We start from the raw sequence: 57186 nt of genomic DNA, 5'->3' as shown, positions 1-57186 counted from the left end.
TCCTTTATTGCTGGCGGCGACCCTGCATGCCGGCACCACCGCTGCCGCCACCCCGACTCCCGCTCCGGAAAATGCCCAGGTGTATTTCATCTGGCCGCACGACGGCACGGTCATCAACGGCGGCAAGTTCTGGGTGCGCATGGGCCTGCGTAACATGGGTGTCGCACCCAAGGGAACCGCGGTGACGCACACCGGCCACCATCACCTGCTGATCGATACCGACCTGCCGCCGATGACGGAACCGATCCCGAACGATCGCAACCACCTGCATTTCGGCGCCGGCGAAACCGAAGCCCGTGTCGAGCTGCCGCCCGGGACGCATACCTTGCAATTGCTGCTGGGCGACAAGGACCACATTCCGCACGCGCCACCCATCATGTCGAAGAAGATCACCATTACCGTGCGATAGCTGTCGAAGCCGCTGGAGACCACCATGCGCAACCTGTTCCCCGTCGCCGTCGCCGTGGCGGCCATCCTGGCCAGCGCGCCGGCCGGTTCTACCGACGCGCCGAGCAATGCCTACTGCTACATCGGCTGGCCGTCCGATGGCGCGGTGCTCCCGGCCGGCAAGCCTTTCCGCGTATGGTTCGGGCTGCGCAACATGGGCGTCGCGCCGAAGGGCGTGGCGTTCAAGAATACCGGGCACCATCACCTGCTGGTCGATGCCGATCCGCCGGCGGCCGGGCAGCAGATCCCGTCGGACCGCAACCACCTGCATTTCGGTGCGGGCGAGACCGAGACGATGCTCGAACTGCCGCCGGGGAAGCATACGCTGCAACTGGTGATGGGCGACGAAAACCACATGGTCCACACACCGCCGGTGGTCTCCAGGAAGATCACGGTCACGGTCAGATGAAGCAGTCACATGGAACCGAACACGCCATTTTCCGCATCGAGCGGCCCGGTCCGGGCTTACCTGGAATGGATGGGGGCGGAGCCCGGCAAGCCGGCCGTGTTCCCGCTGCATGAGGAGGCGGTGGTCGGGCGCAACCCGCAGGATGCGCTGGCCTCCGACAGGTACGTCTGCATCCCCGAACAGACGGTCAGCCGGCGGCATGCGCGCATCCGGCGCCGCGGCGCCAGTTATTTCGTCGAGGATCTGCATTCGCGCAACGGTACCTTCGTGTCCGGCGAGCGCCTCGCGCCCGGCGCCTGGCGCGTGCTGGCCGAAGGCGACGAACTGGCGCTGGCGTCCGCCCACCTCGTGTTCCACTCCCTGCTGCTGCCCGAGCGCGGCGCCGCATCCGCGGTGATCACGCGCTCGGTGGACGCCACGCAGTTCGCGCCCGTGGTGGATACCAGCAGCGCCGGCCGTGGCGATCTCGAGAACACGGTGCACCGGCTGCATGCGATGGCCCAGGTCGGTATCGCCCTGGGTGTCGTCACCGATCAGGACACGCTGATCGAAAAGCTGATGAATTTCATCTTCGACCTGTTCCCGCTGGCCGAGCGCGCCTTCATCATGCTGCGCGGCAGCGAACGCGACCCGCCGCAGCCGGTCGCCGCGCGCCGCCGCGGCGGGATCGTGGAAGATCCCGCCCAGATAAGGATCTCGCGTACCATCGTCGACGAAGTGCTGGGCCGCAAGCGGGCGATCCTGTCCGTCGATACGCTCGCGGACCGCCACTATGGCGCGCACGAGTCGATCATTGCCCAGGCGATCCTGAGCGTGATGTGTGCGCCGCTGATCCTGGGCGACGAAGTCCTCGGCCTGATCCAGGTCGACACCTCGTCCGATCCGCATGCGTTCCAGGAAGCCGACCTGGAGATCCTCAGCGGCGTCTGCGCGGAGACCGCGGTTACCCTGAAAAACTTCCAGCTGTATTCCGATATCAAGGGCCTGCTCGACGGCTTCGTGTGCGCGTCGGTACAGGCGATCGAGGAGCGCGATCCGGTCACGGCCGGGCATTCGTTCCGGGTCGCCGGCTACGCCGAAAACCTGGCCGTGGCGCTGGAGCATGCCAACGATCCGGAACTGCGCGGCGCCGCTTTCACGCCGGCCCAGCTGCGCGAGATCCGCTATGCCGCGCTGCTGCACGATTTCGGCAAGGTCGGCGTGCGCGAACACGTGCTGCGCAAGGAAAAGAAACTGCACCACGCCGACATGCGCCTGCTGGAACAGCGCTTCCGTTATGCCCGCGCCTGCCTCGAACGCCATGCCTGGCGCAGCCTGACGGAGCGGCAGCTGAGCGGCGAACTGGGCGCGGCCGACCTGCGCCGCGAGCGCGAGCGCATCGTGGCGCAGCTGGCCGAGGAGGACGAGCGCCTCGACGAGTTCCTCGCGCTGATCATACGGGCCAACGAACCATCGGTCTCGCACTCAACGGTGCCGGAGGGGCTGGGTGCGATCCGCGACCATGTGTGCGCGGGCACCGGCGATCCGTCCTTCCGTCTGCTCGACGACGCGGAATTCGCCGCGCTCAGCATCGGCAAGGGTTGCCTGACCCCGGATGAGCGGCGGCAGATCGAAGCCCACGTGGCCGACTCGTATTCCTTCCTGATCCTGATTCCCTGGACGCGCGAGCTGGCAGGCGTGCCGGCGATCGCCCATGGCCACCACGAAAAGCTCGACGGAACCGGCTATCCGATGGGGCTGCGCGGTGCGGAGATCAGCCTGCAGACGCGCATCCTGACGATCAGCGACATCTACGACGCGCTGACGGCACGCGATCGGCCGTACAAGCAGGCGGTTCCGGCCGAGCGTGCGCTCGACCTGATCGCCGAAGAGTGCCGCGCCGGCCACCTGGACGGACGCCTGTTCAAGGTCTTCGTCGACTCGAAGGCATGGCAGACGAGGTGAGCCATGAGGACGCTATTCCCCTGCAACAGGATCCACCCGGTAGCGGCCGCCACGGCCGGCATCGCGGCCGTGTTCCTGTGCGGCTGCGCCGACGTCAGCATGAAGCCCTACCAGCGCCCGGATAGCCCGGCCAAGACGGCCTGGGCAAGCGGCCGGGCCCTGCCGGTGGCGCCGGCGGCAATGATCGAACAGGACTGGTGGAAGGGCTTCCGCGACCCGGACCTGGACCGGCTGGTCGAGCGCGCGGTGCGCGACAACGTCGATCTCAAGATCCTGGCTGCGCGCACCAGGGTCGCCGGCGCGCAGATCGACGAGGCGCGGGCCGGGGCCCTGCCCACGCTGGACGCCGGCGCCGGTGCCAGCTTCGAAAAGAGTACCGGCCAGAAGTTCACCAAGCAGTACAGCCTCGGCACGCAGGTCAACTGGGACGTCGACATCTGGGGCAAGGTGGCCAAGGGGGCCGATGCGCAGACCGCGGAATTCCGCGCCACCGAGGCCGACTGGCGCGCGGGCTACCTGACGCTGGCATCGGAGGTGGCGACGACGTATTTCCAGATCCTGCAGTTCGACGAACAGCTGGCCCAGCAGGGCAGGACTCTGGAAAAGAACAGGCAGATCCTGGCGACCTACGAAGCGATGCAGCAGCAGGGCCTGCTGCCGCTGACGCGCGTGCTGCAGCAGCGCGCGGAGATCAACCGCCTGAACAATGACTTGATCGAGCTCGGCCGCCTGCGCGCGCTGTCCGGGAATGCGCTGGCAACCCTGCTCGGCGTACCGGCCGGGAATTTCAGCCTGCCCACCGGCTCGCTGCAGGAGCGGGTGCAGCTGCCCACCGTACCCGAAGGCCTGCCGTCGGAACTGCTTAAGCGCCGTCCCGACATCGTGGCTGCCGAATACCGCGTGCTCGAATCCTACGACCTGGTCGGCCAGGCCAAGCTGGCCCAGCTGCCGTCCATCAGCCTGACCGGCCGTGGCGGCACGTCCAGCTTCGCGCTCGGCTCGCTGCTCAAGTCGTTTACCTTTGGCCTGCTCCCGAGCATCAATTTCCCGATCTTCGACCCCGCCGTCAAGGCGCACCTGAAAACGAGCCAGGCCAACAACGAGGTGGCCGAGCAGCAGTACCGGAAGGTCGTGATGGACGCGTTCGAGGAAGTCGAGAACGCCCTCGTCAATCTCGATGCGCACCGGCGCCAGCGGGACGAGCTGCAGCAGCAGGCGGAACGCCTGGGCATCGTCGCCGCGCAGGTGGAAGCCCAGTTGAAAGAGGGCGTGGTATCGCAGCTGGATGTGTTCGAAGCCGAGCGCTCCCTGCTGGGGGCGCAGCTGGCACTGCTGGCCAATCACCAGCAGATCCTGTCCGACACCGTGACCCTGTACAAGGCGCTGGGCGGCGGCTGGCCGGCGGTGGATGTGCGCAGTGCGGCGCGCAACTGAACGGGGCCCAAGGCCATGATGCCCGATCTCACGATCGCCGCTGCCCGCTCCGCGACGGGAACGGCGGTGCGGATCGTGCTCGAACCTGTTTCGCATCCGGAGCTGGCGCCGATCCGGATCCACGACAGCCTGTTCGCGATCGGCCGCGCGGAAGCGCCGTTCGATGCCTATCCGCCCGAGCTCGCCTCCGAACTGTCGCGCCGCCATGCCCGCCTCTTTTGCGAACACGACACGGTCTACCTTGCGGATCTCGGCAGCACGAACGGCACCAGCGTCAACGGCGTTCCGGTCAGGACGGCGATCGCCACCCTGCACAGCGGCGACGTGCTGGGACTCGGCAAGGTGCTGAAGTTCCGCGTATGCCTGGAGCAGGGGCCGGCGGCATCGCCACGCGCGCGCCTGGTCAGCCTGACCCTGGCGCCCGGCCATGACGAATCGGCGCTGCAGACCATCGTCGTCACGGAGTTTCCTTTCCTGATCGGCAAGGCGGAAGATACCTTCGCGCGCTACCGCGACAGCGAGCCGGCGCAGGTGAATTATCTGTCGCGCCGCCACGCGCACATCTTCCTCAAGGGCGGGGAACCCTTCATCGAAGACCTGGGCAGCACCAACGGCACTTTCGTCAACGCCAGCCGCATCGAGGAACAGGCGGTGCCGCTGCACGAAGGCGATACGCTCGCGTTCGGCGGCCGGCACTTCGTCTATCGCGTCTCCATGCAATGGGATGCATCCCTGCCCGACGCGGCGCCCACGCGCATCGGCGTGACCCAGGTGCCCGTGGCGGCAGATGCGGACCGGACGACTTTCGTCGAGGCTGCGGATTCCTTCCTGGACATCTTTTGCGTCGAGCCCGCTCCCGTGCAGGATGAGCGGGCCGCCGCCGCTGCGGCGGACGGTCCGGCGCCCGACCCTCGGCCCGCCGGTCGTGGCCGGCTGAGGGCCATGGCGGCCCAGGTGCCGGTAAGGTGGCGCATTGCCGCGTTGGCGCCGGTCGTCCTGCTCGGATGGATGCTGGTGCGTGGCGGCGGTGCCGAAAGCGAGACCGCTGAGCTGCTGGCCGGCGGCAATTACGTACGGGCGGCGGCCGTCGCCGCGGCGGCGCTGGACGAGGATCCGGACAACGCCCGCCTGCGCGCACTCGACACCGAAGCCCAGATCAAGGCCGGATTGCCGCCGTGGATGGCGGCGATCGACAAAGGCCAGTTCCAGCGCGCGACGGCCCAGCTTGCCGACATGCGCCGGCATGGCCGCCGCAATCCCGAGCTCTTACCGCTGTTGGCGGAGCTCGACTGGATCGGCCAGCTGCGCGCTTTCACGGCGGCGCGGGGCGGCGCCCAGGCGCCGGTACGCGACGAGGCGGATGCGGCGCGGATCCGCCAGTTCCTCAGGCAGTGGGAAGACCAGGGCGACGCCCACCAGCGCGCCTTTGCGCTCATGTCCGCCCACGTGCCTGCATACCGTGACGCCTATGCCGCCGCGCTCAGCGATATCCGCAAGCTCGCATTGCAGGAGGCCAACCATGAAGCTGCCAACCATGAAGCTGCCAAGCCTGAAGCCGAAGCCGATGGCGCCGCTGAGCCAGGCGCTCGAGGACCATAGCGCCGAAGGCATCGGCATCCTCACCGCGGTGCCGTGGCGCTTCACGCAGGCCCTGGTCTACGCCATGGTCGCGCTGGTGTTGACGGCGCTGGTCTGGTCCTTCTTCGGCCATGCCGACGTCCTGGTGACGGCCGGCGGCGCGCTCGGGCCCGCGTCCGAGGTGCGGCGCCTGTATGCGCCCATCGATGGAGAACTGAGCAATATCTACATCGCCGAGGGCCAGCCGGTGAACAAGGGCGACGTCGTCGCGCGGCTGTACGCACGCGGCGCCATCGAGGCCGCGAAGAATGCGCTGGAAGCGCGTTTGAAGCTCGAGGACGCAGAACGCGACTGGAAGGAGTTTCCTGAAAAGAAAGCGCTGATGGAACACCGTGTCGCCGCCCTGAAGGAGGCCGTCGCGGTCGAAGAACGCCAGCACCAGCAGCGCCTCGCCCAGGGCACCAGCAGGCTGTCGCAGGGCCAGGCTGCCCAGCAGCAGGAAGCACGCGCCAACCTCGACGAGGCCCGGCGTGCGCGCGATGCGGCGAAGGACGAAGCCGACAAGTATGCGCGCCTGTTCGCGATGCCGGGCGGCGGCGGCGTGTCGCAGTTGCAGGTCGAAAGCAAGAAAAACGCCTTGCTGGCGGCCGATAATGCGGTGCGCGTGGCGCAGTCGCGCATTGCCGAGCTGGGCGCGAGGCAAGGCGTCGAAGCGACCCAGGCGCGCTCGGAGCTCGAAACGAGCGGCCAGGAATTGTCCAAGCTGCGCCTGCAACTGGAAGCGGCGGAGCGCGAGATGGACAATGCCGAGGACAAGATGCGCCTGCAGGTGCAGACGGCACGCCTGGTGGCCGACGCCGCCGCCCGCATCAAGTTCGAGAATATCGACAAGGAGAACTTCCTGCTCATCGTCGCGCCTGTCGACGGCGTGATCACCGACGTCACCTCGACCCAGCCCGGCGACAAGATCCAGGCCAATTCTCCACTGGGCGGCATCGCGCCGAAGAATGCAAGGCCGATCCTGAAGGTCGAAATCGCCGAGCACGACCGCGGCTTCCTGCGCGAAGGGCTGCCGGTGCAATTGAAATTCAATGCGTTTCCCTACCAGCGCTATGGCCTGATCCACGGGACCCTGCAATTCATCGCCCCGGCGACCAAGCCTTCCCAGCAGAGCAAACAGCCGGTCTACGAAGGCCGGGTGGCGCTGGACCAGGATCACTACACCGTGGGCGACACAGTCTATCCCTTGCGCTACGGGATGACGGCCGTGGCCGAGATCGTCGTGCGCGAGCGCAGGCTGATCGACCTGGCGCTCGATCCCTTCCGCAATATCGGCGGCTAGTGCTGGTCAGCGGATCTTTTCGATGGCCTGGTCGGCCACGCCTGGCAGCAGGTCCGCCACGCGGCCGCGGCCGGGAATCAGGAGCCCGGGCGCCAGCTCGGCCAGCGGTGCCAGCACGAAGGCGCGTTCGTGCATGCGCGGGTGGGGCACCAGCAGGGAAGGCGCATCAGCGATGACCTCGTCGTCGTACAGCAGCAGGTCGAGATCGAGGGTGCGCGGGGCGTTGCGGTAGGGGCGTTCGCGGCCGTGGGCCTGTTCGATGCCGTGCAGGGCGGCCAGCAATGCGCGGGCGCTCAGCGATGTGTCGACTTCCGCCACCGCGTTGACGTAATCGGCGCCCGAGGAATCGATGGGCGCGGTGCGGTACAGCGACGAGGCGCGCAGCAGGCGCACGCCCGGCACCCAGGCCAGGCGCTCCAGCGCGTCGAGGACGTTTGCACTGGCATCGCCCAGGTTGGCGCCGATGCCGATCCAGGAACTCATTCGCCGTCCGGTCCCGATGCGGCCTGCGCACCGGCGTCGAACTGGACTGCAGAGTCGCCGTCACCGGTCTTGCGCGGGCCGCGGCGGCGCGGGCGCTTCTTCTTCTCGCCGCCCAGCGGTTCGCGGGCCGAGTTGATCAGGCGCTCGCGCTCGGCGATGTCGCCGGCATAGAAGGTGGCCCACCAGTTGCCCAGCTCCGCATCGAGCTCGCCCGATTCGCAGCGCAGCAGCAGGAAGTCGAAGCCGGCGCGGAAGCGCGGGTGTTCGAGCAGCTTGTAGGGCGCCTTGCCGGTGCGGCGTTCGAAGCGCGGCTGCATCGCCCAGATGTCGCGCATGTCGGTGGCGATGCGGCGCTGCAGGGCCAGGCTGTCGGTCTGGTTGTCCAGCACGTCGTCGGCGGCCAGGTGCAGGGCCGGGATCGCCGATTCGCCGGCGGCGCGGTAGGCGTTCCACTTTTCCAGCACCTGGTGCCACAGCAGGGAAGCGAACAGGAAACCGGCCGAGACGCCCTTGCCGGCACGAACGCGGGCGTCGGTCGATTCCAGCGCCAGGGTCACGAACTTCATGCCGATCGGCTGTTCCAGCACCACATCCAGCAGCGGCAGCAGGCCGTGATGCAGGCCGGAGGCGCGCAGCTCCTTCAGGCAGGCCAGCGAGTGGCCGGATTGCAGGAGTTTCAGCATCTCGTCGAACACGCGCGCGGCCGGCACGTTGTTGATGAGCGGCGCCATCACCGGGATCGGCGCGCGGGTGGCGGGCTCGATCGTGAACTGCAGCTTGGCGGCAAAGCGCACCACGCGCAGCATGCGCACCGGGTCTTCGCGGTAGCGCGCTTCCGGCTGGCCGATGATGCGCAGGACCTTGTCGCGGATGTCCTGGATGCCGCCGTGGTAGTCGAGCACCGACTGGGTCGCCGGGTCGTAGTACATGGCGTTGATGGTGAAGTCGCGGCGCTCGGCGTCTTCGTGCTGGGGACCGAAGTTATTGTCGCGCAGGACGCGGCCGTGCTCGTCCTTCGGCGCGTCGGTCCTGGCGTTGCCGCGGAAGGTGGTCACCTCCAGCAGCTCCTGGCCGAACATCACGTGCACGATCTGGAAGCGGCGGCCGATGATGAAGGCGCGCCGGAACAGCTTTTTCACCTCTTCCGGGGTGGCGTCGGTGGCGATGTCGAAGTCCTTCGGCTTCACGCCCAGCAGCAGGTCGCGCACGGCGCCGCCGACCACGAAGGCTTTGAAGCCGGCTTCCTGCAGGGTCTGGGTGACGCGCACCGCGTTCGGCGACAGCAGTTTCGGGTCGATGCCATGCTCGGCCGGGCCGAGGATCACGGGCTGGGTGGGATCGCGCTGGTCTTTCACGCCAAGGATCTTGCGGATGAATTTTTTAATCATTGAACAGATGGAGTAAAGGCCAGCCATGGGCGCTTGCGTGTTGGGCCAGTTTGGCGCTCGGGTTGGTCGCCACCGGGTGCGAAACGACGGACAGCAGCGGGATGTCGTTGTGCGAGTCGCTGTAGAAATAACTGCGCTCGAAGCCGTCGAAGGGCTTGCCCAGGCTCTCCAGCCAGGCGTGCATGTGGGTGACCTTGCCGTGGCCCTGGGTCGGGGTGCCGAGCAGCTTGCCGGTGGGATGGCCGCGTTCGTCCAGGTGCGGGCGCGCCGCGATCAGGTGCTCGACATCGAGTGCCCGCGCGATCGGCGCCGTCAGCCAGCCGTTGGTGGCGGTGATGATGGCCACCAGGTCGCCGGCGTCGCGGTGGCGCCGCAGCAGTTCCAGCGCATTGGGACGGATCGCCGGCTCGATCACTTCGCGCATGTACTGCGCGTGCAGGTCCGCCAGGCGTGCCGGGTCGAAACCGGCCAGGGTGCCGAGGGCGAACTCGAGGTATTCGACCGGGTCGAGGGTGCCGGCTTGGTACTGGTTGAAGAATTCTTCGTTGCGGCGCTGGTAGGCGTCGCAGTCGACCACCTTGTTCCGTACCAGGAACTGGCCCCACTCGAAGTCGGAGTCGAGCGGCAGCAGGGTATGGTCGAGGTCAAACAGCGCGAGGTTGCTCATTCTTTGGATTCGTTTTGCGGGTTTCCCTGCAGCAGCAGGTCACGCAGCAGGGGCAGCGTGACCGGGCGCTGGGTCTCGAGCGAATACTGGTCGAGGGCGTCCAGCATGGTCGACAGGGAGCGCATGTCGCGCTTGAAATGGGACAGCAAATAGGGTAACACGCTCGCCGACAGCGTCAAACCGCGCGCCTCGGCGGCCTGGGTGAGGGCGGCGATCTTCTCGTCGTCCGACAGGCCGTGGATCTGGTACACCAGGCCCCAGCCCATGCGGGTACGCAGGTCTTCGCGCACCGGCAGCACGGCCGGCGGCACCGGGCCCGCGCAGACCATGTAGGCGCGGTGCTCGCGCACCTGGTTGAACAGGGCGAAGGCGTCGATCTGGCGTTCCGGCGTCAGGCGGTCGATGTCGTCCACCAGGTAGAGGCTGGTGTCCGGCGTGTAGGTGAACTGCTCGGCATCGGCGTCGAAGGCGATATAGCGCGAGCCGGGCGTGGCGGCCAGGCCGTGCAGGATGTGGGTCTTGCCGGCGCCGGTTTCGGCCCAGAGATAGCAGAAATGCTCACGCGAGGCGCGTTGCGCGAACTGGTGCATCAGGTGCGCCATTTCGGCATTCGCTCCTATCTGGAAGGTGTCGAGGCTCTGCGCCGGTTCGGCCGCGCCTAAATCGAGCACCAGCTGTTTCATGGCTTGCATCTCATCCGGGCTGAGGGAAAAAAGGCATATTGTTCTTGTTTTCGCGTCGTGGCGGGGCCGTTTTGCTAAAATAGCGGATTGACCAGTTGGCCGTTCCCGGCAGTGACGCGGGTGCGTTCAGTTGATCCACCGCTATCTATTTTACCGCCTCTGCTGCCAAATATCATGAGCCAACCGTCTAATGTTTCTCTCTCCTACCGCGATGCCGGTGTCGATATCGATGCCGGCGATGCCCTGGTCGAAGCGATCAAACCGTTTGCCAAGCGCACCATGCGCGAAGGCGTCCTTGGCGGCATTGGCGGCTTCGGCGGACTGTTCGAGATCAGCAAGAAGTACAAGGAGCCCGTTCTCGTGTCCGGTACCGACGGCGTCGGCACCAAGCTCAGGCTCGCTTTCGAGCTGAACCGCCACGACACGGTCGGCATCGACCTGGTCGCCATGAGCGTCAACGACATCCTGGTGCAGGGCGCCGAGCCGCTGTTCTTCCTCGACTACTTTGCCTGCGGCAAGCTGGACGTCGCCACCGCCACCGCCGTCGTCAAGGGCATCGCCCTGGGCTGCGAACAGTCCGGCTGCGCCCTGCTGGGCGGCGAAACCGCCGAGATGCCGGGCATGTACCCGGACGGCGAATACGACCTGGCCGGCTTCGCCGTCGGCGCCGTGGAAAAATCGCAGATCATCGACGGCAGCAAGATCGCCGCCGGCGACGTCGTGCTGGGCCTGGCTTCCTCGGGCATCCACTCGAACGGCTATTCGCTGGTGCGCAAGATCATCGAAGTCGCCAAGCCGGACCTGGAAGCCGACTTCCACGGCCGCAAGCTGGCCGATGTCCTGATGGCGCCGACCCGCCTCTACGTCAAGCCGCTGCTGGCGCTGATGCAGACGATGGAAGTGAAGGGCCTGGTGCACATCACCGGCGGTGGCCTGGTCGAGAACATCCCGCGCGTGCTGCAGGATGGCCTGACCGCCGTGCTGGACAGCAAGTCCTGGACCCTGCCGCCGCTGTTCCAGTGGCTGCAGCAGCATGGCGGCGTGGCCGACGCCGAGATGCACCGTGTGTTCAACTGCGGCATCGGCATGACCTTGATCGTGTCGAAGGAAAACGCCGACGCCGCCATGGCCCAACTGCAGGCTGCCGGCGAGACCGTCTACCGCATCGGCGAGATCCGCGCCCGCAACGAAGGCGAAGCCCAGACCATCGTCGTCTGATTGGCGTCGCAGCCCGCGGCGCAAGCGCCCCGCACAAGGGCTGCGTGGTTAATTCTCAGTCGATTATCGAGGACTAAAACTCGCAGCTGGCAGTTGAAGACCCTATATCTAAGGTTTTGATTTCAATAAAACTTTTTGATAAAAGTATGTCATTCGATGTGATTGAAATATCACCATTGGTTGCTCCCGGTTATGCGTTCGGCATAACCGGGAGTCGGAATGTTGAGGTGACAAGCTGTGGCGGAACTGCTACAGATTCCACACGGCTCTTACGAAATCTTCACATTTCACGCAAATAGCGCGGCGGCCTGTTGCCGCATGAACATGTTTGTTTCATTATCGACGTTCCAGATATTTGTCCGTCATTCATTGCTGGCGGATGCGCTGACATGTCCGATAATGTTCCCTGCTCCAATCGTAAATTTCATTTCATCTCCGGGTTGCCGCGTTCGGGTTCAACCCTGCTGTCCGGCATCCTGCTGCAGAATCCCCGTTTCCATGCGGGAATGACCAGCCCGGTGGGTGCGTTGTGCAGCGCCGTGCTGGGGCAGGTCAGCGCAGGCAGCGAATTCGGCCCGGTAGTGAGCAAGGACAAGCGCCGTGCGCTGATGCGCGGCCTGTTCGATGCCTACTACGCCGACGTCGAAAGGGAAATCGTGTTCGACACCAACCGCGCCTGGTGTGCCAGGCTGCCCATGGTGTTCGACCTGTTCCCGGATGCGAAAGTCATCGCCTGTGTGCGCAACGTCGCCTGGATCATGGACAGCTTCGAGCGCATGGTCCGCGCCAATCCCTACGAACACACCCGCATGTTCGGCGCGCTGGGCGCGCGCGGCACCGTCTACAGCCGCGTCGAGATGCTGGGCCAGCACGACCAGGCCGTCGGCTCGGCCTGGACCGCCCTGCGCGAAGCCTTCTATGGCGAGCATGCCAGGTCGCTGCTGCTGGTCGACTACGACCTGCTGACCCGTGCACCGGCCAAGGTCATGTCGCTGGTTTACGATTTCCTCGGCGAGCCGCAGTTCGCCCACGATTTCGATCGTGTCGAATACGCCGCCGAGGAGTTCGACCAGCAGCTCGGCCTGCCCGGCCTGCACACGCTCAAGGCGCAGGTGCGCCATACCGCGCGCAAGACCATCCTGCCGCCCGACCTGTTCGACAAATACGGCCAGATGTCTTTCTGGAACGCTGCCGCCGGCAGCGCCGCCAACGTCATCACCGCCCAGCCCGTCACACCGTCCGCATAAATAAAACTAAAGGAAGTCAAGCATGACCATCCCAGGCCACGACGCCGACCTCGGCGCGTTCACTATTTCTTCGTCCGTAGTGCCGGGTGCCCAGGACAGCGGCGCCGCGCCGACGAACCTGGCGATCGCCAGTGCCGCACGCACCGAGATCGTCTTCATCGAAGACAATATTGCCGATTACCAGACCATCGCCAGCCAAGCCGGCGCCGGCCGCGAAGTCGTCATCCTCGATTCGCGCGCCGATGGCCTGCAGCAGATCGTGTCGGCGCTGGCCGGCCGCACCAATATCGATGCCCTGCACATCGTGTCGCACGGCGCCGCCGGCGCGCTGAATTTCGGCGCGCTCACGCTCGACCAGTCGACCCTGGCGCAGCACGATGCCGAACTGCAGGCCATCGGCCGCAGCCTGGCGCCGAACGGCGACATCCTGCTGTACGGCTGCGACGTCGGCGCCGGCGGCAGCGGCAGCAGTTTCGTGAACGACCTGGCGATCGCCACCGGCGCCGACGTCGCCGCGTCGAACGATCCGACCGGCAGCGCCGCGCTGGGCGGCGACTGGAATCTGGAAGTCAGCAGCGGCAGCATCGCGACTGCCGGCATCGGCAACCAGGTATTGGCGTCGGCGTTCCAGCACACGCTGGCGCTGCCCTCATCCTTCACCATCGATTTCGAGGCGACCGGCAATTTCACCGGTAACTGGACCACGGACCTGTATTACAAGCTTCCGCAGGATCCGACCTTCCAGCTGCACGTGACGGGAACCGAGTGGGCGCAGCTGGACACGACTACGCCGACCAACCATATGGTCACCTCGTACGGTTTCGGCGGCGACACCAACATCTCGTTCAAGGACGGCCAGCTGTTCAACCTGTCCTCGCTGATGCTGTACGGGACCGGCAACCAGTCGCTGAAATTCGATGCGATCGGCAACGACAACACTGTGATCGCTTCGCGCACCTGGAACTACGGCACCGACAGCCAGCTGATCACATTCAGCGGCTTCACCAATGTCAAGGCTGTGCACGTCACGGCGAACGATGGCCAGCCGTTCACCTTCTTCATGTTCGACGACATGGCGATCAACAACGTCCATGCTTTCGTCAGCGACACCACGCCGCCCGCCGTGCCGCCCGCACCCGTATTCGCACCCAACAACGACACCGGCATCAGCGCCACCGACGGCATCACCAAGCTGTCCAGGCCGACCTTCAGCGGCACGGCCGAGGCCGGCGCCACGGTCAAGCTGTACGACACCGACAAGGCGACGTTGCTGGGCACCGCCACCGCCGACGGTTCCGGGAACTGGTCGATCACCCCGACCAATCCGATGGTCGACGGCGCGCATTCGGTCAGCGTCACCGCCACCGACGCCGCCAACAACACCAGCGGCTTCTCCGCCGCCCTGGCCGTCACCATCGACACCGCTGCCCCGCTCAAACCGGCCGCACCGTCGCTCGACGCCGGCAGCGACAGCGGCGTCGCCGGCGACGGCATCACGAACGACGCCACCCCGACCGTCAGGGGCACGGCCGAAGCCGGTGCCACGGTCAGGCTGTACGACAGCAACGGCACCACTGAACTTGGATCCGTCACGGCGGACAACAACGGCCACTGGTCGATCACGTCCTCGATCCTGTCGAACGGCACGCATTCGCTGACCGTCAAGGCAAGCGACGTTGCCGGCAATACCAGCGTGGCTTCGGATGCCTCGAGCGTGACGATCGACACCGCTGCTCCGGCCGCGCCGTCGACGCCGGACCTGAAGGCGACGTCGGACACCGGCCTGTCCGACAGCGATGACATCACCGGCAACACCACGCCGACCTTCACCGGCACTGCGGAGAGCGGCGCGACGGTCAAACTGTACGACGGCGCCACCGAGATCGGCTCGGCGGTGGCTATAGGCGGCACCTGGACCATTACAAGCACCCCGCTGGCTGCGGGCAGCCACGCCATCACCGCAGTGGCAACCGATGCCGCCGGCAATACGGGAGCGCCATCCGGCGCGCTGGCGGTGCAGATCGTCACGGGTGCGCCGTCCACGGCGGTGGCCAGCATGGCCATCTCGGCCGACAGCGGTGTGTCGGGCGGCGACAGCATCACCAATGTCGCCGCCCAGACCATTTCCGGCACGCTGAGCGCCGTGCTGGCGGCAGGCGAGCGCGTCCAGGTGTCGGTCGACGGCGGCGCCAACTGGATTACCGCCAGCGCGAGCGTCGGCGATGGCCACTGGTCGGCAAGTGCCACGCTGGTGGCGGGAACGCACGAACTGCAGGCACGCGTGGTCAATGCGGTTGACAACGCCGGTGCGGTCGCCAGCCAGTCGTACACGCTCGACACCACCGCGCCGACGCTGGCGATCACGAGCGACGCCGCCCAGCTGAAGATCGGCGAGAGTGCGACCATCACCTTCACCTTCAGCGAAGATCCTGGCGCCAGCTTCTCGCTGGCCGACGTCACCGTCAGCGGCGGCACCCTCGGTCCGATCGCCGGCAGCGGCCTGACCCGTACGGCGATCTTCACACCGGCGGCCGGCACCAACGACGGCGTGGCCAGCATTGCGGTGGCCGCAGGCAGTTATGCGGACAAGGCCGGCAACGTGGGCGGCGCCGGTACGACGCCGTCGATCCACTTCGACACGCTGGCACCGAACGCCCCGGCATTCGGCGCCGGCAGCATCAGCCGCACCAACGACACCACGCCGGCCTTCAGCGGCACCGCGGAGAGCGGGGCGACGGTCAAACTGTACGACGGTGCCACCGAGATCGGTTCGGCGGTGGCCACCGGCGGCAGCTGGAGCATCACCAGCAGCGTGTTGGCCGAGGGCAGCCACGACATCGTCGCCAGGGCGACCGATGCCGCCGGCAATACCGGCGTAGCAAGCATTGCGACCACGGTGACAATCGATACCACTGCGCCGACGCTGGCCATTACCAGCGACGCGGCGCAGCTGAAGACCGGCGAGAGCGCCACCATCACGTTCACCTTCAGCGAAGATCCGGGCGCGAGCTTCAATGCTGCCGACGTCACCGTCAGCGGCGGTACGCTCGGCGCCATCTCTGGCAGCGGGTTGACGCGCACGGCCATCTTTACGCCGTCGGCGGACACGGACGGCGGCGTGGCCAGCGTCGGCGTAGCCGCCGGCAGCTATGCCGACGCGGCTGGCAACGTGGGCGGTGCCGGACAGATGCCGGTGCTGCATTTCGACACCAGGGCGCCGGCGGCGCCGTCGGTGCCGGACCTGGGCGCCGCCAGCGACAGCGGCAGTGCCCACAACGACGACATCACGTCGGTGACGACCCCGACCTTCAGCGGCAGCGCGGAAGCCGGCGCCACCGTGACCCTGTACGACGGCACGACGGTGTTGGGCAGCGCGGTCGCGACCAACGGCAGCTGGAGCATCACCAGCATCCAGCTGGGCGAGGGCAGTCATGTCATCAGCGCCCGGGCCACGGATGCCGCCGGCAATACCGGCGCGATGTCCGCTGGCCTGACCGTGCAGATCGATACCAATGCGCCGGCCACCACGGTTTCCGGCATCGCCTTCTCGAACGATACCGGCGCCTCCGGGACCGACTTCGTCACGAACGTGGCAGCGCAGACCGTCAGCGGCTCGCTGAGCGCCGCGCTGGATGTCGGCGAGCGCGTCGAGGTCTCGGTCGACGGCGGCGCCAACTGGATTACCGCCAGCGCGAGCGTCGGCGATGGCCACTGGTCGGCAAGTGCCACGCTGGCGATGGGCACGCACGAATTGCAGGCACGCGTGGTCGACGCTGCCGGTAATGCCGGCGCGGTCGCCAGCCAGTCGTACACGCTCGACACCACCGCGCCGACGCTGGCGATCACGAGCGACGCCGCCCAGCTGAAGATCGGCGAGAGCGCGACCATCACTTTCACCTTCAGCGAAGATCCTGGCGCCAGCTTCTCGCTGGCCGACGTCACCGTCAGCGGCGGCACCCTCGGTCCGATCGCCGGCAGCGGCCTGACCCGTACGGCGATCTTCACACCGGCGGCCGGCACCAACGACGGCGTGGCCAGCATCGTGGTGGCCGCAGGCAGTTATGCGGACAAGGCCGGCAACGTGGGCGGCGCCGGTACGGTGCCGTCGATCCACTTCGACACGCTGGCACCGAGCGCCCCGGCGGCACCGGCCCTGGACCACGCCACTGACAGCGGCGTGGCCGGCGACGGCATCACCAGGGTGGCCACGCCGGTCATCCACGGCAGTGCCGAGGCGCATGCCGCGGTGACCCTGTACGACAGCGACGGCAGTACCGTACTGGGAACTGCGCTTGCCGACGCCCAGGGCGCCTGGACCATCGCCAGCGCCGCGCTGGCCGATGGAATCCACACCCTCCGCGCGGTGCAAAGCGACGCCGCAGGCAATATTTCCGCCCCTGGCGCCGCACTGACCGTAAGGATCGACACCGCCGCTGCGGCGCCGGTGGCGCCGGTGCTGCTGGCTGCCAGCGACAGCGGTGTTGCCGGCGACGGCATCACCAGGGTCACCACGCCGACCCTCAAGGGCAGCGCCGAGGCGCTGGCCCAGGTGACGCTGTATGACACCGACGGCCACACCGTGCTGGGCACCACGCAGGCCGGCGCCGATGGTAGCTGGAGCATCACCGCATCCGCACTCGCAGACGGCGCGCATGCGCTGAGCGTCGTGCAGGTCGACGTTGCCGGCAACGTCTCGGCAGCCAGCCCGGCCCTTTCGTTGACGATCGATACCGTGGCACCGGCGGCGCCCGGCGTGCCCCAGCTGCAGGCGGCGTCCGACACCGGCCGCATCGGCGACGGCATTACCTACGCCATTCCGGTGATGGAAGGCAGCGCACTGGCGAATGCCCAGGTTACCGTGTACGACGGTCAGACGGCGGTCGGCACGACCAAGGCCGACGCGCAAGGCCATTGGAGCCTGGAGGTGCGAGGACTGCAGCTTGGCGCGCATTCGATCAGCGCGACCCAGGCCGACGCGGCCGGCAATATGTCCGCCGCCAGCGCCAGCTTTGCACTGACCCTTCGTCCAGGCCCGGTGCAGATGGACGGGGTATTGGTGACGACCACGGCGACGGTGCTGCCGGGCGGGGGAGTCGGCAGCCAGATCGACGTTCCGATTGTGACCGCCGGGCGGGTCGATACCAGCGGCCAGGCCATTACCGCCGATATCCCGCTCGCGACCGGCGCCAGCGGCAGCCTGCTGCTAGCCCAACTGGCCGAGGGCTACGGCCTGACCGCCATCGGCGGCGCCAACGCGGCGGTCGGCACCGCGCCCGGCTCGCTGAACGCGGCCATCCAGGCGGCGACCGTGGCCAACAGCGCGAGCGACCAGGTCCACCTGACCGGTAACGCCACCAGCTTCCTGGCAAAGCTGCCTGCCAGCGACGCGCTGCTGGTCCAGACCATCGCACCGGTCAGCAACGTCGCGCCGGGCGGCATGCTGACGCTGAGCGGCAGCAGCGACGCGCAGCAGCACACCGCGCTGGTGATCCAGTCCGCGGGCCTGGCGCAGGGCAGCACGATCGCCTTGCAGAAGGTGGACTTCGCTGCGGTCGTCGGCAGCGCGAACGTGATCGCACAGGACGGAGCGAAGATGCTGAGCGGCGATGCGGCCAGCCAGCACTTCACGGTGACGACGGCCGGCGGCGCGCAGGTATTCGCCGGCGGCGGCGACGATACCCTGAGTTTCGGCGCAGTGCCGGTGGCTTCGGCGGCGCAGGCCACGACGGTACTGCACGGCGGCACCGGCAACGACACCGCAGTCTTCAATGGTGCCCGCGCCGACTTCGACGTCGAGGTCCACAATGGCTATCTGATGGTGAGCAGCAAAGCCGCGCCGGACACGAAAGTGATGGTGGTGAATGCGGAACAGCTCCAATTCAGCGATACGTCCGTCCATGTCGATCACGGCGCCAATCTGTCGACGCTGGCGGCGGTGTACGGCACGGCGCTGGGACGTCAGGCCGACGTGTATGGCATCGAGTATTGGGCCAAGCTGTACGACAAGGGGACGAGCCTGGGCGCGATCGCGGTCGGCATCATCGGGTCCGCCGAGGGCATGAGCAGCCATGACGGCTTCAACGGCAATGCCGAGCACGACGTTGCGCTGTTGTACGCGGGCCTGTTCAACCGTGCTGCCGATGCCGGAGGCCTGGCCTATTGGTCGGGTGTCATGCACAACGGCGCCACGCTGGACAAGATCGCGGAGGGCATGATCCACTCGGCTGAAATGGTCGGCCAGCAGCTTGCGCCGCTCGACTGGAACTTCATCATGTAAGCGTGGCGGCGCCAAGCCGGCCGACACGCAAAGGGCGTCCCGAGGGACGCCTTTTTTATGCTCGGACGCTCCCCGGGGCTGGATTTGTAAAAGTCATTCGGCCGGCCACACCATCTGGTGCCTGCGGCTCGTTGCCGCCGGCGATGGCGAAGCCGCGGCCACCGCAGGGTAGCAGCCTATCAATTCACAAAGGCAACATTTCTCAAGACTTCGGCAGTCTGCCGGCTGTCACGCTTCCTCCGGCGCCCGGATGTACTCGACCAGCCCGGTGCTCTCGCGCGGCGGCGGCGGCGTCAGCAGGCTGACCACGGCCAGCACCGCCAGCCCGGCCGGCACCCCGAACACGCCGGCCGAGATCGGCGCGATGTGGAACCAGGTGCTGTCTGCGTTCCCGCCCAGGATCGGGTTGGTGTGCAGCATGTAGTAGACGCAGACCAGGAATCCCGTCAGCATGCCGGCGATCGCGCCCTGGTGGTTGGCGCGCTTCCAGAACACGCCCGCCACCAGCGCCGGGAACAGGGTCGAGCCGGCCAGCGAGAAGGCCGCGCCGACCAGCGACAGGATGTCGGCCGGCTTCTGCGAGGCGACGTAGGCGGCGATGAAGGCCACCGCCAGCAGCAGCAGTTTCGAGATCGTGACCCGCTTCTGGGTCGAGGCGCCCGGGTCGACCATCTTGAAGTAGATGTCGTGCGACAGCGCGTTCGAGATCGCCAGCAGCAGGCCGTCGGCGGTGGAGAGGGCCGCCGCCAGGCCGCCCGCCGCGACCAGGCCCGAGATCACGTACGGCAGGCCGCCGATCTCCGGTGTGGCCAGGGTCAGGACGTCGCCGTCGATCGCAATCTCGGCCAGCTGCACGATACCGTCGCCGTTGATGTCGGCGATGCTGATCAGGGGATTGGTCTTGTCGACGTTGGCCCAGTAGGAGACCCAGGTCGGCAGCGTGTCGTAACTGCTGCCGACCAGGGAGGTGTAGATGTCGAACTTGGCCAGCACCGCCAGCGCCGGCATCGTCAGGTAGATCAGCAGGATGAAGAACAGGGTCCAGAACACCGATACCCGGGTCTCGTGCACCGAGGGCGTGGTGTAGGCGCGCATCAGGATGTGGGGCAGGGCCGCGGTGCCGAACATCAGGCAGAACACCAGCGCCAGGAAGTTGTTGCGGCGCTGGTCGGATTCTTCGCGGGTCTTGCCGGGGAAGGGCTCCGCATGCGGTTCGGGCGGCTGGGCGCGCGCGAGGTTGGCGGCGCGCTGCTCGGCCCATACGTGGGCGGCTTCGTCGGCGGTGCGCGGGTAGGCGATCAGTTCGCGCTCGGCGTTGCGGACTTCGCCCAGCGAGGCGTTGCGGCCGCGCGCGGCGTCGAGCCGGCGCTGGACTTCGACCCGGCCCGCTTCCCACGATTGCGGCAGGGCCGCCAGCCTGGCGCCGTATTCGTCGGCCTTGGCCTTGAAGGCGGCCCGCACTTCCTGCTCGCGCGGGTCGACCGCCAGCTGGGCCTCGCGCTTGGCCAGCTTGGTCAGCACCGAGCCGTAGGCGACCTGCGGCACCGGGTTGCCGGCGAATTTCATCGACAACCACATGGTCGGGATCAGGAAGGCGACCAGGATGATGATGTACTGCGCGACCTGGGTCCAGGTGATGGCCCGCATCCCGCCGAGGAACGAGCAAACGAGAATGGACGCCAGCCCGAGGAAGATCCCGACCGAGAAGTCGACGCCGGTGAAGCGCGAGGCGATCAGGCCGACGGCGTAGATCTGCGCCACCACGTAGATGAAGGAGACCACGATGGTGGCGGCTACCGCCAGCGCCCGCACCAGCTTGCCGTGCCTGCTGCTGCCGCCGTAGCGCGCGGCCAGGAAGTCCGGCACCGTGTATTGCGCGAACTTGCGCAGGTAGGGCGCGATCAGCAGCGCCACAAGGCAGTAGCCGCCGGTCCAGCCCATCACGTAGGCGAGGGCGTCGAAGCCGTGCAGGTAGAGCGTGCCGGCCAGGCTGATGAAGCTGGCCGCCGAGATCCAGTCGGCGGCGGTCGCCATGCCGTTGAACAGGGCCGGCACCCGCCGTCCGGCCACGTAGTATTCGGAGACGTTCGAGGTGCGCGCCACCACGCCGATGATCGCGTACAGCACGATGGTGGCGAACATGTACAGGTAGCCGATCCACTGGCGCGGCATGCCTTCGTTTTCGAGGATCGCCAGCGCCGCCAGGAACAGGCCGAGGCAGGCCGTGAACCACAGGTAGTAGCGCGCCAGGCGCTGGAAGTAGGTGCGATGCTTGTTTTTGCCGCCCATGCTCACGCGCCGTCCCTGAGCATGCGTGCGAACTCGCGGTCGAGGATCCGCATGCGCCAGGCGTAGACGCCGATGATGGCCAGGTAGATCAGCGTCGCGCCCTGGGCCGCCAGGTAGAAGGACAGCGGCCAGCCGAACACCGACATGTGAGCCAGGTCGCGCGCGAAGAACACGGTGCCGAAGCCGGTCGCCAGCCAGATCCCCAGCAGGACCAGGATCAGCCTGCGCGCACGCGACCAGTGCATGGCGCGCGCGGCGAGGATGCGCTCGCGCGGCGGCGGGGAAGGAGGAAGAACGCTGTCAGTCTGCATCGGGATCGGGTGGGGCGGGTGGTGGCGGGAAGGTTAGCCGGAACAGGCTGCCCGGGTATTTCTTGCTGGTGCTGCGCGGGTTGTAGATGATCTCGATCTCGGCGCCGTGCTGCTGCGCGATCTCGCGCACGATTGCCAGGCCCAGGCCGGAGCCGGACGCACTGTTGCCGAGGATGCGGTAGAAGCGCTCGAACACGCGCGGACGCTCGCCCGGTGCGATGCCCGGGCCGGTGTCCTCGACTTCCAGCAGGGCCAGGCCGCCGTCGCTGCGCACGCGGACGGTGACGCTGCCGCCCGGCGGGGTATAGCGCAGCGCATTGTCGATCAGGTTCGACAGCAGCTCGCGCAGCATCATGCCGTCCCCCAGGATCTCCAGCGGTCCGTCCGGGTCTTCGTAGCCGAGGTCGATCTCGTGGGCGAAGGAGGCCGGCACCCAGTCCAGCACCACGCTGCGCGCCAGAAGCGCGAGGTCGAGCGGCTCCAGCGCCAGGCCGGCATGCGGCTGGTTTTCCGCGCGCGCCAGCGCCAATAATTGATTGACCAGGCGCGTCGCCGATTCCGAACTCTTGGCCAGCTGCTCCAGTGAGCGGTGGATCTCGTCCGGATCGATCTGGCGCAGGGCGAGTTCCGACTGCATGCGCATGCCGGCCAGCGGGGTCTTCATCTGGTGCGCGGCGTCGGCGATGAAGCGCTTCTGGGCGTCGATGGTGTGCGCCAGGCGCGCCAGCATGTCGTTCAGCGAACCCACCAGCGGCGAGATCTCTTCCGGCACCTGGCGCGAATCGATCGGCGACAGGTCGTCCGGTGGCCGCGCGCGGATCCGTTCCTGCAGCTGGGCCAGCGGCGACAGGCCGCGCGACAGCGCGAACCAGACCAGGGCCAGGATCACCGGCAGGATGATGAACTGCGGCAGGATCACGCCCTTGATGATCTCGTTGGCGAGCTGGGCGCGCTTTTCCAGGGTTTCCGCCACCTGCACCAGGGCCAGGCGCGGTTCGCCGCTGACGCCCGTTCCCGGGTCGGGCAGGGGCTGCAGGTTGACCCAGGCATAGGCGACCCGCACCGGGGTGCCGTGCAGGCTCTCGTTGCGGAAGTGAACGCGGCCGCTGCGTTCGGCGTCATCCAGCGGCGGCAGCGGCAATTCGCGGTCGCCGTCGACGGCTTCGTTGCGCGGTCCCGTGATCTGGAAGTAGACGCTGTCGACGTCGTCGGCACGCAGGAAGTCGCGCGCGCTGCCGGGCAGGCGCGCCACCACCTTGCCGTTTACTTCCTTGACCTGCTGGGCCAGCACGGTGACGCTGTCTTCGAGCGCATGGTCGAAGGGCTGGTTGGCGATCGATTTCGCGACCAGGTAGGTGATGGCGATGCTCATCGGCCACAGCAACAGCAGCGGGGCCAGCATCCAGTCGAGGATCTCGCCGAACAGCGAATGCTGCATGCTCTCCTCGGGCTCGGGCCGCGGAGGAACATACACGGGATCGAAGGTCGAACCGGGGCCGGATTCGGGCGCGATGATGCCGGCGCCGCGCCGCTTGAGGGACCTCATGTGCCGGCCTTGCCCGCCGCCTTACTTGCCGCTGCCGGCGGCCTGCGCCTTGCGTGCGCTGTCGGAATAGCGCTCCAGGCAGTAGCCCAGGCCGCGCACGGTGGCGATGCGGATGCCGCCGGTCTCGATCTTCTTGCGCAGGCGGTGCACGTAGACTTCGATGGCGTTGTTCGACACTTCCTCGCCCCATTCGCACAGGTGGTCGACCAGCTGTTCCTTGGACACCAGGCGGCCGGTGCGCGCCAGCAGGATCTCGAGCAGGCCCAGCTCGCGCGCCGACAGGTCCAGCATCTGGTCGTCGATGTAGGCGCTGCGCCCGACCTGGTCGTACACCAGCGGGCCGTGGCGGATCACGGTCGAGCCGCCGCCCTGGCCGCGCCGGGTCAGGGCGCGCACCCGCGCCTCCAGCTCGGAGAGGGCGAAGGGCTTGGCCATGTAGTCGTCGGCGCCGGCGTCGAGGCCACCCACGCGCTGCTCGATCGAGTCGGCGGCGGTGAGGATCAGCACCGGCAGCAGCGAACCGCGCGCGCGCAGGCGGCGCAGCACGTCGAGCCCGGACAGCTTCGGCAGGCCGAGATCGAGGATCAGCAGGTCGAATTCCTGGGTCGACAGCGCGGTGTCGGCATCCTGGCCGTTCTTCACGCAGTCGATCGCGTAGCCGGACTGGCGCAGGGAGCGCGTCAGGCCATCGGCAAGTACGCTATCATCCTCCGCTAGTAAAATACGCATGATCTCCCCCTGGTTTTGTCGTTTGAGCCTAGCTTACCCGCATATTGTGTTTGATATCTCGCAACATGTCGAATTGATCAAATGGCGGTAAATATCGCTTGCCAAAACCACTGGGATTTTATACAGTACTTCCTATTGAAATCGCGCGAGCGGTCCCTATCTTGGTTCACTCTAGGACTGAAAGTAAATCATGGACGATAAAAAATCCGCAGTAAACGCAGCAGAGAAGGGCAAGGCGCTGGCAGCAGCCCTCGCGCAGATCGAAAAGCAATTCGGCAAGGGCTCGGTCATGCGCATGGACACCAATGCGCCGGTCGAGGAAGTACAAACCGTGTCCACCGGCTCGCTGGGCCTGGACATCGCACTGGGCGTCGGTGGCCTGCCGCGCGGCCGTATCGTCGAGATCTACGGTCCGGAGTCGTCGGGTAAAACCACGCTGACCCTGCAAACCATTGCCCAGATGCAGAAAATGGGCGGCACCTGCGCCTTCATCGACGCCGAGCACGCGCTGGACGTCACCTATGCGCAGAAGCTGGGCATCAAGCTGGACGAACTGCTGATCTCGCAGCCGGACACCGGCGAGCAGGCGCTTGAAATCACCGATGCGCTGGTGCGTTCGGGCAGCGTCGACATGGTGGTCATCGACTCGGTGGCGGCACTGACCCCGCGCGCCGAGATCGAAGGCGACATGGGTGATTCGCTGCCGGGCCTGCAAGCCCGTCTGATGTCGCAGGCGCTGCGCAAGCTGACCGCGTCGATCAACCGTACGAACACCCTGGTGATCTTCATTAACCAGATCCGTATGAAGATCGGCGTCATGTTCGGCAGCCCGGAAACCACGACCGGCGGTAACGCGTTGAAGTTCTACGCCTCCGTGCGTCTGGACATCCGCCGTACCGGTTCGATCAAGGCCGGCGACGAGGTGATCGGTAACGAAACCAAGGTCAAGGTCGTCAAGAACAAGATCGCTCCTCCGTTCAAGGAAGCCCACTTCGACATCCTGTATGGCGAAGGCACTTCCCGCGAAGGCGAGATCATCGACTTGGGCGTGGATAACAAGATCGTCGAGAAGTCGGGCTCCTGGTACAGCTACGGTGGCGAACGCATCGGTCAAGGTAAAGACAATGCGCGTATCTACCTGCGCGAGCGCCCGGCCCTGGCCCGCGAGATCGAAAACAAGGTCCGCGCCGCCCTGGGCGTGCGCGAACTGGCGCCGGTCGCTGCCGGTGACGGCGCCGGTGCGGCCGAGCTGACCGCTGTCGGCGAAGAGTAATCTTCGATAGCGTCTCAGTGAAACAGGTCCTGAGTCTCAAGGCTCGTGCGTTGAAGTATCTGTCGACGCGCGAGCACAGCCGGATCGAGCTGGGGCGCAAGCTGTCTCGCTATGCCGAGGAGGGGGACGACGTCGAAGCCCTCCTCGATTTCCTCGAAAAGAACAACTGGCTGTCGCAGGAAAGGTTCGCCGAGTCTCTGGTGCACCGCCGTGCCGGCCGCTACGGCAACAGCCGCGTGCTGGCGGAACTCCAGCAGCACGGCGTGAAGGGCGAAGAACTCGACGAGCTCAAGTCCGGCCTGAAGGAAACCGAAATTGCCCGCGCCCGCGAAGTGTGGCGCCGCAAGTTCAACCGGGTTCCGCAGGATGCCGAAGATCGTAGTAAACAGATGCGCTTCCTCATGGCGCGTGGTTTTTCGCAGAGCGCGATCCGCAGCGCAATGCAGGGACGAGACGAGGACGACGAGGAATCGTGACCCTCGGTTTGGCCCGACGCTTCAACGCTGAGGCGCAAGCGCACAGCGCCACCCGCCGACGTGCCGCCCGCGGCACCTCCTCAACGGCGGATTGACGCTGTGCGCTTGCACTTCTGTGTTGTCAAACTGCCTGTCAAAATGGCAGCCGGGTGCATCCGCTGGCGCCCTGTGCTAAACTTTCATGGTTTAAGCAGCGCCGCAAGAGCGGTTGTTGCCGTAGAAGCTGCGGCAACGTGCATCAGGCACAACGGCTGCATACTTTTTTCGCCGCATTCCGGCATTGGTGTTTATGCCCCTGTCATCCCCCGCACCGCGTAAGCTAAGGCACACGCGCGCCATCACCGTTGAAGCGTTCGCGCGCGACGATGGGCTGTGGGACCTCGACGCCTGCATCCGCGACATCAAGACCCACGATATCGACCTGCCTTCCGGCCCCCGCCCGGGAGGCGTGCCTGTGCACGATCTGAGGCTGCGCGTGACCATCGACCATGAGATGGTCATCACGGACGCCGAAGCTTCGTCAGATGCCGTACCCTATCCCGGTTATTGCGACACCATCGCTCCCGCCTACAAGAAATTGATTGGCTTGTCGCTGCTGAAACATTTCCGGCTGCACCTGAAAGACCGCCTGTCCGGCGTCCTCGGATGCACCCATTTGACCGAACTGGCACAGGTCCTGCCCACTGCGGCAATCCAGGCCTTTGCCGACGACGCCATGGAAAACCGCGAAGCCGCGCAATCGGCCGAGCGTCCTTATGAACTCGACCGCTGTCATGCGCTGCGCACCGACGGTCCCGCCGTCGCCAAGTACTACCCGCGCTGGGCCTTGAAGGTGGTGTCGGGGTAGTATTCCGGTTTTTGTAGCCTCTATTTATTCAACCGCATTTCTAAATCAGTAACAGAAGAAGGGAAGCCAGCATGAAAATCCATGAGTATCAGGGCAAAGAGATCCTCCGAAAATTCGGAGTGACCGTTCCGCGCGGCATTCCGTGCATGTCGGTGGACGAAGCCGTCAAGGCAGCTGAAGAGCTGGGCGGCCCGGTCTGGGTAGTCAAGGCGCAGATCCATGCTGGCGGCCGCGGCAAGGGCGGCGGCGTCAAGGTCGCCAAGTCGATCGACCAGGTCCGTGAATACGCGAACCAGATCATGGGCATGCAGCTGGTGACCCACCAGACCGGCCCGGAAGGCCAGAAAGTCCGCCGCCTGCTGATCGAAGAAGGCGCCGACATCAAGCAGGAACTGTACGTCTCGCTGGTTACCGACCGCGTCACCCAGAAGATCGTCCTGATGGCCTCGTCGGAAGGCGGCATGGACATCGAAGAAGTCGCGCACAGCAACCCGGAAAAGATCCACAACGTCGTGATCGAGCCGTCGGTCGGCCTGACCGACGCGCAGGCTGACGACGTCGCCCGCAAGATCGGCGTGCCGGAAGGCTCGATCGCCGCCGCTCGCGCCAACCTGCAAGGCCTGTACAAAGCCTACTGGGAAACCGATTGCTCGCTGGCCGAAATCAACCCGATGATCGTGACCGGCGACGGCAAGGTCATCGCACTGGACGCCAAGTTCAACTTCGACCCGAACGCCCTGTTCCGCCACCCGGAAATCGTCGCCTACCGCGACCTGGATGAAGAAGATCCGGCCGAAGTCGAAGCATCGAAGTTCGACCTCGCCTACATCTCGCTGGACGGCAACATCGGCTGCCTGGTGAACGGCGCCGGCCTGGCCATGGCCACCATGGACACCATCAAGCTGTTCGGCGGCGAGCCGGCCAACTTCCTGGACGTGGGCGGCGGTGCGACGGCTGAGAAAGTCACCGAAGCATTCAAGATCATGCTGAAGAACCCGGGCCTGAAAGCCATCCTGGTCAACATCTTCGGCGGCATCATGCGCTGCGACGTGATCGCCGAAGGCGTGATCACCGCATCGAAAGCCGTCTCGCTGAAGGTGCCGCTGGTGGTCCGCATGAAGGGCACCAACGAAGACCTGGGCAAGAAGATGCTGGCCGATTCCGGCCTGCCGATCATCTCGGCCGACACCATGGAAGACGCAGCGAAGCAGGTCGTTGCCGCCGCTGCTGGCCAAGCCTAATTCGCAAAGGAAATAACATGTCGATTCTGATTAACAAAGACACCAAAGTCATCACCCAAGGTATCACCGGCAAGACCGGCCAGTTCCACACCCGCATGTGCCGCGACTACGCGAACGGCCGTGAAGCCTTCGTGGCCGGCGTGAACCCGAAGAAAGCCGGTGAGGACTTCGAGGGTATCCCCATCTTCGCAAGCGTCAAGGAAGCCAAGCAGAACACTGGCGCCAACGTTTCCGTGATCTACGTGCCGCCGGCAGGCGCCGCCGCCGCGATCTGGGAAGCCGTCGAAGCCGAACTCGACCTGGCAATCTGCATCACCGAAGGCATCCCGGTCCGCGACATGATGGAAGTCAAAGATCGCATGGCCAAGGCCGGTTCGAAGACCCTGCTGCTGGGCCCGAACTGCCCGGGTCTGATCACCCCGGACGAAATCAAGATCGGCATCATGCCGGGTCACATCCACAAGAAAGGCCGCATCGGCGTCGTCTCGCGTTCGGGCACCCTGACCTATGAAGCGGTCGGTCAGCTGACCGCGCTGGGCCTGGGCCAGTCGTCGGCAGTCGGCATCGGCGGCGACCCGATCAACGGTCTGAAGCACATCGACGTGATGAAGATGTTCAACGACGATCCGGATACCGACGCCGTCATCATGATCGGCGAGATCGGCGGCCCGGACGAGGCGAACGCTGCTTACTGGATCAAGGACAACATGAAGAAGCCGGTCGTCGGCTTCATCGCCGGTGTTACCGCTCCCCCGGGCAAGCGCATGGGCCACGCCGGCGCGCTGATCTCGGGCGGCGCCGACACCGCGCAAGCCAAGCTGGAAATCATGGAAGCCTGCGGTATCAAGGTCACCAAGAACCCGTCGGAAATGGCTCGCCTGCTGAAGGCCATGCTGTAATCCGCCAGTTCTTCAGCCGGAACGGAAACGGGGAGCTTCGGCTCCCCGTTTTTTTTGCAGGCACGCGACAATTTTCGACACCTGGACAAATTTTGCCGCTGGCCATGACAAAAATTGTCATACGGAAAGGGTAATACTGACAAAAATTGGTGCTGGCACGGCGTTTTGATGTATGCATGCTAACGATTTCGCATGGAAACGACCTGGCACGGCAGTTGCATATAGAAAAGGGCAGAAGCAAGCAGCACCCGGATAAGCAGTCACCCTTTAAATGCCGTACCAAAACTGGAGAGATACCATGAAAGCACCGAAAATGATGAAGAAAGCCGAAGGCGGCTTTACCCTGATCGAACTGATGATCGTCGTCGCGATCATCGGTATCCTGGCAGCCGTCGCGATCCCGGCTTACAGCGATTACACCGCCAAGGCCAAGGCTGCTAACGCCCTGTCGGCTGCTGATCCGTTCAAGACTGCCGTTGCGATGTGCGCACAGGAAGCCGGTGCGGTCGACAAGTGCAACACCACCGACAACGCCGCCGCATTCCAGGCATTCACCCCGACCAAGGAAGTCAAGAGCATGACCGTTACCGGTCTGGGCGTCGTCACCGCTACCCTGAACGACATCGGCAAGGGCACCGCCGACACCACTGTCATCTTCACTCCGACCCTGGGTACCAGCGCCGTCACCTGGAAGATCGCTTCGAATAGCACCAACACTGCAGTGAAAGCTGCGTTCGAGAAGAACTCCGTCGAACCGGCCGCTTCGGGTACCTAATCCCGCCTGACATGAAGAAGCCGCCTCCGGGCGGCTTTTTCTTTTCCAGCTCCCGTTCCCACTGCGACACTGTCCAAGGCCAGAACTACCATGTCCCTTTCAGCACGCCCCGCCGTCGGTTTTTCCATGGCCGTAATGAAGCCGAACGGCACCATTCAGGCCCTGCTCGTCATCGCCGCCATGGCCGCCGGTTTCCTGTGGTCGTCGGGACATGACGACCAGCGTTGCGTCGAACTGGGACTGCTGGCGCTGCTGGCCGCCTTCATCGTCACGCGGCGCGATGCCGCGGACACCATCGCCGGGATGAACCCGGTTGCCCGCCTGTGCCTGGGCGCCTTCTTTGCCATCGGCGCCGTCTCGACCCTGAACGCCTGGTCGCCAACGCATGCCATCTACGAATGGTCGATGCTGCTGCTCCTGCTGCTGGCCGCGGCCTCGCTCGCGGCTGGCCTGGGCCGAGCAGGCGGCAGCGGGCTGCTGGCCGTCCTGCAGTGCGCGGGTGCCGCCGGCGCCTTGTATTCCCTGCGTGTGGTGCTGCTGTATGCCGCGTCGCTTTCTGCCGGTCACCAGCTCGACATGCAGGAACTCGGTGTCGGTTTCAGCAATATCCGCTTTTTCAACCATGTGCAGACCGTCCTGCTGCCGCTGGTCGTGCTGATCCATCTGCAGGCGCCCAAGCGAAGCGTGTTGCGCTGGGCATGGTTTGCGCTGGCCGCATTCTGGTGGGCGCTGCTGTTCGTCAGCGAAGCACGGGCCAGCATCCTGGCGCTGAGCGCCGGCTGCGTGATGGCGCTCGTGGTACGCCGCGCCCATGCCCGCAGCTTCCTGAAGGCGATGGCGCTGGCTGCGCTGGCGGGTGGCATCGTCTACGTGCTGGGCTTTATCCTGCTGCCGATGCTGGCGGGATTACGTCCTTTCGATGCAGCCTCGAACGTCCTGCAGCGCACGGCTGCCGATCCGACCTCGCGTCGTAGCCTGTTGTGGCTGTTGTCCTTCGACTTGATTGCCGCTCATCCCATGCTCGGCGTAGGCCCCCAGCATTTCGCGCACTATGGTGCGTCGCTGGGCTGGGGCGCCCATCCGCACAACTTCGTGCTGCAGATCGGCGCCGAATGGGGATTGCCGGCACTGTTGTGCCTGCTGGGAGCGATCGGGCTCGGAATGCGCGGCCTCGTCCGTAGTGGCGCCCGTATCGCCGCATCCGATCAGGACGGGCAGCAGATCCTGGCCGTCCTGCTGGCGACCGGCGCCGCCATCCTGGTGGACGGGTTGTTCTCCGGCGTGGTCGTGATGCCGGGGAGCCAGATGGCAATCGTCCTCTACCTCGGCTGGGCTGCCGGCTGGGTCAGGTCCTTGTCGAACGCTACCGCTCCGGGCAGCGCCGGGACCTTGCGTTGGCTGATTGCCGGCCTGGCCCTTGCGGCAGCGGCAGGCCTGGCCGTTGCGGTCGCGCCAGGCGTCGTCGGCCATGCGCTTCACGAGCCACTGACGCCGGCCGAGCTGGCGGTCAACCCGAAGACGCATTGGCCACGCTTGTGGGTGGCCGGCTACTTCTAGACGATCTTCTGCCGGTCCGCCAGCAGCACCTCATAGGTCAGGTTCTGCAGCATGGTGAAGTGCATCGGATCCAGCTTCAGGAATTCCACGCCGTAGGCGAAGATCTCCGTTGCGTCCGAATCGCGGCGCAGCGCGTTGACGTTGCGCACCGCCGCGCGTGTCCTTACCCGCACTTCCTTCTCATCCATCGGCGAGGTCAGGCCGAATTCCAGTTCGATCTCGCCGCCGTCTTCCGGCAGGCTGCAGTTCGACTCGATGCGTGCGCCGTTGACGCTGACATTGGTGAGCGTGCAGCCGACCGGGGCCGCATCCGGATGCGCAGGCAGCACCTGGGCCGGAATGTCGACCTTGACCCGCATCGCCGTGCGCAGGCTGGTGCCCTGGATCGTGTCGGGGAAGGACAGGTGGACGTAGAGCAGGGGGCGGTCGAAGACGCGCGCGACCGTACAGGCGAAGGAGCACACGTTCACGCCCGAAAACACGCGGATGGTGATCCGCTCGCCTTCCACCAGCCCGACCGGGACGCCGTTCTCCTGCGGGATCTTGACGATCAGGTACTCGTCCATCATCCAGCCGATGAGCGTGGAGAAATATTGCATCGGCTTGATGCGGCGGTAGGTGATGAATTGAAGCCGGACGCCGACCTGGAGGTTCAAGGCCGCGAATCCGAACTCCTGGGGTTTGAGTTCGCGCTCTGTCTGCATACTGCTCATCGTCCGTTTTCCGTGGTTCTGGCTCGCATATCCGACGGCCGCAAGAAACATTCAGTAGCGCCGGTAAGTTGACATGATATCACTTTGTCATTCCTTTCGCATGGCAAACGAAAAAAATGCCCGCGCGAAGGCGGGCATGTGGTGAAAGACCGACTGCGGGCTCAGGGTTTGATGTGTTGGTCCAGCCAGTTGATGACCGTGTGGTGCCACAGCAACGAGTTGGCCGGCTTCAGCACCCAGTGGTTTTCGTCCGGGAATACCAGCAGCTTGCTCTCGATGCCGCGGCGCTGCAGGGCCGTGAAGGTCGACAGGCCCTGGGCGGTCGGGATGCGGAAGTCCTTGTCGCCTTGCACCACCAGCATCGGGGTCTTCCACTTGTTCACGTGCAGGACCGGGTTGAAGCGCTCGTGCTTTTCCGGCACCGAGAAGTAGGGGCCGCCGTTTTCCCAGTCGGTGAACCACTGCTCTTCGGTCGAGTAGGCCATGCCGCGGGTGTCGAACACGCCGTCGTGGTTGACGATGCACTTGAAGCCGTCCGACCAGTTACCTTCGATCCAGTTCATCATGTAGCCGCCGTAGGAGGCGCCCAGCGCGCAGGCTTTCGAGCGGTCCAGCCACGGATATTTCGCCACGGCTGCCGCCAGGCCCTTCTTCAGGTCCTCGAGCGGCTTGCCGCCCCAGTCGCCGCTGATGGCGTCGGTGAACTTCTGGCCGTAGCCGGTCGAACCGTGGAAGTCGATGAACACCGACGCGTAGCCGGCGCCGGCATAGACCTGGGGATTCCAGCGGTAGCTCCAGCCATTGCCGAAGCTGCCCTGCGGGCCGCCGTGCACCAGGAAGGCGATCGGGTATTTCTTGCCCGGCTCATAGTTCCACGGCTTCATGACGTAGCCATGGACGGTGTCGCCGTTCGCGCCCTTGAACGAGAACTGCTCGTACTCGCCCCAGCGCACGTCGCCCAGCTTGTCGGTGTTCAGGTCGGTCAGCTTGACCGGATTGTCGGTGCCCAGTTTCATGGCGTAGAGCTGGGCGCCGGACGCCAGGCTGGCCTGGGTGAAGGCGATGGTGTCGGCGCGCACGTCGAAGCCGCCGATCGAGCCCTTGCTGGTCAGCGGCGTGACCTTGCCGCTGGCGACGTCGATCGAAAACAGCTTGTGCTGGCCGATGTCTTCGGCGTCGGCGATCAGGGCCTTGCCGTCGCGCGCCCACTGGATGCTGCCCGGCGAACGGTCCCAGCTCTCGGCGATGTTGCGCTTCTTGCCGCTGGCCAGGTCGAGCAGGACGATGTGGTAGCGGTCGGCTTCGAAGCCCGGACGCGTCATCGACAGGTAGGCGAGGGTGCGGCCGTCCGGCGAGAACACGCCCTTGGTATCCCAGGCCTTGTTATCCGCGGTCAGGTTTTTCGGCGTGCCGCCTCCGGCCGGCACCGAATACAGGTCGAAGTTGGTCGACCAGGCTTCGGTCTTGCCGGCGATGCGCACCGAGAACACGACGGTCTTGCCGTCCGGGCTGAAATGGAATTCCTCGCGGTCGCCGAAGGGCTTCGAGGGCACGTCGCCGTCCAGCGAGCCGGACAGGCTGCTAGGTGCGCCGTTCACGCGGCCGCCGGCGTCCAGCGGCGCCGAGTAGAGCACGGCGTTGCGGCCGTCGGCCCAGGTATCCCAGTGGCGCACGAACAGGCGGTCGTAGACCATGCCGGTGGCCTTGTCCTTTTCCTTGGCGTCGGCCTTGGCCTTGGTGCAGGCCAGGTCCGGGCAGTCGCGGAACACCGACATGCTGAGCGCGATGCGGTCGCCCGTCGGCGAGACGCGGTAGGCGTCGACGTCGACCGGCATGTCGGTCACCTTGACCGGATCGCCGCCCGCCAGCGAGATGCGCCAGACCTGGGACGAGCCCGAACGGGCGGACAGGAAATAGATCGCATCCCCTAGAGCCGACCATTCCGGATCGGTGCTGCTGGCCGCATCCGAGGTCAGGCGCTGCGGCTTCGCGTTCGCGGCGCGCAGGTCGACCAAGTACAGATCGGTATGGCCCTTGTTCTTCGCCATGTCGGTGCTGCGTACCGTGTAGACGATGCGGCTGCCGTCGGGCGACACCGCCGGCGTGCCGACGCGCTCCATCGTCACCAGGTCCTCGACCGTGAAACCGCGCGGCGCGGCCACGGCGGCGGGCGCCATGGTGACGGCGGTCGTGGCGAAGGTCGCGGCAACGGCGGCTGCCAGCGCAAGCAAACGTACTTTCATCCTGTCCTCGTGCTTCTGTGAAAAGAAGCAATTTAACATGTGGAAAGGATGATGGGGAATTAGTCGTCGGGGAGATCGGGGCCGTGCGAGCCGGACAGATAGTCGCCGTCGCCCGAAAAATTGAGGTCCTCCAGATTCTCGTCGATTGGCCGCTGCCGCTTGGCGAGGTAGACGATGAGGAGGCCGATGATGAGCAGCGTCCCACCGTACAGCAGGGCGGGTTGGCCAAGCACGGACCGGCCCAGGGCCGACAGCACCAGGCCGGCGGCGGCGAGGGCAATGCCGATGGCGTCTTTGACGCTCATGCCGGCCTTGCGGTAAAGAGGGTCTTTGCGCATCCACTCCTCCGGTGTGTGCACATCATACCTGCCAATTCCCCACACAAGTCAAGCATCGACGGGATGAACCCCGCTGCCCGCGGGCGGGATTAACCGACACCTCCTGCGCCTGCACATGACAGGCGCGGGGTTCGAGTCAATCCCAGCGAGGGCATCGTCATGACAACTTCCATCAAGATTCCGTGGCGTGCGGTACTTGCCGGCGCGCTGCTGGCATGCAGCGCGATGCCGGCCCAGGCGGTTCCCAGTTTCGCGCGCCAGACCGGGCTGGACTGCTTTACCTGCCACTTCAGCTGGCCCGAACTCACGCCTACCGGCAGGCAGTTCAAGCTGAACGGCTACACGCTGGGCAAGAAGCTGACCCTGCCGGTGGCCGGCATGCTCCAGGTGGGATATTCGAGCACGAGCAAGGCCGACGCCGGCTTCAGGCAGAACTTTCCAATGGACCGCGACGTCGTGCTGCAGCAGGTGAGCCTCTTCTTTAACGGCAAGCTCAGCGACCATGTCGGCATCTTTTCGCAGGCGACCTACGACGGTGTCGAACACCGTGCCAGCATCGACAACGTCGACCTGCGCTACGCGAACCACCTCAGCCTGGGCAAGGACGACCTGCTCTACGGCTTCACCCTGCACAACAACCCGCAGGTGCAGGACGTCTACAACACGACCAGCACCTGGGGCTTTCCGTACGCTTCGTCGCCGACGGCGAACGTGCCCGCGGCCGCGCCCTTGATCGAAAACCTGGGGCAGCAAGTGGCCGGCGGCGGCGTCTATGCCCTGTGGCGGAACACGCTGTATGCGGAAGTCACGGCCTACCGCACCAGCAACCATCTGTTCTCGCCGCTGAGGCTGGGCATCGACAAGGCCAGCGCGGCAGCCCTGGACGGCTACAACCCCTACTGGCGGCTGGCGCTGCAGCACGAATGGGAGGGCGGCAAGCAGTCGGCGATGATCGGCACCTATGGCCTGGTCGCCAAGGTCTTCCCCGATAACCAGCTGCTGACGGGGCCGACCGATCACTTCCGCGACATCGGCGTCGATGCGCAATACCAGTACATCACGGACCGGCACCGGATCTCGGCGCAGTTCGACTACACGCGCGAATGGCAGACCTGGAATCCCAATGCATCGGCCAGCAACCACAGCGACAGGCTGGACTCGTTCCGGGCCAAGGCGAGCTATTACTACGACAAGAAATACGGCATCAACCTGGGACGCTTCAATATCCACGGCACGGCCGATAACGGCCTCTATAACACGGGCGAAGCGATCACCGGCAGCGGGAACGGCAGTCCCAACAGTTCAGGCACCATCCTGGAATTCAATTACCTGCCGCGCCGGGACATCCGCCTGATGCTCCAGTTTACGCACTACGACAAGTTCAACGGCGCCAGGACGAACTACGACGGCTTCGGCCGCAAGGCTTCCGACAACGACACCGTCTATCTGCTGGGATGGTTCATGTTCTAACCCTTGTTCTGAGCCCCCGCTTTCCTCGAGAGGAGTCGATCATGGATGAGTATCAATTGGCACGCCGCCGCGTGCTGGGGACGATGGCGTCCGCGCTGCCGGTATTGCTGGTGCTGCCGCTGGCCGGCGGGAGTACTGCGGCGCGCGCAGGTACGGCGCGAAAAGAGGACTTTCACTACCAGGACCGGCCGAACGAGGGCAAGCACTGCGCGAACTGCACGGCCTTCGTTCCGCCGGCGGCCGGGCAGGCCCTCGGGACCTGCAATATCGTCGCCGGGCCGGTCAGCCCGGATGGCTGGTGCATGGCGTTTTCGCCGAAGTAGGGGCTTACACCGCCGCGGTCCAGTCGCCGGATTTGCCGCCGTGCTTTTCCAGCACCCGCACATTGGTCATCACCATGCCGCGATCGGCCGCCTTGCACATGTCATAAATCGTCAACAGCCCGACCTGCACGGCGGTCAGCGCCTCCATCTCGACCCCGGTCTTGCCGACGGTTTCGACCTGGGCGCGGCAGTGAACGGCATTCGCAGCAGCGTCGACTTCGAAATCCACCGCCACCCGCGTGATGGCCAGCGGATGGCACAAGGGCACCAGGTCGCTGGTCCGCTTCGCCCCCATGATCGCCGCGATGCGCGCGATCCCCAGCACGTCGCCCTTTTTCGCAGAGCCGGAGCGGATCAGCTCCAGGGTCTCCGGCTTCATGCGGATGGTACCGGCGGCCACGGCGATGCGATGGGTTTCCTGCTTGGCGCCGACGTCGACCATATGGGCCTGGCCGGTGGCGTCGAAGTGGGTCAGTGGCGAATCCTGGGTGGACATATTGTTGTAATCGAATATTAAGAGAACGTTAAGCGGAATATGGTCCAGCGGTGACAATGGGCCGGAAGAAGGTATGATAGCACCGTGAAATCGACCCCGAATCCAGCGATGTTGCAGCTTTCACCATCAGGAATGACCACCTCGCGCCGCCTGCGCTGGCGCTCGCTCGTGAGCGCCATCTGTCTGGGCGCCACCGCCACCCTCGCGCTGGCGGCGCCGACCGTGCCGGCCACGCCCGTGCTGCGCACTCCGGACGCCACCCTGCCGACGCTCGGCGATGCCGCGCGCGCCGACCTGTCTCCCGTCATCGAGCGCAAGCTTGGCGAGGAGATCATGAACGACATCCGGCGCGACCGCGACTACATCGATGACGATGCCATCGTCGAGTACCTGAACAATTTCGGCGAGAACCTGGTCTCCTTCGCGCCCGGCGCGCGCGGCGAGACGAATGCCGATTTCTTCTTCTTCGCCGTGCGCGATCCGATGATCAACGCCTTCGCGCTGCCCGGCGGCTTCATCGGCGTGCATTCGCAGCTCCTGATCGCGGCGCAGAACGAGTCCGAGCTGGCCTCGGTGCTGTCGCACGAGATCGGCCACGTGCAGCAGCGCCACATCGCGCGCATGCTGGGGCAGCAGAAGCAGGATGCGCTGTTGCCGCTGGCGGCGCTGATCCTGGCGGCGCTGGTCGGCAAGGCCGGCGGCGGCGCCGATGCGGCGATGGGCGTGGTGATGGGCGGGCAGGGCCTGGCCATCCAGCGCCAGCTGAATTTCAGCCGCGACGCCGAGCGCGAGGCCGACCGCGTCGGCTTCCAGACCATGCGCGCGGCCGGTTACGACACTTCCGGCATGGTGTCCTTCTTCAAGCGCCTGCAGGGCACGACCCGCCTGTACGGCGAGGCGCCGGCCTGGCTGTCGAGCCACCCGCTGACCGGCGAGCGCATCGCCGACATCCAGAACCGGATCCGCGAAGCGCCCAAGCCCGGCCACATCCGCCCGGATTCCATCGAATTCCACCTGGTGCGCGCCCGCGCCCGCGTGCTGCAGGATCCGAGCGCCAAGGGCTACGACGACAGCAAGGGGGCGTTCGAAACCCAGCTCAGGCAGGACAACACCCAGCAGCAGACCGCCGCCATGTACGGCCTGTCCTTCCTCGCGCTCAAGCAGGGCGACCTGAAGCTGGCGCAGAGCTGGCTCGACAAGGCGAAGGCTTCGATGAAGCCGCGGCCGGGCGTGCTGTCCGCCGAGCGCACCAGTTCGGACGGCGCGGCCATGTTCGCCAGCCTCGGCACCGAGATCAAGCTGGCTCCGGGCCAGCCGCCGGAAGTGCTGGCGCAGGCGGCGCAGGAAGCCGAGCAGGCGCACCAGAAGTTCCCGCTGTCGCGCATGCTGGCGCGCCAGTACGCCGACGCGATGATCGCTTCCGGCAAGCTGGACCAGGCGGCTACTTTCCTCCGCGACCAGGTCCAGCAGTACCGCGAGGAGCCCAAGCTCTACGACCAGCTGGCCAAGACCTATGCGGCCCAGGGCAAGATCGCGCTGCAGCACATGGCGCTGGCAGAATCCTATGTACTGACCGGCGCGGTGCCGGCCGCGGTCGACCAGCTGAACATGGCGCGCAAGGCCCAGGACGTGTCCTTCTACGACCAGGCCGTGATCGACGCCCGCGAGCGCGAGCTGCAGCAGCGCCAGAAGGACGAGAAGAAGGAAAAGAAAGACCGCGACAACCTGGCGGAAGGCAAGCCGACATTCAAGATCGAGAGCAGCTCGGGCAGCGCGCCCGGCTTCGGCAACGATACCCGCTCCGGTTTCGGCGATGATATCGGCTCGATGAGTACGCTCGAACGCAAGATGCAGCAGCGCCGCAGCCAATGAAACAATCTTTCATTTTACTGTCAAAAATGAAATATTATTTCTGAACGATCAAGAGGTCCGGTCGCTGCACGAAACTGAAACGCTGCGCCGCCTCTTCCAGCGTCACACGTTCCACCGCGATCTCGCGGCCCTGCCAGCGCAGGGCCAGCCGGCCCGGGCCGCCTTCGAGCCAGGCCATCAATCCTTCGTCCGCCACCGGCTTGCCGTCCAGTTCCATCGCCTGCAGCAGCTGGGCCACGTCGCGGTCGTCGAGCTGGGCCAGCTGTTCGCCGGCGCGCAAGGCGATGCTGCCGGTCTCGAACATGAACACCTGTTCCGGCGCCGCCATCGCCTGGCCGGTATGCAGGACCAGGCCCTGGGCCGGATCGGTGCGGGCGATGAAGGGCGTGGCTTCCAGGTTTACATAGACCCGCTGCGGGCCGTTCTGGAAATACCAGCAGCCGCGCTCGTCATGCAGGTAGTTGCGGTTGATGAAGCCGACCAGGGCGGCATTGGTCAGCTTGTCGCCCGGCGCTTCGGCGCGCTGGGCGGTTTCGTCGCGCATGCGCCAGACGCCGCGCGCGTCGAGTGCCAGCCAGCCATAGCAGTGCGGCACGTTCGGCCACTTGGCCATTGCCTGTTTTACGATGTCGTCCATGAGGTCAAGCTTGGCATAGTCGTGCTGGCGCCGGCGCGCGCGTGCGCCTGTCCCCGCACTTCGTCGAAGAAGTGCAGGATGCGGCGCGGCAGCCAGGCCTTGCGGCCGGGGAAAGGACCGGCCGGGAAGCCGACGTGGCCGCCGGTCTCCGGATATTCCAGCGTGACGGCGCGCGATGCCGTTTCCGGCAGGTGCTTGCCCGGCAAAAAAGGATCGTTGCGCGCGTTCAGCACCAGGGTCGGCACGGTGATGTCGTGCAGCACGTGCTTGGCGCTGGCGCGGTGCCAGTAGTCGTCGGTGTCGCGGTAGCCGTGCAGCGGCGCGGTGACGACGTTGTCGAAGCTGTACAGGTCGCGTGAGGCGAGCAGGGCGGCGCGGTCGAACAGGCCGGGAAAGCGCTCCAGCTTGGCCAGCGCCTTGGGCTTCAGGGTTTCCAGGAACATGCGCGTGTACAGGCGGTTGAAACCGCTCGACAGCGCCGCGCCGCCGGCCGCCAGGTCGAGCGGGGCCGACACGGACACGGCCGCATCGACGATGTCGGCGCCATGCTGCTGCTCACCCAGCCAGCGCAGCAGGGCATTGCCGCCCAACGAGACGCCGGCCACGTAGAAGGGACCGTCGAAGCGCGGACGCAGGCGGCGGATGATCCAGTCGAGCTCTTCGGCGTCGCCGGAGTGATAGAAGCGCGGCGCCAGGTTGGCTTCGCCGGAGCAGCCGCGGAAATGCGGGATCGCGCCTTGCCAGCCGCGCGCCTGGACAGCCGCCATCAGGGCGCGCGCGTAATGACTGTTCGACGAGCCTTCCAGGCCGTGGAACAGCATTACGAACGGCGCCCCCGGCTGTCCGTCGACGAAATCGACGTCGATGAAATCCTGGCCGCAGGGCGTATCCCAGCGTTCACGCCGGAAGGCGACGTCGGGCTTCGCGATGCGGACGGCCGGGTAGATCGTCTGCAGGTCGCCGCCGGGGAGCCAGAACGGCGCCCGATAGCCGGGCATGCCCTCGAACAGGGGGCTGCACTCGGCGCAGTAGCGGCTCACGGCCAGGACGGGGCTAAAGTAGTGTCGATCAGTGGTGCGACAGTACGGTGCCCGGCTTCAGCTGGTACTGGGTGCCGCAGTAGGGGCACTTGGCGTGGCCGTGATGATCGAAATCCAGGAAGACGCGCGGGTGGGACGACCACAACGGCATCGCCGGGTTCGGGCAGTAGGCCGGCAGGTCCTTGGCTTCCAGTTCCACCACAGGAATGGTCTTCTCGTTCATGTTTTGACTTCTCCGTCATTGCGAAATATTCGAAGCCATGATTTTAACGGATTCGCACTGATTGCCGGAATGGTCCGGTAGAATAGCGGGCCGATTACTGTCGAGTAGTTTTCCTTCCAGGAAATTCTCTCGCACTATCACCGATCCCGTTCCATGCTCGAACGCCACCCGTCCGCCGCGCTGCTGGTTTCCCTTGAATGTTGCAGGAACGCGACATGAACCAGTTGCAGCCGGACTCGCAGGTGCTGGACCCGCAGGCGGAGGCGCGCGGCTGGCGCGAAGGTTTCCAGACCGGTTTTCCTACCCTGTTCGGCATCGGCGCCTGGGGCATGGTGGTCGGTGTCGCGATGGTCAAGAGCGGCCTCACCGTGGCCCAGGCCAGCGGCATGACCCTGGTCGCGTTCGCAGGTTCCGCCCAGTTGGCCTCGCTGCCGCTGATCGCCGCCGGCGCCCCGGTCTGGGTGATCTTCCTGACGGCCCTGGTCGTCAACCTGCGCTTCGTGATCTTTTCCGCCCTGCTGGGGCCGCATTTTGCCCACCTGCCGCTGTGGCAGCGTTTCTATCTCGGCTATATCTCCGGCGACGTCTCGATCGCCCTGTTCCTGCAGCGCTATCCGACCTCGAAGCCCGAGCCCGGCAAACTGGCCTTCCTGAAGGGGCTGATGTATCCGAACTGGGTCGCCTGGCAGATCGGCTCCCTGATCGGCATCTTCCTCGGCAGCGCCGTGCCGACCGAATGGCAGCTCGGCTTTGCCGGCACCCTGGCCATCCTGTGCATCATGGTGCCGCTGATCATCAACAGCGCGGCCCTGTGCGGCGTGCTGGTGGCCGGCGTCACGGCGGTGCTGGCGCACGGGCTGCCGTACAAGCTGGGCCTGCTGGCGGCGGTGCTGGCCGGCATGGTCACCGCGATGGTCTTCGAGGAGACCGTGCAGAAACGCCGGGTGCGCCATGGCTGACTGGGAGATCTGGATCATCATCCTGGTGCTGGGCGTGGCCACGGCCTGCACCCGCAGCGCCTTCTGGCTGGTCGGCCACAAGGTGACGATCCCGCCGCGGGTCCAGGAGATGCTGCGCTATGCGCCGGCCTGCGCCCTGGCCGCCATCGTCTTCCCGGACATGGTGCTGGGCCCGCAGGGCGAGCTGCAACTGGCGCTGGCCAATCCGAAGCTGCTGGCCGGCGTGGCCGCCCTCGCGTTTTACCTGTGGCGGCGGGCCATGCTGCAGACCATCGTGTTCGGTATGCTGGTACTGACACTGTTGCGTGTGTTTCATGTTTTCGGCAACAACGCCTAAGGTAGAATAACGTTTTTTCCACTAATCTCTACCGGATCCACGCTGACATGGCTGTCCTCAATTTCACCCGCTTGCAAGACCTGATCGACCAGGGCGCGCTGAAAGGTAAACGCGTCTTCATTCGCGCCGACCTGAACGTTCCCCAGGACGATGCCGGCAACATCACCGAAGATACCCGCGTGCGCGCTTCCGTGCCCGCGATCCGCGATGCCCTGCAGGCAGGCGCGGCCGTGATGGTGACTTCCCACCTGGGCCGACCGACCGAGGGTGAGTTCAAGCCGGAAGACAGCCTGGCGCCGGTCGCCAAACGCCTGTCCGAGCTGCTGGGCCAGCCGGTCGAGCTGAAGCAGAACTGGGTCGATGGCGTGGATGTTGCTCCAGGCCAGGTCGTGCTGCTGGAAAACTGCCGCGTCAACAAGGGCGAAAAGAAAAACGACGACGCGCTGGCCCAGAAGATGGCCAAGCTGTGCGACGTCTACGTCAACGACGCCTTCGGCACTGCCCACCGCGCCGAAGCGACCACCCACGGCATTGCGAAATTCGCGCCCGTGGTGGCCGCCGGCCCGCTGCTGGCCGCCGAACTGGATGCGCTCGGTAAAGCCCTGCACGCACCCCAGCGTCCGCTGCTGGCCATCGTCGCCGGCTCCAAGGTCTCGAGCAAGCTGACCATCCTGCAGAGCCTGGCCGACAAGGTCGACAACCTGATCGTCGGCGGCGGCATCGCCAACACTTTCATGAAGGCCGTCGGCCTGAACGTCGGCAAATCGCTGATGGAAGCCGACCTGGTGGGTGAAGCGAAGACCATCATCGACAAGATGGCCGCGCGCGGCGCCACCGTGCCGATCCCGGTGGACGTGGTGTGCGCGAAGGAGTTCTCGCCGACCGCCGCCGCCACCGTCAAGGACGTCAAGGACGTGGCCGACGACGACATGATCCTGGACATCGGCCCGAAGACGGCCGCTGCCCTGGCCCAGCAGATCGCCAAGGCCGGCACCATCGTCTGGAACGGCCCGGTCGGCGTGTTCGAGTTCGACCAGTTCGCCGAAGGCACGAAGACCCTGGCGACCGCCATCGCGCAGTCGAAGGGCTTCTCGATCGCCGGCGGCGGCGACACCCTGGCTGCCATCGCAAAATACAATATTGCCGACCAGATCGGCTACATCTCGACCGGCGGCGGCGCTTTCCTCGAGTTCCTCGAAGGGAAAACGCTTCCGGCAGTGGAGATCCTGCTGCAACGCAGCGCCAAGTAGAAGCTGAGTGAGACCCTAGCGCAGCCCAAGGCTGCGCTTTTCATTGAAGGATAACCATGTACCGTGGCACCAAGATCGTAGCAACCATCGGCCCTGCGTCGACCGATTTCGACATTCTCGTCAAGATGATCCGCGCCGGCGTCGACGTCGTACGCCTGAACTTCTCGCATGGCCGGGCGCAGGACCACATCGATCGCGCTGCCCTGGTACGCCGCGCCGCCGCCGAGTGCGGCCGCGAAGTGGCCATCATGGCCGACATGCAGGGTCCGAAGATCCGTGTCGGTAAATTCGAGCAAGGCAAGATTTTCCTGAACAATGGCGATCCTTTCATCCTGGACGCCAAATGGGGCGAGAACGGCGAGCTGGGCAACCAGGAGCGCGTCGGCCTCGACTACAAGGCCCTGCCGCGCGACGTCAAGCCGGGCGACAAGCTGCTGCTGAACGACGGCCTGATCGTGCTGGTGGTCGACAAGGTCGTCGGCAACGAGATCTACACCACGACCAAGGTCGGCGGCGAGCTGTCGAACAACAAGGGCATCAACCGCCAGGGCGGCGGCCTGACCGCGCCGGCCCTGACTTCGAAGGACATGGAAGACATCAAGACCGCGATGAGCTTCCAGGCCGACTACCTTGCCATCTCCTTCCCGAAGAGCGCCACCGACATGGAAATGGCGCGCCAGCTGGCCAACATCGCCGGCGAGCCTTTCGGCCACAAGCCGATGATGATTGCCAAGATCGAGCGCGCCGAAGCGATTCCGGTGCTGCAGGAAATCCTGGACGCCTCCGACGGCATCATGGTCGCCCGCGGCGACCTGGCGGTCGAAGTCGGCAACGCGGCCGTGCCGGCGCTGCAGAAGCGCATGATCCGCATGGCGCGCGAATCGAACAAGCTCGCGATCACCGCGACCCAGATGATGGAGTCGATGATCGTCAACGCCGTCCCGACCCGCGCCGAAGTGTCGGACGTGGCCAACGCCGTGCTGGACGGCACCGACGCCGTGATGACATCGGCCGAGACCGCATCGGGCAAGTATCCGGTCGAGACCGTCGAAATGATGTCGGCGATCTGCGTGGAAGCCGAGCAGTCCGAATACAACAAGCTGGAAGCCGACTTCCTGAACGTGCAGTTCACCCGCATCGACCAGTCGATCGCCTACGGCACCCTGTTCACCGCCCACCACCTGCGCGTGAAGGCGATCGTGGCGCTGACCGAATCGGGCTCGACCGCGCTGTGGATGTCGCGCCACTCGATCGACACCCCGATCTTCGCGCTGACCCCGTCGCAGACGACCCAGCGCAAGGCTTCGCTGTACCGCAACGTGCGTTCCTTCCACCTGATGCAGGAAGGCGGCAGCCACGCCGTGCTGCGCAAGGCCGAGGAACTCCTCATGCGCGAAGGCGTCGTACGCAAGGGCGACCTGATCGTTGTGACCTGGGGTTCGCCGATGGGGCAGGCCGGCGGCACCAATGCGCTCAAGATCGTGCGTGTTGGCGATGCTGAGAATTTTTTGAAGGAATCCTCGTAACACCCGTCGTTCCCGCGACCAACGTCGTTCCCGCGGAGGCGGGAACCCAAGTTTGCCAGCGTATCGACAGCTCGTGCAGAACTTGGGCCCCCGCCTTCGCGGGGGCGACGGTAGTGATTCGCGGAGCGATGCGCGGGCGAGGTTCCACACAGGTTTTTTTTATTGTTTGGAGCAAAACCATGGCACTCGTATCAATGCGTCAACTGCTGGACCACGCCGCCGAACACGGCTACGGCCTGCCGGCTTTTAACGTCAACAACCTGGAGCAGGTCCAGGCCATCATGGCCGCGGCCGATCAGACCGGCAGCCCGGTGATCATGCAGGCTTCGGCCGGCGCCCGCAAATATGCCGGCGAAGCCTTCCTGCGCCACCTGATCGACGCCGCCGTCGAGGCCTATCCGCACATCCCGGTCGTGATGCACCAGGACCACGGCCAGTCGCCGGCCGTGTGCATGGCCGCGATCCGTTCGGGCTTCACCTCCGTCATGATGGACGGCTCGCTGGAAGCCGACGGCAAGTCGGTCGCCTCCTATGAGTACAACGTCGAAGTCTCGAAGGAAGTCGTCAAGTTCGCGCACTCGATCGGCGTGACCGTCGAAGCCGAACTGGGCGTGCTCGGTTCGCTGGAAACCATGAAGGGCGACAAGGAAGACGGCCACGGCGCGGACCGCACCATGACCCGCGAAGAGCTGCTGACCGACGTCGCGCAAGCCGCCGACTTCGTCGCCAGGACCCAGTGCGACGCGCTGGCGATCGCGATCGGCACCTCGCACGGCGCCTACAAGTTCACCCGCAAGCCGACCGGCGACATCCTGGCCATCGACCGCATCAAGGAAATCCACGCCCGCATCCCGAATACCCACCTGGTGATGCACGGTTCGTCGTCGGTGCCGCAGGAACTGCTGGCGATCATCCGCGAATTCGGCGGCGACATGAAGGAAACCTATGGCGTGCCGGTCGAAGAGATCCAGGAAGGCATCAAGCACGGCGTCCGCAAGATCAACATCGACACCGACATCCGCCTGGCGATGACGGCCGCGATCCGCAAGTACCTGTTCGAGAATCCGTCGAAGTTCGACCCGCGCGACTACCTGAAGCCGGCCCGCGAAGCCGCCACCCAGATCTGCAAGGCCCGCTACATCTCCTTCGGCTGCGAAGGCATGGCTGCGAAGATCAAGCCGATTCCGCTCGAGAAGATGGCTGAGCGTTACAAGGCTGGCGAGTTGTCGCAGATCGTGCAGTAAGTAGCAGAACGCGCAGTAACAGCGAACCCGCTGCGCTAAAACGTCGCCCCCGCGCAGGCGGGGGCCCAAGTTTACGTGGCCGAGCTGCGAACTTGGGTTCCCGCCTGCGCGGGAACGACGGGATAGCGGGAATGACAGCCCGATGCGGCAGCGCGTCAAAAATGACGTAAAATGTCGCACTCCCCACCGGCGGATCCTCCGCCGGTTTCGCTTTATCAAGATACCCCTTCTATGAAAAGCCTCTACCAAGCCACTATTTCCTCCCTGCCACTGCTCGGCCGCGGCAAGGTCCGCGACAACTATGCCGTCGGCGACGACAAGATCCTGATCGTCACCACCGACCGCCTGTCCGCCTTCGACGTCGTGATGAACGAACCGATCCCGGGCAAGGGCATGGTGCTGAACCAGATGAGCGATTTCTGGTTCGAGAAACTCGGCCACATCGTGCCGAACCACCTGACCGGCGTGGCGCCGGAATCCGTGGTGGCGCCTGAGGAAGTGGATCAGGTCAAGGGGCGCGCCGTGGTCGCCAAGCGCCTGAAGCCGATCCTGGTCGAGGCCGTCGTGCGCGGCTACATCATCGGTTCCGGCTGGAAGGACTACCAGGCCAGCGGCGCCATCTGCGGCATCCAGCTCCCCAGCGGCCTGCGCCAGGCCGACAAGCTGCCCGAGCCGCTGTTCACCCCGGCCGCCAAGGCCGACCTGGGCGAGCACGACGAGAACATCAGCTTCGCCGACATGGAACAGCGCATCGGCAGCGAGCTGGCCAACAAGATCCGCGACGTCAGCATCCAGCTGTACAAGACCGCCGCCGACTACGCGGCCACGCGCGGCATCATCATCGCCGACACCAAGTTCGAATTCGGCCTCGACGACAACGGCGTGCTGCACCTGATGGACGAAGTCCTGACCGCCGATTCCTCGCGCTTCTGGCCGGCCGATTCCTATGCGCCGGACATGTCGCCGCCGTCCTTCGACAAGCAGTTCGTGCGCGACTACCTCGAAACTTTGACCGATTGGCAAAAAACCCCGCCGGCACCAAAGCTGCCGCAGGACGTCATCGAGAAGACCCAGGCCAAGTATTTCGAAGCCATCGAACGCCTGACCGGCGAGAAGCTGAAGGTCTGAGATGGCCGATCAGAATCAGAAACCGGCATTGAACCCCGTAGTTGGCGTGATCATGGGTTCCAATTCCGATTGGGACGTGATGCAGCATGCGGTCGCCATCCTCAAGCAGTTCGGCGTGCCGCATGAAGCCCAGGTGATCTCGGCCCACCGCATGCCGGACGAGATGTTCGCCTATGCGACCAGCGCGCGTGGCCGCGGCCTGCGCGCCATCATCGCCGGCGCCGGCGGCGCCGCCCACCTGCCGGGCATGGTGGCCGCCAAGACCATCGTGCCGGTGCTGGGCGTGCCGGTGCCCTCGCGCTACCTGCGCGGCGAGGACTCCCTGCTGTCGATCGTGCAGATGCCGAAAGGCGTGCCGGTGTCGACCTTCGCCATCGGCGAGGCCGGCGCCGCCAACGCGGCCCTGACCGCGGTCGCGATGCTGGCCTCCACCGATGACGCGCTGGCCGCGCAGCTGGAAGACTTCCGCGCGAAGCAGACCGCCGCCGCCAAGGCCATGACCCTTCCGCTTGAATCATAAGTGATGAGTGATGAGTGATCAGTCTGTGAAACCGTTTCTGCCCGCCGCCAACCCGTCCACCTGGCTGGGCGTGATGGGCGGCGGCCAGCTGGGACGCATGTTCGCCCAGGCGGCGCAAGCCATGGGCTACAAGGTGGCCGTGCTGGAACCGTCGGCCGATTGCCCGGCCGGGCAGGTGGCCGAGCATCTGGTCGAAGCCGCTTATACGGATGCCGCTGGCCTGGACGCGCTGGCCGCCCAATGCGCAGCGGTGACCACCGAATTCGAGAACGTGCCGGCCGACAGCCTCTCGCGGCTGGCGCAACAGGTCTTCGTGGCACCGAACGCCCATGGTGTGTCGGTGGCCCAGGACCGCATCGCCGAGAAGTCCTTCTTCGTGGCCTGCGCGGACAAATCCGGCGTGATGCCGGCGCCGCACAAGGTGATCACATCGGCGGAAGACGTCGACGCCATCGCCGCTGATGTTGCCGATGAGCTGCTGCCCGGCATCCTGAAAACGGTGCGCATGGGCTATGACGGCAAGGGCCAGGTGCGCGTGCGGTCGCGCGAGGACGTGCGCGCCGCATGGGAGTCCATGGGCAAGGTGACCTGCCTGCTGGAGAAGATGCTGCCGCTGGCCTACGAGGTATCGGTGCTGACCGCGCGCGGCCATGACGGCGCCTCGGTCGTGTATCCGATCGCCGAGAACGTGCACCGCGACGGCATCCTGTTCACCACCACCGTGCCGGGCCCGAACGTGTCGCCCGAGTGTGCGCGCAAGGCGCAGGATGCGGCGCGCGCGATCGTCGCCGAACTCGGTTACGTCGGCGTGCTGTGCATCGAGTTCTTCGTGCTGGCGGATGGTTCGCTGGTCGTCAACGAGATGGCGCCGCGTCCGCACAACAGCGGCCACTACACCATCGACGCCTGCGTGACCAGCCAGTTCGCGCAGCAGGTGAGGGCGATGGCGCGCCTGCCGCTGGGCGACGTGCGCCAGCATTCCCCCAGCGTGATGCTGAATATCCTGGGCGACGTCTGGTTCGACGGCGACAGCACGACGCCTCGCGAGCCGGCCTGGGACCGGGTGCTGGCCCTGCCGGGCGCCAACCTGCACCTGTACGGCAAGGACGATCCGCGCCGCGGCCGCAAGATGGGCCACGTGACCTTCGTCGCGCCGACCCTGCTTGAAGCGCAGCGCCAGTTCGAAGCCGCCTGCGCCATCCTGGGGATCGCGCCGTGAGTGAGCTTCAGCAGTCGGTGGGAGCCGGCCAGGCCGGGATCGACGCGGGCGCACGCGCGCTCGAAGCCGGCAAGCTGGTCGCCTTCCCGACCGAGACCGTGTACGGCCTGGGCGCCGACGCCGAGAATCCGGCGGCCGTCGCCGCCATCTATGCCGCCAAGGGCCGCCCGCAGGATCATCCGGTGATCGTCCACGTGGCGCCCGGCGCCGCCCTCGATTACTGGTGCGCCGACATTCCTTCCGAGGCGTATCAGCTGGCCGAGGCCTTCTGGCCCGGCCCGCTGACCATGATCCTCAAGCGCGCGCCGAACATTCCCGATGCCGTCTCCGGCGGCCAGGACACGGTCGGCATCCGCTGCCCATCGCACCCGGTGGCGATCCGCCTGCTGCAGGCCTTCAAGGGCGGCAGGGGAGGCGTGGCGGCGCCGTCGGCCAACAAGTTCGGCCACGTCAGTCCGACCACCGCCCAGCACGTGCGCGATGAATTCGGCAACGACGAACGCATTGCCGCGGTGCTGGACGGCGGCCAGAGCGAGGTCGGGATCGAATCGACCATCGTCGACCTGTCGCGCCTGCGGACCCATGGCCCGGTGCTGCTGCGCCCCGGCCACATCTCGGCCGAGGCCGTTGCCGCGGTGATCGACCGGCTGCCGGCCCGCCCGGACGCCCCCGGAGCAGACCCCGCGGCCCCGCGCGCATCCGGCACCCTCGAATCGCACTACGCGCCGCACACGCCGGTGGCGATGCAGGACACGGCCACCCTGGCCGCCACCCTGGAGCGCCTGCATGCCGCCGGCCGCAAGGTCGCGCTGATCCACTATTCTCCGCTGCCGCCGGTGCACGCCGAGACCGCCCTGCCGGCCACGCCGGACGGGTTCGCGCATGCCTTGTACGCGGCGCTGCGCGCGATGGACGGCGCCGGCGCCGACCTGATCCTGGTCGAGGCCCCGCCCCAGGATGGCGCCTGGCTGGGCGTCAACGACCGCCTGCGCCGCGCCGCGCACGGGTCGACCGGGATCGTGCACGGACTGATAAACAACACTACCGAGCTCTGATACAAACGAAGACTTCTCAAACGGGCATGTAGAAGGCATGCTTGTGGGAAATTGATTTATCCGTCGTCCCCGCGCAGGCGGGGACCCAAGTTCTGGGTGCGTTTCGATAGCGCCAGCAAACCTGGGGCCCCGCCTGCGCGGGGAGTCTTTTTTTTGCAGTGCAAAAAAAGACGTGTTTTACAGCCTCGTTTTGTCAGAAGGACATCCCCATGCGTTCGCTCCACACCCTGGGCCTCAGCCTCGGCCTGGGCATCCTGCTTGCCGCTTGCAGCGGCGGCACCACCACCGGCGGCACCCCGGCCGGCGTCGCCAATCCCGATCCGCTGCCCGCGCCCATCCGCGGCAGCCTGGTCGGCCAGGCTTCCTCGGTCGCCGTGAGTGTCGGCGGCGCCAGCCTGACCACCCTGTCGCCGTCGGTGCTGGCCGGCTTCCTGGAATCGGCCCAGACCGGCACCCTGGCGGTGGCCGGCCAGCCCCAGTGTTCGGTCTCGGTCTACCGCGTGCACTACAACACCATCGGCGGCGCCGGCGAGGCGACCGATGCCAGCGCGGCCATCTTCGTGCCTTCCGGCGGCGGCAACTCCTGCAGCAATTCGCGTCCGGTGCTGCTGTACGCCCACGGCACCTCGCTGCAGAAGTCCTATGACATGGCCGATATCGCCAACAACACGGAAGCGCGCCTGGCCGCCGCCGTGTTCGCGGCCCAGGGCTTCATCGTGGTGGCGCCCAACTACGCCGGCTATGGCGGCTCCTCGCTGGGCTATCACCCCTACCTCGACCGGGTGCAGGAATCGGCCGACATGATCGATGCCCTGCGCGCGGCGCGCAGCAGCTTCGGCGCCATCGGCGTGCGCGATTCCGGCAAGCTGATGGTCACCGGCTATTCGCAGGGCGGCTTCGTGGCGCTGGCCACCCAGCGCGCGATGCAGGAACTTGGCAACGCCGAGTTCACGCTCACCGCCGCGGCCGGCATGTCGGGGCCGTATGCGATCGCCCGTTTCGGCGACGACCTGTTCGGCGGCGCGCCGCGCGATGGCGCGACCGTGATCGTGCCGACCATCATCAACGCGGCCCAGCACGCCAGCGCGGCGATCTACCGCACGCCCGCCGAGGTCTACGAGGCGCAGTACACCGCCACCATCGTCGACCTGGTGCCGGGCACCCTGGGCAGCAGCGAGCTGGTCAGCCAGGGCAAGCTGCCCGCGACGGCGCTGTTCGCGGCCGACTCGATGCCACAGGCGGCGGGCTCTACCCAGTATTTTGGCGCCAACAACCTGGTCCGCAGCGATTACCGCGCCGCCTACCTGGCGGACATGGCGGCCCACCCCTGCGACCAGAGCGCGGCCGCGCCCCTGGGCTGCGCGCCCGCACACAATCTGCGCAGATGGCTGGTAAGGAACGACCTGCGCAGCTACCTGCCGGTTGCGCCGACCCTGCTGTGCGGCGGTCATGACGACCCGACCGTGCCGTACTTCAACACGACCGCGACGGCCGCCTATTTCCGTGCCCGCGGCGCGGCCATTACCGAGCTCGACATCGACGACACGCCCAGCCTGAACGACCCCTACCGTTCGGCCAAGGCCGGCTTCGTGACGGCCAGGACCATCCTGCGCGCCGCGAACGGCGACGCCGCCGTCGCGTCCAGCTATCACGCCGGCCTGGTCGCTCCTTTCTGCATGGCGGCGACCCGCGATTATTTCCAGTCGGTACTGTCTCGCTAAGGCTTGATTCGAATACACTTCTTTACATAGGACAAGCCCGGTGGCGTTGCTATAATCGCCAGCGCCCACCGGCTTCATCAGCACACTGTTGTAAATATTGTTGTCGAGAAACGGCCTCAAAGCCTTTTCCGCTATACAACTAGTGCGAACACTGGCATATTAGTTGGGATACGAATAGCACGGGCGTTCGTTTCAAAAGCAAAGAAAAACTCATCTAGGAGACACAATGCGTAAGACCTCTTTCGCGCTCGCGCTGCTGACCGCGGCCGTTCTGACCGCCTGCGGTGGTAACGGCCCTCGCGGCGGCGACCAGACGCCCAAGACCAAATTCAGCAACCAGATCACCTTCGGCGACAGCCTTTCCGACGTCGGCACCTATGCCGTCGGCGGCGTGGCAGCGCTGGGCGGCGGCCAGTACACGATCAACGGCAACAACACCTCGGTCAGCCCTGAACTGACCGGCAAGAACTACACCCAACTGATGGCAGCCCAGCTCGGCCTGCCGGTCCCGTGCGCGGCCCAGACCGGCCTGCAGGGCACCGCATCCGCAGGCTTCTCGGTGCCGGTCACCGACCATCCGGAATGCTTCAACTACGCCCAGGGCGGCGCCCGTGTGACCAACCCGATCGGCCCGGGCAACAAGGCGCTCGACAAGCCGGGCGCGATCTCGCTGGGCCAGATGACCGTGCCGGTCGTCACCCAGATCGCCAACCACCTGAAGAAGGTCGGCGGCAAGTTCAAGGGCGATGAACTGGTCATCGTCATGGCAGGCGGCAACGACGTGCTGGAACAGCTCGGCGAACTGTCGGCCGGCGCCACCGCCGCCGGCGGCCAGGCCCTGGCGCAGAGCCTGGTGGCCCAGCTGGCTCCGGGCACCGCCAACCCGGCCACCGGCGCCGCCGCGATCGGCGCAGCGATCCAGGCCGAAGCCGCCAAGGGCAGCGCCGCCCCGGCCATCATCACGGCCGCGATCACCGCCGCCGCCCAGAACGGCAACACCGCCGCCCTCGCCAACGCCACCGCCATCGGCACCAAGGCAGGCGCCGACGCGCAAGCCGCCGGCCTGGCGTACTCGGCCGCCCACGGCCCGGACCTGGTCAAGGCCCTGGGTACCGCCGGCGCCGAACTGGGCGCACTGGTCAAGACCCAGATCGTGGCCAACGGCGCAGGCTATGTGGTCGTGAACAATCTGCCGGACGTGTCGATCTCGCCGTCGGCGAAGGCGCAGTCGGCCGATACCCAGAAGCTGATCCAGGCCATGGTTGCCGCCTTCAACGACCAGCTGAAAGCTGCCGTCGGCGGTGACGCCAAGGTGCTGTACGTCGACCTGGCCGCCATCAGCCGTGACCAGTCCGTCAATCCGACGCCCTATGGCCTGACCAACACCTCGACCCCGGCCTGCGACCTGAGCGCCGCCAAGAATCCGCTGGGCTCCTCCCTGGTCTGCAACAAGAACAATCTGATCGCTGGCGACGTCAGCCACTACATGTTCGCCGACTCCGTGCACCCGACCCCGTTCGAGTACTCGCTGATCGCGCGCTATGTGCTGGAGCAGATGGCCGTCAAGGGCTGGCTGTAATTTTCACGGATAAGAACAAGGAAAACTCATGAATGCACGTATCAATTTCGTGAAACTGCTGGTGGCCGCGGGCGCGCTGGCCGCCGCGACCGGTGCTTCGGCGCAGTCGGCGGGCCAGTTCACCGTGTCGGTGGGCGCCAACATGCTGAAGCCTCACGTGACCAGCGGCGCGATCTCGGCGCCGGCACTGCCGAACTCGCTGGGCGACGTCAGCAAGGACACCCAGCCGGTGGCCGTCATCACCTACGGCCTGACCGACAACATCTCGGTCGAGACCGCGATCGGCACCCCGTACAAGCACAAGCTGTACGGCGCCGGCTCCATCACCGGCACCGGCCAGCTGGGCACCGTCGAGGCCCTGCCGGCGATCGCCCTGCTGCAATACCGCTTCTTCTCGCCGAACGCGATGATTCGTCCCTTCGTCGGCCTGGGCGTGACCTATGCGATGTTCCAGAAGGAAACCGGCTCGTTCGCGATGACCGCCCTGACCAACCCGGGCGGCGGCACCGCGACCACCTTCCGCATCGATAACAAGTGGACCTATTCGGGTCAGGTCGGCCTGCAGTTCAACATCAACGAAAAGTGGTTCGCCAACGCGGCCTTCATCAAGACCAAGCTGAACACCGATGTGCATTTCTCGACGAATCAGGAGCAGCACATGAAGCTGGATCCGGACTCGTACATCCTGTCGGTCGGCTACAAGTTCTAAGCCGCTTGTTCCCGGGCTGAACCGCTCTTGAAAACCCCGCTTCGGCGGGGTTTTTTCTTGCTCGTTCATGAAAAGGTGGCGCGGTAGGCGGGCGGCAGGCCGATGGGGTAGAACATGCCGCTGAAGGCCGCCACGATCAGGACCGCCAGCACGGCTCCCAGCGCGATCGTTCCCCACGCGGCGCGCTCGCGCACGGCCGGCGTCATCGGAGCCGGCAGGCGGCGCCGCAGCGCGCAGGCCAGGTGGACGAACAGGGCCGCCACCGCCAGGCCGTAGTAGGGCACGAAGAACAGCGGCCAGGGGCGGATCTGCAGGCCGGCCGCGGCAAAGTAGAAGTTCGTGTCCAGGCCGAGCACGGCGCGTCCGGACAGCACCGACACCACGTGCACCAGCAGGAAGAAGGCCAGGTAGGCGCCCGACCACGCCTGCAGGCGCTCGAAGAGCGGGCGGCGCGGCGCTCCGCCGCGTGCGCGGCGCACGAGCATCCACAGCCCCGATCCTGCCTGGACGGCGACGCCGAGCAGCAGCAGCGCCTCCATCGCCGGCACGCGGCTCACCAGCCGCACCGCCCGCATGAAGGCGATGTGCGCGCCGATGCCGCGCAGCGCGGCGAGGTGGTTCGCCAGGTGCACCAGCACGTAGGCGGCAACAAGAGCGGCCGCGATCCGGTGCAGCCTGCGCGGCAGTTCCGCCGGCCTATGCATGGAAGGGGCAGGCATGAAGGGCCTCCTTTGCCGGCGGGACAGCCGCGGCGGGCGGGCGCGGCGTCAGCACCAGCCGCAGTCCGCCGGCGGGACGCAGGGTCACCTGCATGCGCGGCTCGGGCACCGCCTGGCCGGGCGCCGGCGCGAGCGTGAAGCGCTGCACAAGCATCGCCAGGGCCAGCGCCATTTCCATCGAGGCGAAACCGTTGCCGATGCAGACCCGCGGCCCGGCGCCGAAGGGGATGTAGGCGCCACGCGGCAGCTCGCGCGTGGCTTGCGCGTCGAAGCGTGCCGGATCGAAGCGCTCCGCCTCCGGGAACCAGCGCGCATCGCCCTGGGCGACGAAGAAGGGGATCGTCACCAGGCTGCCCTTCGGCACCAGCCAGTCGCCGATCCGCACGTCCTCGATCGCACGGCGCATCAGCACCCCGGGAACGGGCGGATAGCGGCGCAGGGTTTCCTTGACCAGGGCCGCCAGCAGGGGCAGCCGCGCCAGGTCGGCCATCGCCGGCACCCGCGGACCGAGCACCGTGTCGACTTCGTGAGCCACGCGCGCAGCCAGCGGCGGATCGGCGGCCAGTGCCCACGCTGCCCAGGCCAGCGCGGTGGCGGTGGTCTCGTGGCCGGCCAGGAAGATCGTCATCAGCTGGTCGCGGATCTCGTCTTCAAGCAGCGGTGCGCCGCTTGTCTCGTCGCGCGCCGCCAGCAGCATGCCGAGCAGGTCGTCGTCCCTGCCGGCGCCGGCGCCGCCGCGGCGTGCGCGGATGTGCGAACGCACCAGGCCGTCCAGCAGGCGCAGTTCCTTGCGCTTGCGCGCCTGGCGCGGCAGCGGCGCCCAGGCCGGCATCGCGAAAGGCAGGAACATCTCGGCATAGCCGATCGCCGCCAGCGTGCGGATCGCCTGTTCGATGCGCGCCGTGTCCTGTTCCACCCTGCTGCCGAACATCGTGCGCAGGATGATGTCCATGGCCAGCATGTTCATCGTGTGCTCGGCATCGACCGCGGCGCCGTCGTCGGCTTGCAGCTTGTCGAAGGCGTCGGCCGCCGCCGCCGTCACCTGGATGGCGTAGGCATCGAAGCGCTTCGGGCTGAAGGCCGGCAGCAGGGTGCGGCGCTGGCGCTGCCAGGTCTCGCCCTCGGTGATCATCACGCTCCTGCCGTGCAGCTGGCGCATGACCTTGATGTGCTGCTTGTAGCGGATGAAGGAACGCGCCTTGTCGACCAGCGCTTCGCGCACCTGGTCCGGGTGCATGAAGGCATAGTGGTGCAGCCAGCCGTGGCGCATGTAGACCGTGTCGCCGTAGCGGTGCCGGGCCTGGCGCCAGAAGCCGAGGTAGTCGTCTTCCATGTCGGCCAGCAGGCCCAGGCCGAAGGCGCGGTCACGCGGACCGGGCGGCCGGGATTGCTTCCTCATCTGCATACTCATCGGCAAACTCCAGTCGGTAGACCCAATCGGCTTCTTCGTGCGCGACGTCGCGCGCCAGCTGGGCGGGGCTGCGGCCGGTCTGCGCCTTGCATTCGCGCGCCATGTGCGACTGGTCCGCGTAGTCGCATTCCTGGGCATGGCTGGCGAGGTCCAGCGGCTGGCCGGCAAAGTAGCGCCGCTGGGCGCTCAGGAAACTGCGCTCGCCGCGGCGCAGGCGGTTCAGGGTCTGCAGGTTCGTTCCCAGCTCGCGCAGGGCCAGGCGCTGCAGCTGGCGCGGCCCGATCCCGAGCACGCTGCTGGCCATCCCCAGCGTGATGCGGCTGCCCATGCGGCGGATGCGCAGCCAGGCCGGCAGCTTGTGGTGCCGGGTGTGCTCGACGATGCAGCGCTCGACCAGGGCCTGGCGGGCCGCCGTCGAGGCGGCGGCGAACACGGTGTCGGCCAGTTCGCGGCCGCGCGCGGGGAGTACTTCGTGCGCCGGGAAGAACCTGTCCTGCAGCGGCGCCAGGTCGATGCCGAACAGGGCCTGAAAGGCGTCCGGATAGAACATCGCCATGAAGGCCCAGGGATCGCCGCGGTTGCGCGAGACGACCGGATGGGTCTGGCAACCGCTGAGCACGCAGCCGGACATCAGCTGACCCTGCTGCCCGCCGCCATTCGACAGCAGCTCGGCCTCGCCCTCCAGGAACCAGGTCATCACGCAGTGGGCGCTGGCGGGAAAGCGGTTCAGCAGCTGCTCGCCCTGCAACGCGCTGCCGCGGGTATCGCGCAGGATAAAGCCGCGCACGAAAGGCGACACTTCCACCGAAGGCTGGTACAGGCGCGCAATGGGCAATCGCAGGGAGGACGGAGCATTCATGATCGGTATTGTGCAATTGTTATTGATGGCAATATAGAACGATCACGACATGGCGTGGGCAGTTTGCAGGCGTAAAAAGGCGCTGTCTGCATTAAGTGTTGAATCTGCCCAGCGCCGCTCTCAAAAAGGCATCTGGACTGGCAATGCGCTGCCCATCCAGCGCCCAGCGCCAGCCGAAGTAGTGGTCCAGGTAACGGCTGGCGACGCCGCGGAACGGCAGCAGCCAGGTGCGCATCCGGCTGTGATAGGCGTTGACGTTTTGGATGTGCAGCGCACCGCGCTTTCTTTCGCCGGCGCTCGCGTTGATAGCCTCATGTGAAATCCCGACCTCCCGCGCGAATGCCGGGTAGGCCGCATGGCTATCGGTCACCAGCAGCACGTCGGGTGCCAGGCGCGGCCCCAGGTGTTGCACCAGCTGCCGCTTGCTCACGCTGCCCTTGCCGGTCACGGCGTCGATGGTCTGGCCGCTGCGATCGCGYGCCACCAGGATGCACACTTGTTCATTCGAGATCCCGCGCTTTGTCGCCTTGCCGCC

General features: G+C 66.0%; 50 protein-coding genes (1 of these 50 only partly in view). 31 read left to right on the top strand and 19 right to left on the bottom strand.

The features are described from left to right. The 6 genes in view from AC1DOP_RS25500 to AC1DOP_RS25475 are tightly spaced (at most 24 nt apart) and all read left to right on the top strand, a layout consistent with a single transcriptional unit that may run on beyond the window. Nucleotides 1-409, top strand: the 3' portion of a protein-coding gene (locus AC1DOP_RS25500; protein ID WP_477254060.1) for a DUF4399 domain-containing protein. It extends 20 nt beyond the left edge of the window; the window shows 409 of its 429 coding nt (coding positions 21-429); its start codon lies beyond the left edge, outside the window; the stop codon is at nt 407-409. A gap of 24 nt (nt 410-433) precedes the next feature. Beyond that, the gene (locus tag AC1DOP_RS25495; protein ID WP_477254058.1) at nt 434-856 is read left to right on the top strand and encodes a DUF4399 domain-containing protein; all 423 of its coding nucleotides are present in this window, start codon (nt 434-436) and stop codon (nt 854-856) included. Between the two features lie 9 nt (nt 857-865). Continuing rightward, nucleotides 866-2800 carry an HD domain-containing phosphohydrolase gene (locus AC1DOP_RS25490; protein ID WP_477254056.1) on the top strand — a complete coding sequence of 645 codons (1935 nt, stop codon included), beginning with the start codon at nt 866-868 and terminating at the stop codon, nt 2798-2800. 3 nt (nt 2801-2803) lie between these two features. Beyond that, nucleotides 2804-4234, top strand: a complete 1431-nt coding sequence (locus AC1DOP_RS25485; RefSeq protein WP_477254054.1) for an efflux transporter outer membrane subunit — start codon at nt 2804-2806, stop codon at nt 4232-4234. A gap of 15 nt (nt 4235-4249) precedes the next feature. Further along, nucleotides 4250-5833 carry an FHA domain-containing protein gene (locus AC1DOP_RS25480; protein WP_442124259.1) on the top strand — a complete coding sequence of 528 codons (1584 nt, stop codon included), beginning with the start codon at nt 4250-4252 and terminating at the stop codon, nt 5831-5833. Beyond that, entirely contained in the window at nt 5754-7154 is a 1401-nt protein-coding gene (locus tag AC1DOP_RS25475) for a beta-barrel domain-containing protein (RefSeq protein ID WP_442124260.1), read from the top strand. The genes AC1DOP_RS25480 and AC1DOP_RS25475 overlap by 80 nt, the downstream gene beginning before the upstream one ends. Before the next feature lie 6 nt (nt 7155-7160). Here AC1DOP_RS25475 and folK read toward each other — a convergent pair whose 3' ends face one another. From folK to hda, 4 genes are read right to left on the bottom strand one after another with little or no spacing between them, the layout of a single operon-like run. Continuing rightward, on the bottom strand, nt 7161-7637 hold the full coding sequence (gene folK / locus AC1DOP_RS25470) for a 2-amino-4-hydroxy-6-hydroxymethyldihydropteridine diphosphokinase (protein WP_442124261.1): 477 nt from the start codon (nt 7635-7637) through the stop codon (nt 7161-7163). Next, nucleotides 7634-9025 carry a polynucleotide adenylyltransferase PcnB gene (gene pcnB / locus AC1DOP_RS25465; protein ID WP_442124262.1) on the bottom strand — a complete coding sequence of 464 codons (1392 nt, stop codon included), beginning with the start codon at nt 9023-9025 and terminating at the stop codon, nt 7634-7636. The genes folK and pcnB overlap by 4 nt, the downstream gene beginning before the upstream one ends. After that, a complete protein-coding gene (locus AC1DOP_RS25460; protein WP_477254051.1) occupies nt 9018-9692 on the bottom strand; it encodes an HAD family hydrolase in 675 nt (224 codons plus the stop codon). The genes pcnB and AC1DOP_RS25460 overlap by 8 nt, the downstream gene beginning before the upstream one ends. Then, complete coding sequence (hda, locus tag AC1DOP_RS25455) at nt 9689-10375, bottom strand: DnaA regulatory inactivator Hda (protein WP_477254068.1); 687 nt, start codon at nt 10373-10375, stop codon at nt 9689-9691. Before hda ends, AC1DOP_RS25460 begins: the two co-directional genes overlap by 4 nt. 174 nt (nt 10376-10549) lie before the next feature. Between hda and purM the strand changes: the two genes are divergently transcribed. From purM to AC1DOP_RS25440, 3 genes are all read left to right on the top strand, one after another. Next, entirely contained in the window at nt 10550-11593 is a 1044-nt protein-coding gene (gene purM, locus AC1DOP_RS25450) for a phosphoribosylformylglycinamidine cyclo-ligase (RefSeq protein WP_477254049.1), read from the top strand. Between the two features lie 389 nt (nt 11594-11982). Beyond that, nucleotides 11983-12840 (top strand): sulfotransferase, encoded by an 858-nt coding sequence (locus tag AC1DOP_RS25445; protein WP_442124265.1) that lies wholly within the window; start codon nt 11983-11985, stop codon nt 12838-12840. Between the two features lie 22 nt (nt 12841-12862). Continuing rightward, complete coding sequence (locus tag AC1DOP_RS25440; RefSeq protein ID WP_477254046.1) at nt 12863-19117, top strand: Ig-like domain-containing protein; 6255 nt, start codon at nt 12863-12865, stop codon at nt 19115-19117. A 228-nt stretch (nt 19118-19345) separates the two neighbouring features. On the opposite strand, the gene AC1DOP_RS25435 is transcribed toward AC1DOP_RS25440, so the two are convergent. From AC1DOP_RS25435 to AC1DOP_RS25420, 4 genes are read right to left on the bottom strand one after another with little or no spacing between them, the layout of a single operon-like run. Continuing rightward, complete coding sequence (locus AC1DOP_RS25435; RefSeq protein WP_477254044.1) at nt 19346-21406, bottom strand: sodium:solute symporter family protein; 2061 nt, start codon at nt 21404-21406, stop codon at nt 19346-19348. A 2-nt stretch (nt 21407-21408) separates the two neighbouring features. Further along, the gene (locus AC1DOP_RS25430; RefSeq protein WP_442124268.1) at nt 21409-21717 is read right to left on the bottom strand and encodes a DUF4212 domain-containing protein; all 309 of its coding nucleotides are present in this window, start codon (nt 21715-21717) and stop codon (nt 21409-21411) included. Then, nucleotides 21707-23263 carry a sensor histidine kinase gene (locus tag AC1DOP_RS25425; protein ID WP_477254042.1) on the bottom strand — a complete coding sequence of 519 codons (1557 nt, stop codon included), beginning with the start codon at nt 23261-23263 and terminating at the stop codon, nt 21707-21709. The genes AC1DOP_RS25430 and AC1DOP_RS25425 overlap by 11 nt, the downstream gene beginning before the upstream one ends. A gap of 21 nt (nt 23264-23284) precedes the next feature. After that, complete coding sequence (locus AC1DOP_RS25420; RefSeq protein ID WP_442124270.1) at nt 23285-23992, bottom strand: response regulator; 708 nt, start codon at nt 23990-23992, stop codon at nt 23285-23287. Between the two features lie 190 nt (nt 23993-24182). On the opposite strand from AC1DOP_RS25420, the gene recA reads away from it, so the two are divergent. The 7 genes from recA to AC1DOP_RS25385 all read left to right on the top strand — a co-directional run bounded on the left by recA (nt 24183) and on the right by AC1DOP_RS25385 (nt 31060). After that, nucleotides 24183-25265 carry a recombinase RecA gene (gene recA, locus AC1DOP_RS25415; RefSeq protein WP_442124271.1) on the top strand — a complete coding sequence of 361 codons (1083 nt, stop codon included), beginning with the start codon at nt 24183-24185 and terminating at the stop codon, nt 25263-25265. A 17-nt stretch (nt 25266-25282) separates the two neighbouring features. Then, nucleotides 25283-25741 carry a recombination regulator RecX gene (gene recX, locus AC1DOP_RS25410; RefSeq protein WP_442124272.1) on the top strand — a complete coding sequence of 153 codons (459 nt, stop codon included), beginning with the start codon at nt 25283-25285 and terminating at the stop codon, nt 25739-25741. Between the two features lie 289 nt (nt 25742-26030). Next, a complete protein-coding gene (locus AC1DOP_RS25405) occupies nt 26031-26588 on the top strand; it encodes a DUF2889 domain-containing protein (RefSeq protein ID WP_442124273.1) in 558 nt (185 codons plus the stop codon). A 71-nt stretch (nt 26589-26659) separates the two neighbouring features. Then, nucleotides 26660-27829, top strand: coding sequence for an ADP-forming succinate--CoA ligase subunit beta (sucC, locus tag AC1DOP_RS25400; protein WP_442124274.1), 1170 nt, complete (start codon nt 26660-26662; stop codon nt 27827-27829). Between the two features lie 17 nt (nt 27830-27846). Continuing rightward, nucleotides 27847-28728: a succinate--CoA ligase subunit alpha gene (sucD, locus tag AC1DOP_RS25395; RefSeq protein ID WP_052234039.1), complete on the top strand. Its 882-nt coding sequence runs from the start codon at nt 27847-27849 to the stop codon at nt 28726-28728. A 298-nt stretch (nt 28729-29026) separates the two neighbouring features. Next, complete coding sequence (locus tag AC1DOP_RS25390; protein ID WP_442124275.1) at nt 29027-29503, top strand: pilin; 477 nt, start codon at nt 29027-29029, stop codon at nt 29501-29503. 126 nt (nt 29504-29629) lie between these two features. After that, nucleotides 29630-31060 (top strand): O-antigen ligase family protein, encoded by a 1431-nt coding sequence (locus AC1DOP_RS25385; protein WP_477254038.1) that lies wholly within the window; start codon nt 29630-29632, stop codon nt 31058-31060. On the opposite strand, the gene AC1DOP_RS25380 is transcribed toward AC1DOP_RS25385, so the two are convergent. From AC1DOP_RS25380 to AC1DOP_RS25370, 3 genes are all read right to left on the bottom strand, one after another. Continuing rightward, entirely contained in the window at nt 31057-31773 is a 717-nt protein-coding gene (locus tag AC1DOP_RS25380; protein ID WP_442124277.1) for a flagellar brake protein, read from the bottom strand. The genes AC1DOP_RS25385 and AC1DOP_RS25380 overlap by 4 nt on opposite strands. A 161-nt stretch (nt 31774-31934) precedes the next feature. Then, a complete protein-coding gene (locus AC1DOP_RS25375; RefSeq protein WP_477254035.1) occupies nt 31935-34016 on the bottom strand; it encodes a S9 family peptidase in 2082 nt (693 codons plus the stop codon). Nucleotides 34017-34075: 59 nt separating this feature from the next. After that, nucleotides 34076-34354: a hypothetical protein gene (locus AC1DOP_RS25370; protein WP_442124279.1), complete on the bottom strand. Its 279-nt coding sequence runs from the start codon at nt 34352-34354 to the stop codon at nt 34076-34078. A gap of 159 nt (nt 34355-34513) precedes the next feature. Here AC1DOP_RS25370 and AC1DOP_RS25365 point away from each other — a divergent pair, with 159 nt between their 5' ends. Both AC1DOP_RS25365 and AC1DOP_RS25360 read left to right on the top strand, forming a co-directional pair. Further along, nucleotides 34514-35824, top strand: coding sequence for a cytochrome C (locus tag AC1DOP_RS25365; protein ID WP_477254033.1), 1311 nt, complete (start codon nt 34514-34516; stop codon nt 35822-35824). A 41-nt stretch (nt 35825-35865) separates the two neighbouring features. Further along, the gene (locus AC1DOP_RS25360) at nt 35866-36147 is read left to right on the top strand and encodes a high-potential iron-sulfur protein (protein WP_477254031.1); all 282 of its coding nucleotides are present in this window, start codon (nt 35866-35868) and stop codon (nt 36145-36147) included. Nucleotides 36148-36151: 4 nt separating this feature from the next. On the opposite strand, the gene moaC is transcribed toward AC1DOP_RS25360, so the two are convergent. Beyond that, a complete protein-coding gene (gene moaC, locus AC1DOP_RS25355; protein ID WP_442124282.1) occupies nt 36152-36643 on the bottom strand; it encodes a cyclic pyranopterin monophosphate synthase MoaC in 492 nt (163 codons plus the stop codon). Between the two features lie 132 nt (nt 36644-36775). Here moaC and AC1DOP_RS25350 point away from each other — a divergent pair, with 132 nt between their 5' ends. Beyond that, nucleotides 36776-38515, top strand: coding sequence for a M48 family metalloprotease (locus AC1DOP_RS25350; RefSeq protein WP_477254029.1), 1740 nt, complete (start codon nt 36776-36778; stop codon nt 38513-38515). A gap of 34 nt (nt 38516-38549) precedes the next feature. On the opposite strand, the gene AC1DOP_RS25345 is transcribed toward AC1DOP_RS25350, so the two are convergent. The 3 genes from AC1DOP_RS25345 to AC1DOP_RS25335 form a co-directional block, all read right to left on the bottom strand. Beyond that, a complete protein-coding gene (locus AC1DOP_RS25345) occupies nt 38550-39152 on the bottom strand; it encodes a DUF2946 family protein (protein WP_477254027.1) in 603 nt (200 codons plus the stop codon). Next, the gene (locus AC1DOP_RS25340; RefSeq protein ID WP_477254066.1) at nt 39137-40150 is read right to left on the bottom strand and encodes a YheT family hydrolase; all 1014 of its coding nucleotides are present in this window, start codon (nt 40148-40150) and stop codon (nt 39137-39139) included. Before AC1DOP_RS25340 ends, AC1DOP_RS25345 begins: the two co-directional genes overlap by 16 nt. Before the next feature lie 70 nt (nt 40151-40220). After that, nucleotides 40221-40415 carry a zinc-finger domain-containing protein gene (locus AC1DOP_RS25335; RefSeq protein ID WP_052234051.1) on the bottom strand — a complete coding sequence of 65 codons (195 nt, stop codon included), beginning with the start codon at nt 40413-40415 and terminating at the stop codon, nt 40221-40223. Between the two features lie 215 nt (nt 40416-40630). Between AC1DOP_RS25335 and AC1DOP_RS25330 the strand changes: the two genes are divergently transcribed. The 12 genes from AC1DOP_RS25330 to AC1DOP_RS25275 all read left to right on the top strand — a co-directional run bounded on the left by AC1DOP_RS25330 (nt 40631) and on the right by AC1DOP_RS25275 (nt 53662). Then, nucleotides 40631-41374: an AzlC family ABC transporter permease gene (locus AC1DOP_RS25330; protein WP_442124285.1), complete on the top strand. Its 744-nt coding sequence runs from the start codon at nt 40631-40633 to the stop codon at nt 41372-41374. Continuing rightward, complete coding sequence (locus AC1DOP_RS25325; RefSeq protein WP_442124286.1) at nt 41367-41711, top strand: AzlD domain-containing protein; 345 nt, start codon at nt 41367-41369, stop codon at nt 41709-41711. Before AC1DOP_RS25330 ends, AC1DOP_RS25325 begins: the two co-directional genes overlap by 8 nt. A 47-nt stretch (nt 41712-41758) precedes the next feature. Further along, nucleotides 41759-42961, top strand: a complete 1203-nt coding sequence (locus AC1DOP_RS25320) for a phosphoglycerate kinase (protein WP_442124287.1) — start codon at nt 41759-41761, stop codon at nt 42959-42961. A gap of 56 nt (nt 42962-43017) precedes the next feature. Beyond that, the gene (pyk, locus tag AC1DOP_RS25315) at nt 43018-44487 is read left to right on the top strand and encodes a pyruvate kinase (protein ID WP_442124288.1); all 1470 of its coding nucleotides are present in this window, start codon (nt 43018-43020) and stop codon (nt 44485-44487) included. A gap of 179 nt (nt 44488-44666) precedes the next feature. After that, the gene (gene fba / locus AC1DOP_RS25310) at nt 44667-45731 is read left to right on the top strand and encodes a class II fructose-bisphosphate aldolase (protein WP_442124289.1); all 1065 of its coding nucleotides are present in this window, start codon (nt 44667-44669) and stop codon (nt 45729-45731) included. A 231-nt stretch (nt 45732-45962) separates the two neighbouring features. After that, on the top strand, nt 45963-46859 hold the full coding sequence (locus AC1DOP_RS25305) for a phosphoribosylaminoimidazolesuccinocarboxamide synthase (protein WP_477254024.1): 897 nt from the start codon (nt 45963-45965) through the stop codon (nt 46857-46859). Nucleotide 46860: 1 nt separating this feature from the next. Further along, nucleotides 46861-47379 carry a 5-(carboxyamino)imidazole ribonucleotide mutase gene (gene purE / locus AC1DOP_RS25300; RefSeq protein ID WP_442124291.1) on the top strand — a complete coding sequence of 173 codons (519 nt, stop codon included), beginning with the start codon at nt 46861-46863 and terminating at the stop codon, nt 47377-47379. 10 nt (nt 47380-47389) lie between these two features. Continuing rightward, a complete protein-coding gene (locus tag AC1DOP_RS25295) occupies nt 47390-48598 on the top strand; it encodes a 5-(carboxyamino)imidazole ribonucleotide synthase (protein WP_442124292.1) in 1209 nt (402 codons plus the stop codon). Beyond that, nucleotides 48595-49653, top strand: coding sequence for an L-threonylcarbamoyladenylate synthase (locus AC1DOP_RS25290; RefSeq protein WP_477254021.1), 1059 nt, complete (start codon nt 48595-48597; stop codon nt 49651-49653). Before AC1DOP_RS25295 ends, AC1DOP_RS25290 begins: the two co-directional genes overlap by 4 nt. Nucleotides 49654-49862: 209 nt before the next feature. Beyond that, complete coding sequence (locus AC1DOP_RS25285; protein ID WP_477254019.1) at nt 49863-51374, top strand: alpha/beta hydrolase family protein; 1512 nt, start codon at nt 49863-49865, stop codon at nt 51372-51374. 226 nt (nt 51375-51600) lie between these two features. Next, nucleotides 51601-52953, top strand: coding sequence for an SGNH/GDSL hydrolase family protein (locus tag AC1DOP_RS25280; RefSeq protein ID WP_477254017.1), 1353 nt, complete (start codon nt 51601-51603; stop codon nt 52951-52953). A 28-nt stretch (nt 52954-52981) separates the two neighbouring features. Beyond that, complete coding sequence (locus tag AC1DOP_RS25275; protein ID WP_442124296.1) at nt 52982-53662, top strand: OmpW/AlkL family protein; 681 nt, start codon at nt 52982-52984, stop codon at nt 53660-53662. Nucleotides 53663-53727: 65 nt separating this feature from the next. Here the strand turns inward: AC1DOP_RS25275 and AC1DOP_RS25270 are convergent, their stop codons facing one another. From AC1DOP_RS25270 to AC1DOP_RS25255, 4 genes are all read right to left on the bottom strand, one after another. Next, nucleotides 53728-54381, bottom strand: coding sequence for a hypothetical protein (locus AC1DOP_RS25270; RefSeq protein WP_442124297.1), 654 nt, complete (start codon nt 54379-54381; stop codon nt 53728-53730). Continuing rightward, nucleotides 54359-55780: a cytochrome P450 gene (locus AC1DOP_RS25265; RefSeq protein ID WP_477254014.1), complete on the bottom strand. Its 1422-nt coding sequence runs from the start codon at nt 55778-55780 to the stop codon at nt 54359-54361. Before AC1DOP_RS25265 ends, AC1DOP_RS25270 begins: the two co-directional genes overlap by 23 nt. Then, nucleotides 55746-56651: a helix-turn-helix domain-containing protein gene (locus AC1DOP_RS25260; RefSeq protein WP_477254012.1), complete on the bottom strand. Its 906-nt coding sequence runs from the start codon at nt 56649-56651 to the stop codon at nt 55746-55748. The genes AC1DOP_RS25265 and AC1DOP_RS25260 overlap by 35 nt, the downstream gene beginning before the upstream one ends. Before the next feature lie 91 nt (nt 56652-56742). After that, on the bottom strand, nt 56743-57186 hold a 444-nt coding region (locus AC1DOP_RS25255), incomplete at its 5' end, for an IS1595 family transposase (RefSeq protein WP_477254010.1).

Source organism: Massilia sp. 01N410, assembly GCF_056399665.1.
This window is presented reverse-complemented; position numbering and strand designations above follow the sequence as displayed.

Bases quoted from the DNA above. Each gene is read 5' to 3' on its own strand.
- AC1DOP_RS25495 (WP_477254058.1), top strand. From the start codon at position 434: ATGCGCAACCTGTTCCCCGTCGCCGTCGCCGTGGCGGCCATCCTGGCC.
- AC1DOP_RS25490 (WP_477254056.1), top strand. From the start codon at position 866: ATGGAACCGAACACGCCATTTTCCGCATCGAGCGGCCCGGTCCGGGCT.
- AC1DOP_RS25485 (WP_477254054.1), top strand. From the start codon at position 2,804: ATGAGGACGCTATTCCCCTGCAACAGGATCCACCCGGTAGCGGCCGCC.
- AC1DOP_RS25480 (WP_442124259.1), top strand. From the start codon at position 4,250: ATGATGCCCGATCTCACGATCGCCGCTGCCCGCTCCGCGACGGGAACG.
- AC1DOP_RS25475 (WP_442124260.1), top strand. From the start codon at position 5,754: ATGAAGCTGCCAACCATGAAGCTGCCAAGCCTGAAGCCGAAGCCGATG.
- folK (WP_442124261.1), bottom strand. From the start codon at position 7,637: ATGAGTTCCTGGATCGGCATCGGCGCCAACCTGGGCGATGCCAGTGCA.
- pcnB (WP_442124262.1), bottom strand. From the start codon at position 9,025: ATGATTAAAAAATTCATCCGCAAGATCCTTGGCGTGAAAGACCAGCGC.
- AC1DOP_RS25460 (WP_477254051.1), bottom strand. From the start codon at position 9,692: ATGAGCAACCTCGCGCTGTTTGACCTCGACCATACCCTGCTGCCGCTC.
- hda (WP_477254068.1), bottom strand. From the start codon at position 10,375: ATGAAACAGCTGGTGCTCGATTTAGGCGCGGCCGAACCGGCGCAGAGC.
- purM (WP_477254049.1), top strand. From the start codon at position 10,550: ATGAGCCAACCGTCTAATGTTTCTCTCTCCTACCGCGATGCCGGTGTC.
- AC1DOP_RS25445 (WP_442124265.1), top strand. From the start codon at position 11,983: ATGTCCGATAATGTTCCCTGCTCCAATCGTAAATTTCATTTCATCTCC.
- AC1DOP_RS25440 (WP_477254046.1), top strand. From the start codon at position 12,863: ATGACCATCCCAGGCCACGACGCCGACCTCGGCGCGTTCACTATTTCT.
- AC1DOP_RS25435 (WP_477254044.1), bottom strand. From the start codon at position 21,406: ATGGGCGGCAAAAACAAGCATCGCACCTACTTCCAGCGCCTGGCGCGC.
- AC1DOP_RS25430 (WP_442124268.1), bottom strand. From the start codon at position 21,717: ATGCAGACTGACAGCGTTCTTCCTCCTTCCCCGCCGCCGCGCGAGCGC.
- AC1DOP_RS25425 (WP_477254042.1), bottom strand. From the start codon at position 23,263: ATGAGGTCCCTCAAGCGGCGCGGCGCCGGCATCATCGCGCCCGAATCC.
- AC1DOP_RS25420 (WP_442124270.1), bottom strand. From the start codon at position 23,992: ATGCGTATTTTACTAGCGGAGGATGATAGCGTACTTGCCGATGGCCTG.
- recA (WP_442124271.1), top strand. From the start codon at position 24,183: ATGGACGATAAAAAATCCGCAGTAAACGCAGCAGAGAAGGGCAAGGCG.
- AC1DOP_RS25405 (WP_442124273.1), top strand. From the start codon at position 26,031: ATGCCCCTGTCATCCCCCGCACCGCGTAAGCTAAGGCACACGCGCGCC.
- sucC (WP_442124274.1), top strand. From the start codon at position 26,660: ATGAAAATCCATGAGTATCAGGGCAAAGAGATCCTCCGAAAATTCGGA.
- sucD (WP_052234039.1), top strand. From the start codon at position 27,847: ATGTCGATTCTGATTAACAAAGACACCAAAGTCATCACCCAAGGTATC.
- AC1DOP_RS25390 (WP_442124275.1), top strand. From the start codon at position 29,027: ATGAAAGCACCGAAAATGATGAAGAAAGCCGAAGGCGGCTTTACCCTG.
- AC1DOP_RS25385 (WP_477254038.1), top strand. From the start codon at position 29,630: ATGGCCGTAATGAAGCCGAACGGCACCATTCAGGCCCTGCTCGTCATC.
- AC1DOP_RS25380 (WP_442124277.1), bottom strand. From the start codon at position 31,773: ATGAGCAGTATGCAGACAGAGCGCGAACTCAAACCCCAGGAGTTCGGA.
- AC1DOP_RS25375 (WP_477254035.1), bottom strand. From the start codon at position 34,016: ATGAAAGTACGTTTGCTTGCGCTGGCAGCCGCCGTTGCCGCGACCTTC.
- AC1DOP_RS25370 (WP_442124279.1), bottom strand. From the start codon at position 34,354: ATGCGCAAAGACCCTCTTTACCGCAAGGCCGGCATGAGCGTCAAAGAC.
- AC1DOP_RS25365 (WP_477254033.1), top strand. From the start codon at position 34,514: ATGACAACTTCCATCAAGATTCCGTGGCGTGCGGTACTTGCCGGCGCG.
- AC1DOP_RS25360 (WP_477254031.1), top strand. From the start codon at position 35,866: ATGGATGAGTATCAATTGGCACGCCGCCGCGTGCTGGGGACGATGGCG.
- moaC (WP_442124282.1), bottom strand. From the start codon at position 36,643: ATGTCCACCCAGGATTCGCCACTGACCCACTTCGACGCCACCGGCCAG.
- AC1DOP_RS25350 (WP_477254029.1), top strand. From the start codon at position 36,776: ATGACCACCTCGCGCCGCCTGCGCTGGCGCTCGCTCGTGAGCGCCATC.
- AC1DOP_RS25345 (WP_477254027.1), bottom strand. From the start codon at position 39,152: ATGGACGACATCGTAAAACAGGCAATGGCCAAGTGGCCGAACGTGCCG.
- AC1DOP_RS25340 (WP_477254066.1), bottom strand. From the start codon at position 40,150: ATGCCCGGCTATCGGGCGCCGTTCTGGCTCCCCGGCGGCGACCTGCAG.
- AC1DOP_RS25335 (WP_052234051.1), bottom strand. From the start codon at position 40,415: ATGAACGAGAAGACCATTCCTGTGGTGGAACTGGAAGCCAAGGACCTG.
- AC1DOP_RS25330 (WP_442124285.1), top strand. From the start codon at position 40,631: ATGAACCAGTTGCAGCCGGACTCGCAGGTGCTGGACCCGCAGGCGGAG.
- AC1DOP_RS25325 (WP_442124286.1), top strand. From the start codon at position 41,367: ATGGCTGACTGGGAGATCTGGATCATCATCCTGGTGCTGGGCGTGGCC.
- AC1DOP_RS25320 (WP_442124287.1), top strand. From the start codon at position 41,759: ATGGCTGTCCTCAATTTCACCCGCTTGCAAGACCTGATCGACCAGGGC.
- pyk (WP_442124288.1), top strand. From the start codon at position 43,018: ATGTACCGTGGCACCAAGATCGTAGCAACCATCGGCCCTGCGTCGACC.
- fba (WP_442124289.1), top strand. From the start codon at position 44,667: ATGGCACTCGTATCAATGCGTCAACTGCTGGACCACGCCGCCGAACAC.
- AC1DOP_RS25305 (WP_477254024.1), top strand. From the start codon at position 45,963: ATGAAAAGCCTCTACCAAGCCACTATTTCCTCCCTGCCACTGCTCGGC.
- purE (WP_442124291.1), top strand. From the start codon at position 46,861: ATGGCCGATCAGAATCAGAAACCGGCATTGAACCCCGTAGTTGGCGTG.
- AC1DOP_RS25295 (WP_442124292.1), top strand. From the start codon at position 47,390: ATGAGTGATCAGTCTGTGAAACCGTTTCTGCCCGCCGCCAACCCGTCC.
- AC1DOP_RS25285 (WP_477254019.1), top strand. From the start codon at position 49,863: ATGCGTTCGCTCCACACCCTGGGCCTCAGCCTCGGCCTGGGCATCCTG.
- AC1DOP_RS25280 (WP_477254017.1), top strand. From the start codon at position 51,601: ATGCGTAAGACCTCTTTCGCGCTCGCGCTGCTGACCGCGGCCGTTCTG.
- AC1DOP_RS25275 (WP_442124296.1), top strand. From the start codon at position 52,982: ATGAATGCACGTATCAATTTCGTGAAACTGCTGGTGGCCGCGGGCGCG.
- AC1DOP_RS25270 (WP_442124297.1), bottom strand. From the start codon at position 54,381: ATGCCTGCCCCTTCCATGCATAGGCCGGCGGAACTGCCGCGCAGGCTG.
- AC1DOP_RS25265 (WP_477254014.1), bottom strand. From the start codon at position 55,780: ATGAGGAAGCAATCCCGGCCGCCCGGTCCGCGTGACCGCGCCTTCGGC.
- AC1DOP_RS25260 (WP_477254012.1), bottom strand. From the start codon at position 56,651: ATGAATGCTCCGTCCTCCCTGCGATTGCCCATTGCGCGCCTGTACCAG.